A 56,107-nucleotide genomic window follows, 5' to 3' on the forward strand; every position below is an offset into this window, starting at 1 on the left:
CTCGCGGCTCGCGGCTCGCGGCCCACGGCTCGCGGCTCGCGGCTCGCGGCCCACGGCTCGCGGCTCGCGGCCCACGGCTCGCGGCCCACGGCTCGCGGCTCGCGGCCCACGGCTCGCGGCTCGCGGCTCGCGGCTCGCGGCTCGCGGCTCGCGGCTCGCGAGATCTTGGTAGCAAACGGCCCCTATGGGGGCGCTTTCGTACCAAGATCTTCGCGCTATCCCGGCAAGCGGGACATCAGTCCTGCGCGTCGGGACGGCACGTACCAGCATCGCCGAATCGTGGACGGGGCAGGTGGTGGGTGGAACGCCACGGGTGCCATGGGCTTGCGGAGACACCCATGGTGTTCCATCGAGCGGCCGGGGTTGGGGCTGCACGGTGCCGGACGTCACCTCGGAAGACACCTACGACACCTCCGGCGGTCAGCGGGCGGACCGCCCGGACGCCGGCGACGAGTCGACGGGCGACGGGCGACGGGCGACGGACGACGAAAGGCGGGCGACGGAAGGCGGACGACAGAAGGCGGTCAGCAGAAGGCCGACGAAGAAAGGCGGGCGGCGGAAGGCGGGCGGCGGACGACGGAAGGCGGGAGCCGGAGGAAGGAAGGAGGAGGAGGAAGGAAGGAGGAGGAGGCGAACGTGGAGGAAACGCACGCATCGTGATCGGGCGGATCCGGCTGGCTACCGTTCGGCGCAAGGGTGGCGTGGCGTCCGCCGCGTCGCGTGGCAACCTGTCGCATCCCTCGGGCAGGATGCACGACGTGCACCGCCAACGGTACGACCAGCCGACCGGAGACCGCCGATGACCGACGACCAGCTCGACGGGCCCGGCGAGGGTGTCGGCCGGGTGCTCGGCACCGCCGACGCCACCCCGCTCACCTTCTGGACGGCTGTCGCGCCGGGCAGCTACCTGCAACTCGACGACGTGGTGGTGACCCGCCGCGACCTGCCCGACCGTGAGCCGGTGACGATCGCCGGTGTGGTGACCCAGGTGCGCGCCCGGCACGAGGGGGCGCAGTTCGACTCCGACGTCTTCGCCATCGCCGACGGCACGCTGCCGGCGCAGGTGCAGGAGGCCGCCGAGGTCACCACCACACGGGTCGACCCGGAGTTCTACGTGCCGCCCACGCCGGGCGCCGTGGTGCACCGGGCCGAGGGTGACGCGCGGGCGCGGGCGCTGCACTTCGACCGGATGGAACGGCGGATCCCGATGGGTATGGGCCGCGACGGCGTGCCGGTCTACCTCAACGCCGACTTCCTCGACGGCACCCGGGGCGCGCACGTGTCGATCTCCGGCATCTCCGGTGTCGCCACGAAGACGAGCTTCGCCACGTTCCTGCTCTACTCGGTGTTCCGCTCCGGCGTGCTGGGCGGCGACGCGGTGAACGCCAAGGCGCTGATCTTCAACGTCAAGGGCGAGGACCTGCTCTTCCTCGACCACCCGAACAGCCGGCTGGACGACCCGACCCGGGCGGCGTACGCGAAGCTGGGCCTGGACGCCGGCGCGTTCCCGGACGTGCGGGTGTACGCCCCGCCGCGGGTCGGCGACTCCTCCGGCACGCCCGATGTGAGCAGCCGGCTCACCGGGGTGGACAGCTTCTACTGGACGCTGACCGAGTTCTGCGCCGACCGGCTCCTGCCGTACGTGTTCGCCGACGCCGACGACGAGCGCCAGCAGTACACGATGGTGGTCCACTCGGTCGCCGCCCACCTGGCCCGCTACGCGCAGCCGGCCGACGGCGGTGTCAGCATCGACGGGGTGCGGCTCGGCTCGTACGCCGACCTGGTCGACCACGTGGTCGAGCAGCTCAACGACGACGAGACGCGCGGCGAGTGGGCCGGCAGCGCGGTCGGGCTGGGCACCGTGAACGCGTTCGCCCGCCGGCTCATCGGCAGCAAGAAGGACCTGGGCCGGCTCATCCGGGGCGACCTGGCGACCCGCCGCCCGCACTCGATCAACACGGCGGAGAGTGCCCAGGTCACTGTGGTCGACCTGCACAACCTGCCGGACCGCGCGCAGCGGTTCGTGGTCGGTGTGACGCTCAAGAGCGAGTTCGAGCGCAAGGAGAAGGCCGGCACGGCCAAGCCGCTGCTGTTCGTCGTGCTCGACGAGCTGAACAAGTACGCGCCGCGGGAGGGCTCGTCGCCGATCAAGGAGGTGCTGCTCGACATCGCCGAGCGGGGCCGTTCGCTGGGCGTGATCCTGGTCGGCGCGCAGCAGACCGCCAGCGAGGTGGAGCGGCGGATCGTCACCAACTCGGCGATCCGGGTGGTGGGCCGGCTCGACCCGGCCGAGGCGTCCCGCCCGGAGTACGGCTTCCTGCCGCCCGCCCAGCGGCAGCGGGCGCTGCTGGCCAAGCCGGGCACGATGTTCGTCAACCAGCCGGACATCCCGGTGCCGCTGTGCCTGGAGTTCCCGTTCCCGGCGTGGGCCACCCGGGTCTCGGAGGCGGGCCGCGCGCCCTCGGAGACGCTACGGTCGATCACGCAGGCCGCCGATCCGTTCGCGGTGGTCGGCTCCGGCTCCTCCGACGACGACATCCCGTTCTAGGCGGCACCCAGATGAAGATCCTGCACACCTCCGACTGGCACGTCGGCAAGGTCCTCAAGGGGCAGTCCCGGGCCGAGGAGCACAAGCAGGTCCTCGCCCAGGTGATCGAGATCGCCCAGCGCGAGCGGCCGGACCTGGTGATCGTCGCCGGTGACCTGTACGACACCGCGGCGCCCACACCGGAGGCGACCCGGCTGGTCACCCGGGCGCTCACCGCGTTGCGGCGCACCGGGGCCGACGTGGTGGCGATCGGCGGCAACCACGACAACGGCGCGGCGCTGGACGCGCTGCGCCCGTGGGCCGAGGCCGCCGGGATCACGCTGCGTGGCAGCGTCCGGGAGAACCCGGACGAGCACGTCGTCGACGGGGTCACCGCCGGCGGGGAGCGCTGGCGGGTCGCCGCGCTGCCGTTCCTGTCCCAGCGGTACGCGGTGCGCGCGGTGGAGATGTACACGCTCACCCCGGCCGAGGCCAACCAGACGTACGCCGACCACCTGGGTCGGGTGCTGGAGCGGCTCGCCGAGGGGTTCGCCGAGCCGGACCGGGTGCACCTGGTGACCGCGCACCTCACCGTGGTCGGGGCGAGCACCGGCGGCGGCGAGCGGGACGCGCACACGGTGCTCGGGTACGCCGTCCCGGCGACCGTCTTCCCGGGCAACGCGCACTACGTGGCGCTGGGTCACCTGCACCGTTCGCAGCGGGTCATCGGCCCGTGCCCGATCCGCTACAGCGGCAGCCCGCTCGCCGTCGACTTCGGCGAGCAGGAGAACGTCTGCTCGGTGACGGTCGTGGAGGTGACCGCCACCACGGCCGCCCGCATCCGCGAGGTGCCGGTGCCGGGCGCGGTGCCGCTGCGCACGGTACGCGGCACGCTCGCGCAGCTCGCCGAGATCGAGGCGCCGGAGGGGTGGCTGCGCGTCTACGTCCGGGAGCAGCCCCGGGCCGGGCTGCGCGAGGAGGTGCAGGAGCTGCTGCCCCGGGCGCTGGAGATCCGGATCGACCCGGAGCTGGTGCCCGCGCCGGGCAGCGGGACGCGTACCGCCCAGCGGGCCGGCCGGTCGCCGGGTGAGTTGTTCGGCGACTACCTGGACAGCCGCGGGCACGCCGACGAGGGTGTCCGGGAACTCTTCGACGAGCTGCTCGAGGAGGTGGAGCACTGATGCGGCCGATGCGACTGGACATGGCCGGGTTCACGGTGTTCCGCGACGAGACCACCGTCGACTTCACCGACGCCGACTTCTTCGCGCTGGTCGGGCCGACCGGTTCGGGCAAGTCGACGGTGCTCGACGCGATCTGCTTCGCGCTCTACGGCACGGTGCCGCGCTGGGGCGGCACCCGGGGGCTGGCGAACGCGCTGGCGCCGTCGGCGACCGAGGCGCGGGTCCGGCTGGTCTTCGAGTCCGCCGGGGACCGCTACGTGGCGACCCGGGTGGTGCGCCGCGACGGCCGGGGCACTGTGAAGACGGCCAACGCCGGTCTCCAGCTCATGCCACCGGGCTTCGACATCACCAAGCTCGACACCGGGCTCAGCCCGGAGGATCTGGGCGAGGTGGTGGCGGGCACCCCGGCCGAGATGGAACAGGCGGTGCTGGACGCGGTGGGGCTGCCCTACGAGCAGTTCACCTCCTGCGTGGTGCTGCCGCAGGGTCAGTTCGCCGACTTCCTGCACGCCAAGCCGGCCACCCGCCAGCAGATCCTGGTGAACCTGCTCGGGCTGGGTGTCTACGAGTCGGTGCAGAAGAAGGCGGTCGAGCGGGCCGGGCAGGCCGAGGCGAAGCTGGAGACGGTCGACAAGATGCTCGGCGGGCTCGCCGACGTCGACGACGAGAGCCTGGCCGCCGCCCGGGAGCGGGTGGACGCGATGCGGGAGCTGGCCGCTGCGGTCGCTGCCGCCGTACCCGAATGGGAGCGGGCCCGGGCCACGGCCGGTGAGCGGGCCGCGGCGCTGGCCGCCCTCGACGCCGAGCTGGGTGTGCTGGCCGGGGTGCGGCCGCCGGAGGGCACCGCCGAGCTGGCACGGGCGGTGGCGCAGGCCCGGGTTGCCGCCGACGAGGCGGCGGCCGCGGTCGGGCTGGCCGAGGAGCGCGAGGAGAAGCTGCGCGGGGAACTGGCCGCCGCCGGTGACGAAAGCGCGCTGCGGCTGCACCTGAAGGCGTACGCGGACCGGGACCGGCTGACCGCGGAGGCGGCGACGGTCCGCGCGGCGGTGGACGCGGCGCGGACCGAGCACGACGCGGCGGTGGCGGCGCTGGCGGCGGCGCGGGCGGACGCGCAGCGGGCCGAGACGGAGCTGGAGTCGGCGTTCCGCGCGCACGAGGACGCGAAGGCCGCCGACCAGGCGGTGGCGCTGCGGGCGCACCTGGTCGGCGGCGCGCCCTGCCCGGTGTGCGAGCAGACTGTCACCACGGTGCCGGCGGTGCCGAAGGGTTCGGCGGTGAGCCGGGCGATCGAGGCGGGCAAGGCGGCGCGGGCGGCGAGCGAGGCGGCGAAGCGGGTCGTGCAGGAACGCGACACCGCGGCGCGCGACCTGGACCGCGTGCTGCTGCGCGCCCGGACCCAGCACGACCAGCTCGGCGCGCGCCTGGCCGAGCTGGACGAGCAGCTCGCGGACGCGCCCGCGCCGGAGCGGCTGCGCGAGTCGTTGGCCGAGCACGCGCGGCTACGGACCGCGTTGGAGGAGGCGGCCGGCGCGGTGCGGGCCGGCCGGGAGGCGGCCCGGCGGGCGCGGGGCACACTCGACGCCGCGCAGGAGCGGCTGCGCCGGGCCTGGCGTGACTTCGACGCGGTACGCGACGGGCTGGCCCGGTTCGGGCCGCCGGCCGCGGACCGCGACGACGTGGCGGCGGCGTGGGCGGCGCTGGCCGGGTGGGCCGGCGAGCAGGCGCAGGCACGGCGCACGGACCGCGACGGGCTGGCCGCCTCGGTGGAGGCGGCGCAGCGGGCGGCGGCCGAGATCGCCGACGGGATCGCCGCGTTGTTCAGCGCGGCCGGGCTGGACGCGCCGCAGGACGCGCCGCGCGACGTGGCGGTGGCGGTGGAGCGGGCCGAGGCGGAGTTGCGCCGCCTCGACGAGCGCCGCGAGCAGGCCGCCGAGCTGCGGGAACAGCGGGCCGGGCACGAGCACGAGGCGCGGGTGGCGCGGGCGCTCGCCTCGCACCTGCGGGCCAACAACTTCGAGCGCTGGCTGCTCACCGAGGCGCTGGACCTGCTCGTCGACGGCGCGTCGGGGATCCTGCGGGAGCTGTCCGGCGGGCAGTACGACCTGGTGCACGACAAGGGTGAGTTCTTCGTGGTCGACCACCACGACGCCGGGCTGCGGCGCGGGGTGCGGACGCTGTCCGGCGGGGAGACGTTCCAGGCGTCGCTGGCGTTGGCGCTGGCGCTGTCCGAGCAGCTCGCCGGCATGTCCACCACCGCCGCGAGCCTGGAGTCGATCGTGCTGGACGAGGGCTTCGGCACGCTGGACGCCGCGACGCTGGACACGGTCGCGGCGACGCTGGAGAACCTGGCCGCCCGGGGTGACCGGATGGTCGGCGTGGTCACCCACGTGCCGGCGCTGGCCGAGCGCATCCCGGTCCGGTTCGAGGTCCGCAAGGACGCGCGGACGGCCCGCGTGGAACGGACCGGCCTGTGACGTCACAGTCGCCGGCGTTCTTCGTCGACGCCTGGGATCCGGCGTACGGCGCGTCGTTCGAGGCGGCGGGCGGGTCGGGGCCGGCCGCGCCGAGCAGCGCCCAGGTCGACGCCGACGTCGAGCTGCCGGCCACCGACTGGCGGGCGATCGGCCCTCGCGCGGGCGTGCGGGCACCGGACGTGGTGCTGCTCGTCGACGGGGTACGCCGGATCGACGCCAGCGTCTGGACGGCCGAGGAGGACGGCGGTTCGTTCCCCGGCATCGCCGCCTCGTACGCGGCCGGTGTGGTCCGCTGCGACCTGGACCGGGGCGCCGCCGAGATGGCCGGCGCCCGGGTGGGCCGTGGCCTGTTCACGGCGAGCCCGTCGGCGCAGGACGTGGTCGCCGGTTCGGTCCGTTACCCGGTGCACCGGGTCAGCGGCACCGGTGAGCTGAGCAAGCTGCCCGCGGCGGTGCAGGCGCCGCTGACCGCGCTGGAGGTGGCGGTCTCCGACGCGGTGCGCACCGACGGCGACCTGCTGGTGGTGGACGGCCCGCTGCGCAGCCGGCGCAACCTGCCGCGCACGCTCGGGTACATCAAGACGCAGCACAGCCAGTACCTGGACGCCCGGCTGACCGCTGTGGTGACCGGGCTGGCGCCGGGTGAGCGGTGCCCGGTGTTCCGGCTGGGCACCGCCTGGGGCGGCTGGTCGTGGTATCTGCGGCTGCCGGTGCGCGCCGGCGCGCCCTGGGCGGGCATCGTCCGGGTGGAGTGCTCGGCCGACCTGACCGTGCCGGAGGCGATCGCGCTGGCCGACCTGTCGCTGGTGACGCTGCCCCGGTTCGCCTCCACCCCGTACAAGGATCCGCGCGCCCCGCAGAACCTGGTGCCGATCGCCGGGCTGGAACGCCGGCTGCGCGGGATGCTCGGCGACGCCCGGCTGCTGCACCGGGTGCTCACCGCCGCGGCGCGCGGGATGCGGCGCTGATGGGCCGGCGACGCGACTCCGACCGGGTGGCGGCCGACGTCGACACCGGGCATGCCGAACTGGTGCCGGACGCCGACCGCCCGGGCTCGTGGACGCTGCTGCTGGACGGCGCGCCGCAGTCGCACGTGGACCTGACCGACCCGTCGCACCTGGAGTTCGAGTACGTCCGGCGGCTCGCCGCCGCGCTGGACCTGGTGGCGCCGCCCGGGACACCGCTGCGGGTGCTGCACCTGGGCGGCGGCGCGCTCACACTGCCCCGCTACGTGCAGGCCACCCGGCCCGGTTCGACGCAGCGGGTGTCCGAGGTGGACGGCGCACTCGTCGAGCTGGTCCGCCGGGAGCTGCCCTGGCCGTCCGACCCGCGCCTGAAGGTGCGGGTCGCCGACGCGCGGGCGACGCTGACGTCGAGCCGGGACGGCGCGTACGACGTGATCGTGGCCGACGTGTTCGCCGGCGCCCGTACGCCCGCACATCTGACCTCGGTGGAGTACGCCGCCGAGGTGGCCCGCGTGCTCGCGCCCGGCGGCAGCTACCTGGCGAACGTGGCCGACGGCCCGCCGCTGCGGCACGCGCGGGCACAGGTCGCGACGGTGCGTACCGTGCTGCCCCGGGCCTGCCTGGTCGGCGACGCGGCGGTGCTGCGCGGCCGGCGCTACGGCAACCTGGTGCTGGTGGCGTCCCGGGTGGAGCCGCCGGTGCCGGAGCTGACCCGGCGGGCGGCGGGCGACTGGTTCCCCGGCCGGGTGCTGGCCGGCACCGAGCTGGACCGGTTCACCGGCGGCGCGGCGGTGGTCCACGACGCGGACGCCGTCGACTCCACTCCCCCACCGCCGGGAATTTTTTCGGTCAAACGTTGATCCGATCCGCTGATCGCTGCGTATCACCGGGCGGCCATGCCCGTGGGGGGCCGGCTGATGTCATTGGACAGCGGAGGTCTGCATGCATGCGGTGGCGGCCGGCTGGCACGGCGAGGTGGCGCGGCCCGAGTGGATGTTCGCCCGGGCGCAACCACACTCGCGCGCCTCGCGTTCGGGCCGGGGGGTCGACGCCCGGTCCACGGATCGCCAGAATGACCCGGTGCCGCCGCGACCCGCTCCCGGACGCCACCAGGCGACCTCCGCCGAGGCCAGCCACTCCGACCAGCTGATCCGCCTGCTGTACGCCGAGCACGCCGGCCCGCTGCTGATGTTCGTGATGCGGCTGACCGGCGGGGACCGGCAGCGCGCCGAGGACATCGTGCAGGAGACGCTGCTGCGGGCCTGGCGCAACGCGCACCGGCTCGGCGTGCAGGGCCAGGGCTCACTGCGCCCCTGGCTGGTGACGGTGGCCCGGCGGATCGCCATCGACGAGCACCGCAGTGAGCAGGCCCGCCCGCCCGAGACGTACGACCGGGATCTGACCATGTTCGCCGAGTCGGACAGCACCGACCGGGTGCTGCGCACGATGACCGTCGCGGACGCGCTGCGTACGCTGAGCCAGTCGCACCGGGAGATCCTGGTGGCGACGTACTTCCGGGGGCGCACCGTGCCGGAGGCGGCCGAGGAGCTGGGGCTCCCGCTCGGTACCGCCAAGTCGCGGGTCTACTACGCGCTGCGCGCGCTGCGCACGGCTCTGCAGGAGAGGGGGGTGACCGAATGAGCCGGGCCGATCACATGGACGTCGCCGCGTACGCGCTCGGCGTGCTGGATCCGCAGGACGCGGAGCGGTTCGAGGAGCACCTGGCCACCTGCTGGGCCTGCGCGGCGGAACTGGAGACGATGGTCCCGGTGGTGGGGCTGCTCTCCGGGATCGACGGCGAGGCGATGGCCGCGCTGGAGCAGACGCACACCGATCCGGCGCTGCTGGACCGGACGCTGATGGCGGTGCGGCGGGACCGCCGTCGTACCCGGGTGCGGCAGTTGCTGGCGACGGCGGCGGCCGTGGTGGTGTTCGGCGGGGTGAGCGCGGTGGCGGCCGGGATGCTCGGCGACGAACCGGCGCCGCCGCAGGCGGGGCCGACGCCGGGAGCGCCGACGGCGGCGCCGAGCGGCGAGCCGGGCGACCCGAACGCCCCCGGTGTCGGCGGGAAAGAGGAGATCGAGGGCGACCAGCACAACGCCACCGACCCGGCGACCGGCGTGCAGACCACGATGTGGCTGGCCCGCAAGGAGTACGGCACGCAGATCGCGGTGCAGCTCAGCCGCCTGCCGGGGCCGCGCACGTGCCGGCTGGTGGTGGTCCGCAAGAACGCCACGAGCGAGGTGATCTCCACCTGGTCGGTGCCGGTCGGCGGCTACGGGACGAACCAGAACCAGCTTCCGCTGGAGCTGAGCGCGTCCACCTCGGCCCCGCTGCGCGACATCGACAAGCTCCAGGTGCAGTCGGTCGACGCGAACGGCGTGGCGAGCCCGCTGGTGACCGTGGACGACATCTGATCGAACACTGAGCGGCGCCGGGTGGCTGAGCCACCCGGCGCCGTCGCGTCGTGCCCGGGTCGGCGGACCCCCTCGTGCTGACGCACGCACTCCGGCGCCCATCGGTTCAATCGGTCCACTGTGAAATGTGCCACCGTTGCGGGTTCAACCTTGACAGCGCCGCGCCCGTACTACTCGGCGAACTTGCCAAGAACGAGGAGGGCACGTGGCACACCACAAGCGGACGACCGTCATCGTCGCGAGCGCGATGGTCGCACTTACGGCCTGCGCCCCCGCAGGCTACAACGGGGCGAACTCGGGCGCGGCCGAGCCGGTCGCCGTCGCCGCGGCCGACCCCACCGCGGCGGCCGAACCGGAGGCGTCGGCGGCTCCCGAGGAGCCGGTCGCGGACAAGGCGCCCCCGTCCAACGTGAAGATCACCGACGAGCTGGTCGGCAAGAAGCTGCCCCGGATGGGCCGCGTCGTCACCGACCAGGACGGCTGGGTGCTGTACCGGTTCGACAAGGACTCCGACGACCCGCCGCAGTCCAACTGCGTGGACAAGTGCGCCGAGGTGTGGCCGCCGTCTCTCACCGACGGCAACCCGCAGCTGCGCGGCGTCTCCGACGACAAGGTCGGCACCATCACCCGCCAGGACGGCACCCGGCAGCTCACCATCGGCGGCTGGCCGGTCTACCGCTACATCGGCGACAAGAAGCCCGGCCAGTGGAAGGGCCAGGGCGTCGGCGGCACCTGGTTCGTGGTCGACCCGAACGGCAAGAAGAACCTGACCTGCCTGCCGACCGGCACGCCCAAGGCGGTCGCGCCGCCCGCCGCGGGCAGCTCGGACAGCTCCGGCGGCGGCTCGGACTACTCGTACTGACGCACCAGGACACGGTGACCGGTCGCCGCCGGGGAGGGCGCGGCCGGTCACCGTCGCGGACCCGGGAGGCGGGACGTACCGGCATCGGCCCGCCTCCCGGCACGCGGGGCGTGCCCGGCGTCACGGCCGGGCCGCGTGGCAGAGTGGCCTGGTGACCTCGCCCGACGCCCGCCGTACGCTGCGCCCGCCGGCCGGCTACCGGCTGGCCCCGTCGGTGCGGGCGCTCACGTTCAGCCCGTACGACCCGTGCGCGCGGATCGCCGCCGGCACGTTCTGGTGGGCCACCCGCACCCCGGACGGCCCGGCCACGCTGGCGCTGCGCCCGGAAGCCGGTGAGCTGCTGGCCGAGGGGTACGGCCCGGGCGCGGCCCGGGTGATCGACCGGGCCGACCGGATCGCCGGGCTGTGCGACGACCTGACCGGGTTCGCCGCGCTCGCCGCCGCGCACCCGCTGGTGGCCCGGCTCGCCCACACGCACCACGGGCTGCGGATGCCCGCCACCGGCCAGATCTTCCCCCGGCTGCTGCGGGCCGTCTTCGAGCAGAAGGTCACCGGCAAGGAGGCGTACCGGGCGTACGCCGCCACAGTCCGGCACTTCCGGGAACCCGCGCCCGGCCCGCTGCAACCGCTGCTGCTGCCGCCGGAGCCCGCCGCGGTGGCGGCCACGCCGTACTGGGTGTTCCACCCGTTCGGCGTCGAGCAGCGGCGCGCCGACACGCTGCGCCGCGCGGCGGCCGTCGCGGACCGGCTGGAACGCTGCGCCGACTCGGCGGAGGCCACCCGGCGGCTCACCGCGATCCCCGGCATCGGGCCGTGGACCGCCGCCGAGGTGGTGCGCATCGCGTACGGGGATCCGGACGCGGTGAGCGTCGGCGACTACCACGTGCCGAACACCGTGGCGTGGGCGCTGGCCGGGGAGCCGCGCGGCGACGACGCCCGGATGCTGGCGCTGCTGGAGCCGTTCCGGGGGCACCGCGGCCGGGTGTGCGTGCTGCTGGAGGCGGCGGGTGTCCAGGCGCCGAAGTACGGTCCGCGCGTCCCGATCCGCTCCTTCGCCCGCTACTGACCGCTCAGCGCCGCCGGCACAGCCGCCGCAGCGTCCGCCCCAGCCACCAGGCGTACGCCCGCTGGAAGCCCAGCACGACCGGCCCGCCGGCGCGCACGTACCAGTGGGCCGGGCGGCTGAACGCGGTCACCTCGAACCAGACGCCGTCGGCGCCCCGGGTCACCAGGAACGCCTCCTCACCGACCTCCGGGTGCCCGGGCAACGTGCCGTAGCCGAACCCGGCCCGGTCCGGCTCGTCCACCGTCCAGACCACCTCGGTCGGGCCCCACAGCCGCACCGGGCCGACACCGAGCCCCGGCGTGACCCGTACGCCGGGGGCGGCGCGCGGCGCGTCCGCGCGCATCACCACCCCGGCCGCGCGGTGCAGCCGCCAGCCCAGCACCGCGTCCGCCGCCAGCGGGAAACCGCCGTCCGGCAGCCGGACCCGGTGGCGCAGGTGGTGGTAACCGGCCGGCAGGCCGCCGTCGCGGGTCGCGCCCACCTCCGGGTACGTCAGCTCGGGCACGCCGGTCACCTCCACGCTGATGAGAACACCCCCGCCAGCGTACGGCGGCTCGGGAGCGCTGTGGTGAGCTGAGCCGGTGACCGACGTGACCATCGCCCCCGCCGGCCCCGCCGACGCGGGTGAGATCCTCACCGTGCAGCGCGCCGCGTACCTGGTGGAGGCGCAGCGCTACCGGGACGTGTTCCTGCCCCCGCTGACCGAGACGCTGGACGAGGTACGGGCGGCGCTGGCCGGCCCGGACGTGGTGCTCGCCGCCCGGCGCGGCACCCGCCTGGTCGGCTCGGTACGCGCCCGCGTCGACGGCGACACCGCCCACGTCGGCCGCCTCGCGGTCGCGCCGGACCAGCAGGGCCGGGGCGTCGGCGGGCGGCTGCTGGACGCCGTCGAGCACGCCTGCGCCGGCCGGGTGACCCGGTTCGCGCTGTTCACCGGCGCGGACAGCGCGGCGAACCTGTCCCTGTACGCGGGCCGCGGCTACCGGGTGGTGTCGCACCGGCCGGACGAGAACGGCAACCGCCTCGCCGTGCTGGAGAAGGCGGCCGGGTCTTCCGGCGGAACCTGAGCGTCCGCTCCGGCGCCGGTCAGCGGGCCTCGCAGCGGCGCCGGAGCCCGTCCGCCTCCTGCCGCAGGTAGCGGCGCATCATCGAGCCGGCCAGCAACCCGATCAGCCCGGCCAGCGGACCGGTCTGCACCAGGACCAGCTCGGCCCGGGTGCGCCCGTCCTCCAGCGGCACCAGCCGGTGCTCGCCCCGGCTGCGCACGCCGGGGCTCGCCGACTCCCAGACGAACGAGTACGGCGGCTCGATCTCGGTGACCCGCCACACCGCCGGGCGCAGCCGGGGCTGCTCCAGCCGGGCGGTCGAGCCGAGCACCAGCGGACCGGGTTCCAGCCGCCGGGCGGCGGTGACCGAGGGCGTCCACTCCGGCCAGCGCTCGACGTCGCTCTGCACCGCCCAGACCCGCTCGACGTCGGCGGCGATCTCGACGGACTCGGTGAACCGCATCGGCGTTCCTCCCCCGTGGACGGTCCACTCAGCCTATGCCCGAGCCTCGCCGCCCCCCCCGCCCGCTCGCCCGCTCGCCCCTCGCCCGCTTTCGTCGATCTTGGAGTTGTGGCGCCCAGGATGTCCCGCTCGCCACCTTTGCGAGGTGCCACAACTCCAAGATCGGCGGCTCGCGGGGCCGCGGAGATGCAGGGCCGGGTGTTCCGCCGCCCGGCCGCAACCGCCGGGGGTCAGGCGGCCTCGTGGAGGTCTGCCAGGGTGACCGGGGTGTACCGCTTCAGCAGGCGTTCCAGCTCGGCCACCGAACCGACCTCGCCGAGGACGTTCGCGCCGCCGCCGTGCTCGGGCGGGTAGCGGTGCGCCAGCCGGTAGCGGTAGCGGCCGCGGATCAGCTCGACGCTGACCCGCCAGCGCCCGCAGCATCCGCAACTCCACTCCGGCACGCCGCGACGGTAGCTCTGACCTGCGGTTTCACCATTCGGGCGACGGTGACGAACGTGGCCGGGGCGGGACACGCCGCCCGGCCACCGGCGGTGATCTGCCTCACCACTGTCGGTGGCGTCTGGTTGACTGGTCGCCGTGGACCTGCCGATCAACCCTCCGGTCGAGCCGATGCTGGCCAAGAGCGTGGCCGACCTGCCCACCGATCACGGCCTGACCTACGAGCCGAAGTGGGACGGCTTCCGCTGCATCGTGTTCCGCGACGGCGACGAGGTCGAGCTGGCCAGCCGGGGCGGCAAGTCGATGACGCGTTACTTCCCCGAGGTGGTCGAGCAGGCCCGGCGGCAGCTCCCGCCCCGGTGCGCGGTCGACGGCGAGCTGATCGTGATCCGCCGGGACGGCCCGGGCGGGCAGCCGCGGCTCGACTTCGAGCTGCTGGCCCAGCGGATCCATCCGGCCGCCTCCCGGGTCAAGATGCTGGCCGAGACCACCCCGGCCGACTTCGTCGCGTTCGACCTGCTGGCGATCGACGACGAGCTGCTCACCGGCCAGCCCTATCCCCGGCGCCGCGAGCGGCTGGAGCAGGCGCTGTCCGGGGTGCGCCCGCCGGTGCACGTGACGCAGGTGACCACCGACCCGGAGACGGCCCGCCGCTGGTTCGACGTGTTCGAGGGCGCCGGGCTGGACGGGCTGATCGTCAAACCGGCCGACCTGCCGTACGAGCCGGGCAAGCGGCTCATGTTCAAGGTCAAGCACGCGCGCACCATGGACGCGGTGGTGGCCGGTTTCCGCTGGCACAAGTCCGGTCCGGTGGTCGGCTCGCTGCTGCTCGGCCTCTACGACGACGACGGCGTGCTGCACCACATCGGCGTCAGCTCCTCGTTCACCATGGCCCGCCGCAAGGAGCTGCTCGACGAGCTGGAGCCGTACCGCGACGTCGGCGGCGAGCACCCGTGGGTGCACGGCGACCACGAGCGGGGTCAGCGCATCCCGGGCGGGGTGAGCCGGTGGACCGGCGGCAAGAACCTGGAGTGGGAGCCGCTGCGTCCGGATCTGGTGATCGAGGTGGCGTACGACGCGATGGAGGGCGACCGGCTGCGGCACACCGCCCGGTTCGTGCGCTGGCGTCCCGACCGTGATCCCCGCTCCTGTGACTACGGCCAGCTCGACCGCCCGATCCGCTACGACGTCGACGAGGTGCTGCGCGGCGATCCGGCGGCGACGGTCGGTGACACCCGCGGCCGGGCGTAGCCTGACGGTCGACACGATCATGGAAGGCGCCCACGTGACCCGCTTCCCCGACCGGACCCGCCGGTTCCGGCCCGCCCTGGCCGCGTTCGTCGCGGCGGTGGTGCTCACCGCCGGCTGCACCCTGCCGGCGTTCGCCCCGCGCGCCGAGAGCGAGGGCGAGGCCGCCCCGCCGGGCACCGCCCCACAGTGGCGGGCCTGCCCGGAGGTGCCCGACGAGCTGGTCGGGCGGGGCGCGGCGGACATGCGCTACGACTGCGCCCGGATCGCCGTGCCGCGTAACTGGGGCACCGGGGCCACCACCGGCGCGACCGCCGGTCCGGGCGCCGGTGAGACGTTCGAGATCGCGCTGATCCGGGCCCGCTCCACCAAGCAGCGCGACCGGATCGGCTCGCTGGTGATCAACCCGGGCGGTCCCGGGGCGTCCGGCGTCGACACCGCCGTCTACCTGTCCTTCGGCCCGGCGTTCGGCGGCCTGCCCACGGCGATCACGGACCGGTTCGACATCGTCGGCTTCGACCCGCGCGGGGTGGCCCGGTCCAGCCCGGTCAAGTGCATCTCCGACGCCGACCTGGACGCCAGCTTCGGCTACGACCCCGACCCGGAGAGCCAGTCGTCGTTCGACGGCTTCGTCGGCCTCAACCGGCGCATCGGCGAGCGGTGCGGCGCGAAGTACGGCGACCAGCTCCCGCTCTACGGCACCGAGCAGGCCGCGCGGGACATGGACGCGGTCCGCGCGGCGGTCGGCGACGACAAGCTGACGTACCTCGGCTACTCCTACGGCACGCTGCTCGGCGCCACCTACGCGCAGCTCTACCCGCAGCGCGTCCGCGCCCTGGTGCTCGACGGCGCGGTCGACCCGCAGCAGAAGCTGATCGCCGGGTCGGAGAGCCAGGCGAAGGGCTTCGAGCGGGCGTTCGACAACTTCACCAGGTGGTGCGCGGCGAACGCCGGCCGCTGCCCGATCGCCCCGGACGCCCGGGGTGCGGTCACGGACGCGATCGCCAAGGCGAAGGCCTCCCCGGTACGCGCGCAGGACGGCCGCAGGGCCACCGCCGGGTGGGTCTTCTACGCGGTGATCTCGTCGCTCTACACCGAGCAGGGCTGGCAGGAGCTGGCCCGGGCGATCGACGACCTGCAGGGCGGTGACCCGGACGGCGTGTTCAAGCTGGCCGACGCGTACGCAGGCCGCGAGCCCGACGGGCACTACTCCAACCTGTTCGACGCCAACCTGGCGGTCAACTGCGCCGACGAGACCGAGAAGCCGACCCGCGAGCAGGTCCGCTCGTTGCAGTCGCAGTGGCGGCAGAAATATCCGCTGTTCGGTCCCGCCCTGGCGGTGGGGATGCTGGGCTGCGTGGAGTGGCCCGGCGAGCGGGATCCGTACCCGACCGGCCGGGCGGACGGCGCGCCGCCGATCCTGGTGGTCGGCACCACTGGCGACCCGGCCACGCCGTACGAGCAGACGCCCGCGCTCGCGTCCATGCTCGGCGTGGGGCGAGTGCTGACCTGGGAGGGCGAGGGGCACACCGCCTACCCGCAGACGTCGTGCGTGACGTCGGCCGTCGACGCGTACCTGATCTCGCTCACCGTCCCCCGGGAGGGGCTGCGCTGCCCCGCCCGGTGACGGTGCGGCCGGGCGTCAGCCGGCAGCCGGGGGCGTCCAGCCCTCCGGGATGTGCCCGATGCGGACGCGCTGGGGGTGGTCGCCGACCGGGACGCTCGCGACCTTCTGCCCGGTGGCGAAGCTGATCGCGGTGACCTGGTCCGCGCCGGATTCGGAGATCACGCAGTCCCGGCCGTCCCCGCTGACGGTGGCCCAGTAGGGCTTGCTCGCGGAGACCAGCGGACCTTCCCGCAGCGTGGCCCGGTCCATCACGGTGGCGTAGTCGTCCATGGTGCCGGCGACGCAGACCCGGGTGCCGTCGGGGCTCATCGACAGCCCGTGATGCCGGGAGTCGTTGACCCAGGTGGTGCGGTCCTCGCTGGTGGCCGGGTTCTTCGGCAGCGTGGCGACGCGGGTGACGCGGTCGGTGGCCACGTCGTACTCGACCACGCCGTTGAAGAACGACACCTGGAAGTAGAGCCGGCTGCCGTCGGGGGTGAACACCGCCGGGCGGACCGCGTCGGAGAGGTCCCGGCGGCCGGCGGCGTCCAGCCGGTCCCGCATGTCGATCACCTTGACCACCTGGTGGGTGCTGGTGTCGGCGACGGTGATCCGGCGGTCGCCCTTGGTCCAGTCGAGCCACGGCGCGTCCAGGTCGGTGTTGACCTCGCCGATGGACATGTTCCACAGCCGGGTGCCGCCGTCGGTGTAGATGTTCTCGTGCGGCTTGTCGCCGGCGCCGAACGAGCCGAGTTGCGCGCCGGTGCGGATGTCCAGCACGTGCACCGTGTTGGAGGTGGAGGCGGAAACCGCGACGCGGGTGCCGTCGGGCGAGACGGCCATGTGGTCGGCGCGGTAGCCGGAGACCGGGAACCGCCAGCGCAGCGCGCCGGTGGCCAGGTCGATCGAGACGACGTCGGCGAAGCTGGGCCGGGACACCACGAGCGCGGTGCCGTCCGGCGTGGTGTACATGTCGTCGATGAGCTGGTCGTGGCCCTCCCCCGGGCCCTGCCGGATGCCGAGGAAGAACGCCAGCTTGATCGGGTTGAGGTAGATCTCGCGCAGCCGCGCGGCGCGGTCCGGGATCACGTTGATCCGGCCGAGCTTGGCGTAGTCGCCGCGGGACCGGATGAGGTCGGCGGTGCCGTCCCAGTTGTTGCCGACGAACATCACCTCCTGGAGCGCGACCGCGGCGGTGGCCGGCGCGGGGGCCGTCACCAGCGGCGCCGGCGCGACCAGGGCGAGGGCGGCCAGCACGGCGAGGCCGGCGCGTCGGCGGGAGCGGGACGGGCGCTGTGGCACGGGTGTCATGGACGCCTCCTGGCAGCCGGTAGGACATCGATGTTTCTCAGTGGCGCGAGCGGTGTTACCTTGCGGTAACAACCAGGAGAGCAACCGGCCGGCCGCCAGGGCTAGGGAGCTGACGCCAAGGCCCGCGCGGCCCGGTTGTGCCGCGTCGACAACCGGAGGGCGGCGGATGCCGATGACCCGTACCGGACAGGCCCCGACGTTCGGCGCGTTGCTGCGCGACCTGTCCGCCGATCCGGCCGCGCTCGACGAGGTGGCGCGGGCGGCCCGCGCGGACTCCCCCGAGGTGGCCCGGCTGCCCGCCGACGAGGTACGCCGCCAGGTCGTCCTGCTGCTGACCAGCGGTCTCGGCGCGCTGGAACGCCACGAGGATCCGGCCGGGCGGGACTTCGCCGAGGCCCGCCGGCTGGGCGCGGACCGGGCGGCGCAGGGCGTCTCCGTCGCCGGGCTGCTGCGCGGCGTCCAGGCCGGGCGGGACCGGGCGGTGGAGCTGGTGGTCCGGCACGGCCGGGCCGCCGGCATCCCCGACGAGGTGCTGCTGGAGGGGCTGCTCACCATCGGCCGGTACGCCGCGGCGGTGGAGCGGGCGGTGGTCGACGGGCACCGCAGCGCGGAACGGGAACTGGTACGCACCGGCGCGGCGGCGCGGGCGCACCTGCTGCGGCGGCTGCTGCGTGACGGCCCCGCGGGCCTGCCGCCGGCCGAGCTGACCCGGTTCGGGCTGCGGCCGGACGGGCGCTACCACTGCCTGGTCGCCGCGCCGCCGGACCCGGTCCGGGCGTACGCCCTGCGCCGGCAGCTCACCACGCGGGGCGGCCTGCTCGGCACGGTCGGGGACCGGCTGGCCGGGCTGCTCCCGCGACCGCCCGACGCCGTACCGGCGGACCTGCTGACGCTGGTGGCGCCCGCGCAGCCGCTGGAGCGGGCCCCGGCCATGTACGCGCTCTGCCTGGCGGCGCTGGCCACAGCGGCCAACCGGCGGCTGCGCGGGCTGTGCCGGGTCACCGACCTGGCCGGGGAGACCGCACTGGCCGCCCAGCCGCTGCTGGCCGAACTGCTGCGCGGCACGCTGCTCGGCGCGCTCGACCCGGCCGACGACTTCCACCGGGAGCTGGCCGGCACCGCGCTCGCCTGGCTGCACCACGGCCAGCGGCTGGACCAGACCGCCACCGCGCTGCACGTCCACCCGAACACGGTGCGCTACCGGCTGCGGCGGCTACGGGAGCTGACCGGCGGGCCACCGGTCGAGGAGGGCGCGCGGTGCACGGTGCCGGAGACCGTGCACTGGTGGTGGGCGCTACGGAGCTGGCTGGACCGCGACTGACCACGGACGGCACGACCGGACGCCGCGACCGGGCGACGCGACCGGGCGACGCGACCGGACGGCACGACCGGACGCCGCGTCGGGACGCCGCCCGGGCCCCACCGGCGCAAGGCACTGTGCCAGGCTGGCCGGGTGACCGAGGTGATCTTCCGGGAGGCGGTCCGCGCCGACCTGCCCGCCGTGCTCGCGCTGCTCGCCGACGACGTGCTGGGGCGTACCCGCGAACTGCCCGAGGTGGACGAGGCGTACGAGCGGGCCTTCGCCGACCTGGACGCCGACCCGCGCAACCAGTTGATCGTCGCCGACGACGGCGGGGAGCTGGTCGGCTGTTTCCAGCTCACGTACATCCCCGGGCTGGGCCGGCACGGTGCCGAACGCTGCCTGATCGAGTCGGTGCGGGTGCGCTCCGACCGGCGTGGCCGGGGGCTGGGCGGGACGATGATGCGCTGGGCGATCGACCAGGCCCGGGTACGCGGCTGCGCGCTGGTGCAGCTCACCACCGACAAGCAGCGCGCCGACGCGCACCGGTTCTACCGTGACCTGGGCTTCGTCGCCAGCCACGAGGGCATGAAGCTGGCGCTCTGACCCGGCCGCGACCCGGCACCGGGCCGCCACCCGAAGGCGCGCGGCCCGGCGCACGGGTCAGCCCTCCGAGACGAGCCGGCCGTCGCGCAGCGTCAGCGTCCGGTCGGCCAGCTCGATCAGCGCCGGATCGTGCGTCGCGACCAGCGCGGTCATGCCCCGGGCGTGCACCACCGCCCGGAGCAGGTCCATGATCGATCGCCCGGTCTCGGAGTCGAGCTGGCCGGTCGGCTCGTCGGCGATCAGCAGGTCCGGTTCGTTAGCCAGCGCCCGCGCCACCGCCACGCGCTGCTGTTGCCCGCCGGACAGCTCGTACGGGCGCTGCGCGGCGTGCCCGCCCAGCCCGACCAGCTCCAGCAGCACCGCCACCCGCTGCTCCCGCTCGGCCGCCGGCACCTTGGCCAGCCGCAGCGGCACCCCCACGTTCTCCGCCGCGGACAGGATCGGCACCAGGCCGAACGTCTGGAACACGAACCCGATGGTGCCCCGGCGCAGCGACAGCAGCTCCCGCTCACCGGCCGCTGTGACGTCGTGCCCGGCCACCCGGATCTGCCCGGCGTCCGGCCGGTCCAGGCCGCCGACCATGTTCAGCAGTGTGGTCTTGCCGGCGCCGGAGCGACCCCGGACGGCGACCAGCTCACCGCGTCCCGCCGCGAACGAGACGTCCCGCACGGCGTGCACGGCGTGCTCCCCCTTGCCGAAGGTGCGGCTCACCCCCTCGACCCGGACCACGTCCTCGACGGCCGACGCCGGCACCGCCGGCAGCACCACTGTCTGGTCGGTCATCACTCACTCTCCTCGCCGTGCGCCCGGTCGCCGGGGCGCACCTCGACGTGGTCGGGTTCCAGGTTGAGCCGGACCCGGTCGCGCAGGGACAGCGCCTCCACGAACTGCGCCGGCAACTGCATCCGGCCGGTGCGGTCCAGCACCGCGTACTCCTCGCTGACCATCTCGGTGCCGCCGTCGGCGGTGACGCGCGCGGTCCGGCGTACCTCGGAGGCGGTCCGGCCGTCGCGGATCGCGACGGTACGGCGGACCTGGCCGGCCACGGCGTGGTCGTGGGTGACCACCACGATGGTGACCCCCAGTTCGGCGTTGATGGTGCGCAGCGCGGCGAAGACCTCGGCGCCGGTGGCCTCGTCCAGCTCGCCCGTCGGCTCGTCGGCGAAGAGGATCTCCGGGTCGTTCGCCACCGCCACGGCGACCGCGCAGCGCTGCTGCTCGCCGCCGCTCATCTGGCCCGGCCGGCGGTCCGCGCAGTAGCCGACGCCGACCATGTCCAGCAGCTCACGGGCCCGTTCCCGCCGCTTGCGCCCGCCGCCGGCCCGTCCGGCCAGCTTCATCGGCAGCTCCACGTTCTCCAGCGCGGTCAGGTACGGCAGCAGGTTGCGGCCGGTCTGCTGCCAGATGAAGCCGACCACGTCCCGCCGGTACGCCAGCCGCCGCTTGTTCGACAGCGACAGCAGGTCGTAGTCGGCGACCCGGGCGATGCCGGCGGTCGGGGTGTCCAGGCCGGAGAGGATGTTCAGCAGCGTCGACTTGCCGGAGCCGGAGGCGCCCACGATCGCGACCAGCTCACCCCGGTCGATGACCAGGTCGAGGCCCTGGAGGGCGACGACCTCGACGCCCTCGGTCTTGAAGATGCGCACCAGGCCGTCGCAGACGATGTGCCCGCGCAGCCGGTCACGCCCGCCGGCCCGTTCGGCGGCGCGCTGCGCGGCACGCTGTTGCAGTGACGCCAGGTCCGGTACGGCCGACGACTGTTCGTCGCGCGGCGTGAGACGCGCCGGGCCCGGGTGGCCGGAAGCGGTCGCGGTCATGTCAGCTCTCCTCTCCGAGCCGCAGCACCTCGCCGAGGCGCAACCGGCGGTTGTTCACGGCTTCCACGGTGATCGCGAAGCCGAGGGCCAGCATGGCCAGGACCGTCACCCCGGCCACCAGGCCGGGTTCGAAACCGGGGCGCACGTCCACGCCCCCGGTGAAGGCGGGCAGCCCGAGCACCGGTGTGAGCAGCAGTGGCAGCAACGCGCCGACCACCGCTCCGGTGAGCACCGACACCAGCACCAGCGGCGTCAGCTCCACCATCAGCAGTCCGCGCCACTGCCGGCGGGACAGGCCCATGGTGCGCAGCCGGGACAGCACCTGCCCGCGCGAGCGGGCCCCGGCGAGCACGGCGAGCGCGAGCCCGAGCAGCCCCAGCGCGGCGCCGCCTCCGGCACCGAGCACGAAGCCGAACACCAGCAGGCCGTTCACGCCGGTGCCGCCCAGGTCGGCGCGCACCGCCGCCCGGGTGGTCACCTCCGGCGCGCGGGCCCTGTCCCCGGCGTCGACCCCGCCGATGCGCAGGTAGCGCCGCTGCCCCTCCCGCGCGACCCGGTCCACCTCGGCCGCGTCCACGCCGGACCCGGCGAGCACGAAACCGGTGGGTGCGAGCTGGTGCGGCGCGTCGGCCGGCAACGCCGGCCACGGCAGCACCACGAACCGGCGTACGCCCTCGCCCGCGAGCGCGAAGTCGTCGACTGTGGCGGCGGTCCGCACCGGCAGCCGGTTGCCCTGCACGTCCAGCCAGGCGGGCCGCTCACCCCGGGAGTCGGCGAGCCCGGCGTCGGCCAGTTCCTCGGCCACCGCCGGGGACACCAGCGCCGGCAGCGGTGTGCTCCCGTCGGTGCGGGCCCGCACCGGGTCGGGCACGGTCACCGGTACGCCGGCCTGCCGTGCCACCTCGGCGAACCGTTCACCGTCCACGAGCACCACGCGCATCTCGGTGACCGGGGCGGGGCGTCCGGCGCGGTCGGCGTAGGGGCGTTCGGCCGGCACGGTGAGCAGCGGCGCGACAGCGCGTACCCCCGGCAACCCGGCCAGCTCATCGGCGGTGTCCGGCATGAAGCGCTCGCCGCGAACCAGCAGGTCACCGGGCACGGCCTGGGCGGCGGCGGTGTCCCGGCCGGTCTCGATGCCGGTCGCCACCACGCCGCAGAACGCGGCGGTGGCGACCGCCAGCACCACCACGACCATCGGCCCGGTGCTCGCGGCCCGGCCCGCGCGGGCGGTGCCGAGGAACGCGACGCTGCCGCGTGCCCGGGCGGCGACGCGGCTGACCAGCCGCAACGGCCAGGGGTACGCGCGCAGCGCCAGCAGCGCCGCCGCGATCGCCAGCAGCACCGGCACGGAGACGAGCAGCGGGTCCACCGAACCGGCGGTCAGCCCGCGACGGCGCAGCAGGAACGCGCCGAGCACGGCGAGCCCGAGCACCGCCACCTCGACGGTGAGCCGGACGGCGGGCGACCGGCCGCCGAGGTCGGAGCGGCCACCGGCCCGGCGGCCGACCGCGAGCGCGGCCAGCGGCGGCAGCAGCGTGGCCAGGAGCCCGGCGATCACCACCCAGCGCCACGACGCGCCGGTGCCGGGCAGCAGCCCGCCGAGCAGCCAGCCGATCCCGGCCGCGGCCGGCAGTACCAGCAGCGACTCGGCCAGGCCGCGGCGGAGCACCGCGCCGGTCGAGCCGCCGCGCGCCCGGATCAGGTGGAACTCGGCGCGGCGGCGGCGCGCGGCCAGCCGGGCGGCCAGCAGAGTCAGCCCGGCCAGCGTGGCGAGCAGTCCGGCCGCGATGACCGCGAGCAGGGTACGCGCGGCGGCGAGCGAGTCGGCGAAGCGCCGCAGCGGGATGTCCACGCCCTGGCTGAGCGTCGCCACGGCGGGACGGCTGCGCTCCAGCCCGTCGACGCCGGCGATCAGCGCGTCGAGGCGGCCCGGTTCGAGCCGGTCCGGGGCGATCCGGTACCGCCAGCCGAAGCTGACCGGCCAGCCGGTCGCGACGGCCTCGTCGACGCCGCCGTCGGCGGTGTAGGCGACGCCCACGAACGGGTCGCCGTCGCCCTCGGGCGGGGAGAGCTTCAACATCGACGGCAGCGTGTCCCAGACGCCGTCGGCCGGGTCGTTCGGCCGCCACACGCCGACCAGTTGGACCGGGAGCGACTTGAGCACGTTGTCGTCCGGGTCGAGGATCAGGAGCACGAACCGGTCGCCGGTCTTCACACCGAGCGTGCCGGCGATCGTCTCGGCGAGCGTCACCTCGACCGTGCGGGCCGGGGCGACGGGTCGTTCCGGCCAACGCCCGTCGACCAGCGTGGCCGCCTCCTTGATGCCGGTGCCGGCCCGGAGGTGCACGTCGATGAGCCCCTTCTCGGGGGCGAGCGTCGGGCCGCGCAGCCGCCCGGGCACGCTCTGGGCGACGTACCAGCGCTCGCCGATGGTGTCGCGTACCTCGGCGGGCATCGCCTCCTCGATCCCGGCCAGCTCGGCCGCGTGACCGGTCACGGCGGCTCGGGTCGACGGCGGGAACGCGGTCGGCGCGGTGCTGTACGTGAGGTCGCGGCGGGCCACCGGCTGCCCGGCCACGTACTCGGTGAGCCCCTGCCCGGTCAGCCGGTCGGCGACCCGGGGCACGCCGGTGATCAGCAGGGCGGTCACCAGGGTCAGGACGGCGAGCAGCAGGAACTGCCCGCCGTATGCGCGTACCCGGCGCGCGGCACCAGGAAGGCTCATCGTTCTCCTCCGATCCGGAGCTGCGCGGCGGCGACCCGCTGGCGGATGCCGGTGGTGATGAGTGCGGCGAAGGCGAGCGCGGCGAGCAGCAGCCCGGCGGCTGTCGTCCCGATCGGCACCCAGGGCACTGTGAAGGCCGCCTCGGGTACCGGCCGGCCGGCGGCCGGGGTGAGGATCACCAGCGGCACCATGGTGGCCGCGACGAGGGCGCCGACGAGCATCCCGACGCCGACGCCGATCGCGGCCAGGAACGTCTGTTCCGCGAGGTACGCGCGTGCCAGCAGCCGGGTGTTCGCGCCGAGCGTGTTGAACACGGCGAACTCGGTCAGCCGTCGCCGGGTGGTGGCCCAGACGTCGACCGCCAGGCCGACCAGGGCGAGCAGCACCGAGCCGAGCGCGGCGGCCAGCAGCCCGGTGCGCGCGCCCTGCCAGTAGGGGTCCTCGGCGGCCTCCGCGGCCACCGCCCGCCGGTCCAGCAGCACCGTGCCGCCGGTCGAGGCGAGCGCGTCAGCGGCGGCGGTGTGCCCGCCGGGCGTGGTGCCCAGCCACCACTCGGCCACCGGCCGGACGCCGCCGCTGCGTTCGAGGAGCTGCGTGGTGGCGGTGGGCAGGTCCAGCAGCACCCCGTCGCCCCCGGTACCGGGCACCGCGGCGACCTGGCCGACCACCGTGACCTCGACCGTCACCTCGGCGACCGACAGCTTGACGGTGTCGCCGGTCTTGAGGCTCATCGCGGCGGCGACGCCGGGGGTGACGAGCACCGGCACCGGACGATCCGGCGCCTGCGGCACCAGCGCGAACCGGGACGAGGGCACCCGGGCGAACTGCAACAGCCCGGCCGGCACGTCGAAGCCCTGCGTCCCGTCGATCCGGGTCGGGCTCGCCTTGGCGGTGCCGCGCGGCCCGGAGCCCGGGTCGATCACCCGCCAGGATCCCTCCACCGGCACCGGCAGGACCCCTCCATCGGCGTCGGTGAGCCGCAGCTCGTCCAGGAGCAGCCGGTAGGAGCTGCCGGTGGCGTCGCCGCCGTCGGCCTCGAAGCCGGCCAGGCGCAGCGGGGCGCCGCCGCTGTCGGGCACCGGCACCGAGAAGCGCATCGGCTTCCCGTCGCCGTCGGCCTCGGCCAGCCGGACCCGCCAGGTGGCCCCGGCGTCGGTGGTGAACAACGCGGTCACCGTCACCCGGGGCCGGTCGTACATGCTGTCGACAGGCGTGCGGACGGTGCCGGACAGCGTCTTCGCCCCCTCCGGCACAACGCCGCCGGCCGGCGCGGTCCGGCCGTTCGCGAGCCGGTCCAGCAGGGTGCCGGTGGACGCGTCACCGCCGGCGTCGTCGAGCCGGATCATCCCCTTCGCGGCGGCGGCGTCGAACGCCACCACTGTCGCCGGCCGAGCCTCACGGCCCAGGCGTACGTCGTCGCGCCAGGCCGGCAGCACCCGGTCGACGCCGGGTACGGCGGCCAGCTGGGCGGCCCGGTCCGCGGGGGCGGTGCCGTCCCGTTCGGTCAGCCGCAGGTCCGCGCCGACCGTGTGCTGCGCCTGGTCGCGCTGCGAGCGTTCCCAGGAGGCGACGAGCGACCAGGCGAGCGTGCTGCCGCCGACGGCGAGCGCGAGCAGCAGCACCGGACCGGCGTGCGGGCGGCGGCCCGCCTGCCACATGCCGAACATGGTGGCGTTCCACGTCCGGCGGTCCACGAATCGTTCCGCGATCCGGGTGGTCGGCGGCAGCAGCCGCAGCGCGATCACCGCGCCGGCCAGCACGCCGATGGTGGGCGCGGCGGCCAGCAGTGGGTCGATGCCGAGGCTGCCGTTCGCGCCGGCCAGCGGCGAGGAGTACTGCCGCAGCTGGGTCCAGGCGAGCACGGCGAGCGCGACCAGCACGATGTCCACGCTCGCCCGCTGCACCGCCGCTCCCCGGGAGGGACGGGACCGGGCCGCCATGTCGGCGACGTAGGTGCCGGCCCGGCGCATCGCCGGCAGCACCATGGCGAGCAGGCAGCCCACCGCCGCGCCGACCGCGACCATCCACACCCGGGCCAGGTCGCCGTCGGCCAGCCCCAGGTCCGCGCCCAGGTAGTGGATCGCCTGCCCGGTCAGCGCCGGGGCCAGCAGCAGCGCCGGCGCCACCACGAGCGTCGCCTCGCGTACGGCCAGCCCGGCGATCTGCCCCCGGGCCGCGCCCCGGGCCCGCAGCAGCGCGGTCTGCGCCCGCCGGTCCTCGTTGAGCAGCGCGGCCACCAGCACCAGCGCGTACCCGCCGAGCACCACGATCAGCAGCAGCGGGGTGAGCAGCGCGGACCGGCCCACCAGGTCGGCACGGCTGAGCCGGTCGACGAGCCGGTCCAGGTGGCTGACCTGCTGTGTCGAGGAGCCCAGGCCGGTGGCCTCGGGCAGCTTCCCGGTGATCTCGTCCAGCGCTGTGGTCACGGCGGGCAGCCGGGCCGGCTCGACCGCCACCAGGTCGGGGTCGACCACCCAGGCCGCCGAGGTGGAGCCCGGGAAGGTGCGGGCGAAGTCGGCCGGGTCGAGCGCGAACGGCCCGTACGAGGTGATCTCCGCGTCGCCCTGGCTCTCCCCCACCCCCGGGGCGAGCCGCCAGTACGCCTCGGCGGCGTCCCGGGGCCGCCACGTGCCGACGACCACCACCGTGCCGGCGCGCTCCGCGCCCCGGTCGTACAGCGGCACCCGCTCCCCGACCTCCAGGCTCAGTTGCGCGGCCACCTTCTCCGGCAACGTCACCTGCAACGGGTTGCTGCCGGGCACCGGCCACGCCCCGGCGGCCAGCTCGGCGTGCGCGGGCAGGTCGTCGAGCGTGGCCAGGTTGGCGAACATCGGATCGTCGTCGGTACGGGCGGCGCCCACGTCACCGGTCAGCTCCCGCCCGGTCCCGGAGCGGGTCCCGGCCACGGTGACCGGAGCGCCGCCGAGCCCGTTCGCGAACTGTTCCCGTACCGCCCGGTCCCGCTCGGCGAACGCGGCCGCGTCGGCGCCGCCGGAGCCGCTGATCAGCAGGCTGCGCTCCTCGGCCGGAGCGGCGTCGAGCACCGCCCGGGCGCCCGCGGAGACCGCCCGACGGTTGTAGTCGGAGAGCCCGGTGACAAGCGCGACCGCGACGAGTGCCGCGACAGCGGCGGCGAGCAGCAGCCCACGGGCCTCTGTCGCCCGCCTCCACACCAGCTTCATCCGACGTCCTCTCCTGGCCCCGGCGGGCCGATGCCGAGAGAGAGCAGTGACACCCCGCAAAAGGTTCGCGCCCGTTACATGATCGTTATCGGCCTTCCGCACAGCGCCCCGGACCCGGGGAGCGACCGTTGGGTGTGTCACGCCATGACCGGTGCCGCTCGCGGAACCCCTGACCACGCCGTACGCTGGGTCCGCTCGGCCCCGAAAGGACCGCACATGTCTGATCTTGACCACACCCCGGAACAGGCCGCCCGGGAGGCCGGACTCCGCGAGGTCTCCGAGGCACTGCTCAACATCGAGCAGGCGATCAAGAGAACCCAGCGGGCGAAGCGCACGGTGTCCATGACCGTCGGCTGCGACGATCTCGCGCGGATGCTGGACACCGCCGCACGCAACCTGGAAATCGCCCGCAAGGACCTGTTTCAGGGCGCCTACTTCTCGGCGGATTCGCCTAAGCTCTTCTGACCATGCGCAGTGGTGAGCAGATCCGGTCGGCGCTGGTCAAGTTCGCCGACCGGTGGCAGGGCTACTCCGGCACGGAGCGCTCCGAGGCCCAGACCTTCCTCAACGAGCTGTTCGAGTGCTACGGCCGCAACCGCAAGGACGCCGGAGCGGAGTTCGAGGACGCCCACGCGTCCACCGGAATCATGGATCTGCACCTGCCGGGCCAGCTCATCGTCGAGATGAAGGCGCCCAAGGAGGGCACGCGACTCCCCCAGCACCGCAAGCAGGCGCTCGACTACTGGCACAACTCGGCCGACGTGGCGACCGAGCGGCCGGCTCCCCGGTTCGTGGTCCTCTGCTCGTTCCAGCGCTTCGAGATCTGGGAGCCGGGCAAGTATCCGAACGCGCCACTGATGGAATTCGGCCTCACCGACCTGCCGGACCGTTACGAGTCCCTGATGGTGCTGGCCGGCGAGGAACCGCTGTTCCAGCACAGCAGCAAGGAGCTGACCAGATCCGCCGCCGTCGCGGTCGCCCGGATCTATCAGGGCCTCCTCGACCGGGAGGCGGCCGCGCCGGAGTCGATCCAACGGTTCATCCTCCAGATGGTCTGGCTGTTCTTCGCCGAGGACTTCGACATGATCGAGGGCCGGCCGACCGAGCAGACGCTCAAGTTCCTCACCGAAGTCGGCGAGGTGTGGTCGTCCTACCTGATGCTGGGCGGCCTCTTCACCTCGCTGAACGATCCCGACGACCACGGCCGGCGGGGCGTGCTGAAGGGCACGCAGTACGTCAACGGCGACCTGTTCAACAAGCCCGCGCTCGTCCACCTGACCCGGGAAGAGGCAGCGGAGCTGCTGGAGATCTGCAGGTATGACTGGCGGCAGGTCGACCCGACCATCTTCGGGTCGCTCATCGAGGGCTTCCTCAGCAGCGATCGCAGTGCGCTCGGTGCCCACTACACGCACGAGGTCGACATCCTGAAGATCGTCCGGCCGACGGTCGTCAAGCCGTGGCGGGCCCGGATCGACGCGGTGACCACGCCGGACGAAGGCGTCGCCCTGCTGGACGAGCTGTGCCGGTTCCGGGTGCTCGACCCCGCCTGCGGCTGCGGCAACTTCCTCTACGTCGCCTACCGGGAGCTGCGTCACCTGGAACACACGCTGAAGGAGCGGATCACCTCGCTGGCCAAGGCTTCCGGCCTGCCGGTTCCCACCGGGCTGCCGTACTTCCCCCTCCGCAACATGCAGGGTATCGACGTGGTGCCGATGGCGACCGCCGTCGCCCGGGTCACGCTCTGGATGGGCCACCGGCAGATGATCGAGAAGTACGGCGCCGCCGAGCCACCGCTGCCGCTGGTCAGCCTCGCCTCCATCCGGACGGCTGACGCCCTGCGGGTGCCCTGGCCCGAGACCGACTGCATCGTCGGCAACCCCCCGTTCCTCGGCTCGCAGTTCATGCGCGACGCCCACGGCGACGACTACCTCAAGTGGCTGACCATCACCTTCAAGGTCGGCATCAAGGACTTCTGCGTCTACTGGTTCCGACGTGCCCACCAGCACCTCAAGCCGGGCCAGCGGGCCGGTTTGGTCGGCACGAACTCGATCTCCCAGAACCGCGCCCGGTCGGCCAGCCTGGAGTACGTCACCAGCAACGGTGGCGTCATCACCGACGCGGTCTCCAGCCAGACCTGGCCGGGGGAAGCGAAGGTCCACGTCAGCCTCGTCAACTGGGTGAACGCGCCGACCGAGCCGCCCACCGAGTTCGTGCTCGACAACAAGTTGGTCAGCGGCATCACGGCCGAATTGAAAGAGCCGGAGTCCTCGACCGGCAAGGCATTGCCGCTCGCTCCCAACAAGAGCAGGTGCTTCCAAGGACCGATCCCCGTAGGAGAGGGATTCATTCTTGCTGAGGAAGAGGCGCGCTCGTTGTTGCAGCGCCGGGACGCACAGTACCGGGATGTCGTGCGCCCTTACATCGTCAGCGAGGACGTCGCGGAGGACCCTGCGCAACAACCTCGGCGGTGGGTGATCGACTTCGCTCAGATTCCACTCGAAGCCGCGATGAAATATCCAACAGCACTGGATCTCGTGCGAGCACGGGTCAAACCCGCACGTGACAACAACAACCGAGCGCTGTACAGAAACCGTTGGTGGCAGTTCGGCGAGGCACGGCCCGGTATGCGGGCAGCCCTCTCGGGTCTGACCCGCTATATCGCCGCTGGTCGGGTCGGTAAGCGACTGCTCTTGACCTGGTGTGAGGCGTGGACCTGTCCGAGCGACCTGGTCTACGTGTTCGCGTTCGATGACGACTACTCGATGGGGGTGCTGTCGTCGTTCACCCACAGCGCCTTTGCGCGGTCCCAGTCATCGACTCTTGAAGACCGCCTCCGATACACGCCCACGTCGGCATTCCTGCCGTTCCCGTGGCCCTATCCGGTGACCGACGAGCAGCGGGAGCGGGTCGCCGAGGCGAGCCGACGGATGATCGCCCGCCGCCGGGAGATCTGCGCGGAGGAACAGATCGGCCTGACCCGGCTCTACAACCTGGTCGATGACGGCGCCTACGCCGACCTGAAGAAGCTGCACCGTGACCTGGACGAGGCCGTGGCCGCCTGCTACGGCTGGCCGAAGTCGATCGCCCAGGACAAGGACGAGATCAGCCGCCGACTGATGGCGCTCAACGCCGAGATCGTCGCCGGCCGGCGCCCTTACGACCCGTTCGCCGGACGGGACGGCCAGTCGATCGCGCAACAACTCGGCCTGCCTGTCGCGTGAGCATGAGCGGCGGGTGGTGCCGGTGCGCCGACACCACCCGCCGTCACGGTCAGGGCCGGTCGTTCAACCGGCCCGCGCGAATCGCCCCGACGAACCGGGTCCACGCCGCCGGGTCGAAGCTCAACGCCGGCCCCTGCCGATCCTTGGTGTCCCGCACACCAACCGCATCGGCGAACCCGGCCACCTCGACGCAGTTGCCCTCACCACCGGACCGGGACGACTTGCGCCACACCCCGTCACGTCCCATCGGTCATCTCCTTCGCGATCGTCGTCATCAGCTCACGAGACCCGTCCGCGTCGAGCGCTCGCTCACCGAGCGAGCGCCAGGCGTCCTCGTAGGTCTGGATCTCGTGGGCCTTGTCAAGGTAGGCGGCCCCGCACGGGCCGTCCATGTAGATGGTGGTCGGCTCCGGCTCACGCACGTCGGTCGGAAAGTCGAGCATCGTGAAGGTTCCCGCTGCCGCCCAGCGGTAGAGCCCAGCACTCAGTGGAAGCACCCGAATCCGAATGTTGTGCTGCTGGCTCGCCACCACCAGGGCATCGAGTTGCCTCCCCATCGCCGCCCGATCGCTCAGCGGTCGACGGAGCACTGCCTCGTTGAGGATCACATCGAGATAGGGAGCCCGGGGCACCGCACGCGCCAGCAATCGCTGCCGCCGCAGTCGAACCTCGGCTTTGGCCTGTCGCTCGTGCTCACTCAACTGCGGGTTGTCGGTGGCGATGACCTCTGTCATGTACTCGACCGTTTGCAGCAGGCCCGGCACTAGATTCGTTTCGTAGTGGCGAATCTTCGTCGCGGCGGCTTCCAGGCCCACGTACAGCTTGAACCAGTCTTTGATTGCCTCCCCGTAGCTGTGCCACCAACCGTGCGCCTTGGTTTCCCGGGCCAGAGCGCGCATGGTTTCGATGGTTTCTCGCGACGCGCCGTAAACGCGGCACATGGCTTCCACGTCGTTCGGGTGCATCGGCACCTGACCCGTTTCGTAACGCCAGATCCGGGGCGCCGACCATTCGAGTTCCTTGGCCGCCGCGGTCACCGTGACGTGCGCGCCTTCGCGAAGTTCCCTCAGATATCTGCCGAGCTGCCTACGCGGGACGGTGCTTCCCGAGTCGTCCACGTCATCTCCTTTGGTGTTGTCGCGTAAGGCACCTCATCCCTTGGTCTGCATTCTGCCGCGAAAGATTGTCTCGGACCAGAGGTGAATTGACCATTGTGGTGCCCGCCGGGGACGCGGCGGGTTCGCGGGGACGGATGCCCTTCCCCGAAACCTCATCCCGGCATCCGTCCCCGCGCCTGGCGCCGATCCCCAAAGGAGAGTCATGGACTCGATCGACCGCATCCTCGGCGACATTCCGCTTCCGCCCTACGTCACCGCCGAGGATGTCACCTTCGCGGTCCGGGCGATCACCGTGCACGCCCCCGAGCAGTGGCCCGAGGGACCGCGCTGCCGCAACGACCGGGCACCGCACCCGTGCCGGCTGCACCGCTGGGGCCGGCGGGTGCTCGACCTGCGCGGGCTCACCGACCGGCAGATCCACACGCTCGTCGCCGAGCAGACGGCGCCCGTGCGGTGATCTACGTGACCGGGGAACGCCTGCTCCCGCACCACGTCCGCGCTGCCTTCTTCGACCGGCGCTGGCGCGGTCTCGACCCGGCCCAGGTACGCGACCACCTCGACCGGGTGGCCGACGAACTCGACCGGCTGAGCCGTGAGCTGGTCACCACGCGGACCGAGGCCGAACGCGTCCGTCAGGCGCTGCGGCAGTGGCAGTCCCAGCACCGCGCCTGTCGTCTCCGTGACCCGGACGCCCCGCCGGGCGGGTGGCCACGATGACCGCACAGCGCTGGATCATTCACCTGCCCACCACGCTGACCAGCGCCGACGAGGCAGCAGCCCTCGCGGTGACGCTGCGCGACTCGCTCGGCCACGTCACGGTTCTCGACTTCGGCGAGACCACGCTGAGCGAGGAGGACAGCCAGTTCGTGCGTACTCGGGTCTGGTGCGACGCCCGGCTCGACGGCGCCGGCCGGTGCGGCCACCGCAACGACCACGACGGCCCGTGCGCGGCGTGAGCGCGGCGGGCGTCAGGGGCGGGGTCGGTCGCGGTCCTTCGACGGCTGGACCCGCTTCGGTTCGCCGGGCATCTTCGGGGAGCCCCACACCTAGCGGTGTGCTACCAGGCGTTTGACGTGGACCACCATCGAGCGAAGTACGGGAGGTTATCGGGCGGATCCAGCCGCCCGAAAGGACGGGCCCGGACGCGGAGATTCCAGCTCCGGCCGGGCCCTTGATCGCGAAGCGAGGTCGCGACCCATGGGCAATCTACCGTTCATCCTGCCTGCGTGCGATCGGCCGGCCACGGTGCGGCTGGAGGTGTTCAGCAACACCAGCGAGGGCCTGCCGGGTTCGTTGGACGCCTCGGTCTACACGTGCGAGCAGCACGCCGACCCGGCGACGGACGCCATCGAGGGCACGAACCGGACCGCTCACCGGCTGCGGATGGCGCCGGACGTGCAGCGCTCCTGCGGGCACGTCTACCTGTTCCCCACCGGCCAGCTCGCCGGGCACCCGGCGTGGTGCGACCTGGACGACTGCGGCCGCCGGTTGGAGCACCGCTCGGCGGTGGCGCACGTGGAGACGGGCCGCCCCGAGCCGGTGATCGTGGACGTGGCGCTGGTCCAGGCGGTGAGCGAGGGCGCGGAGCCCGCGCTGTCGCTGACGGTCGTGGACGGGCGGCGTACGCCGGTCCCGGCGTCGGAGCGCGTGCTGCTGTCCACGGGACAGGCCACCGCGTTGGTGTACCGGGTGCGGCAGCTGGTCGACGCGGCCCGGGGCGGTCGGCGGTGAGCGGGCCGGCGGCGGTGGCCGCGGCGGCCGAGGCCGCGCCAGGCGTGGTGGCGCAGTTGCTGCGCTCAGTCGACGGGCGGGCCCGGGTGGAGGTGTTGCAGTGGCACCCGGTCGGGGAGCCGGGCGCGCCGGCGCACGACCCGGCCGCGCCGGACGAGGTGCTGATCCTGTCCACGGGTGAGGCGGTGCGGCTGGCCGGGGTGCTGCTGGACCTGGCCGCGGCGGCCCGGGCGGGTGCGCGGTGAGCGGGCGGCGGGTGGCGGTGGTCGGTCAGCCGGACGCCGAGCGGCGCGCGCCGCGGTGTCGGCCGGGGACGCGGCGGATGCGGTACCGGCCGGGCGGGGCGCACTCCGGCAAGGAAGTGGTGAACTCGTTCCTGCTTGGGTTGCAGATCGGCGCGGCGCAGCGGCCGGCGCTCGGCCGGGGGCCAGCCGTCGACCCGAGCCAGATGGGCGAGCCGGAGTTGATGGCGGCGCTGGCCGAGGCGTACCAGCTAGGCCGGGAAGCGGCCGAGAGCGAGGCGTGCGCGCGGGATCTGCTGGTGTTCCTGACCGGGTACGCCACGGCGACCGGCCCGGACGGTCACGCGGCCGATGAGCGGGTGTGGAAGGCGTACCTGGCCGGGCGTGAGGGCCGGGGCCTGCCGGACGCTCAGGAGGGCGCTGAGGCGGCCGGGGACGGCGACGGGGAAGGCGGGCCGCGGCGGTGAGCGTGCGGGTGATGTCGTGGGTGTGGGACCACTCCCCGGTCGGCGGCACGCAGCGCCTCGTGCTGCTGGCGATCGCGGACTGCGCCGACGACACCGGGGAGAACGCCTGGCCCTCGGTGGCGACCCTCGCCCGGAAGGTGCGCCTGGACGAGCGGACCGTGCAGCGGGTCATCCGGCGGCTGGTCGACGGCGGGCACCTGACGGTGTCCGCGTCGGCCGGCGGCCGGGCCTCCAACCGGTACGCGGTGATCATGCGCGCTGGTGATGCAGATGCATCACCTGTTGCAGATGCAACACCTGGCGATGTGTCCCGGTTTGGGGCGGTGGCGGATTGCCACCCCGGGGATCTGCCACCCCGGCACAGCGCCACCGCTGGGGTGGCGCTAGACGCCACCGCTGGGGTGGCGCAGCTGTGCCACCCGAACGTCCTTGAACGTCCTAGAACCATCCGGGCGCGCGAGCGGCGCCGGGCCGGCGGCCCGGCCGCGCCGGCGCGCGGCGTTCCTCGAGCACCGGCGCCGCCGCCGCAGCGGTGCCCGGATCACCCGGGCCAGTACGCCGGGCACTGCGGGCCGTGCCGGTCGGAGCGGATCGCGCCGGTGGAGCCGGGCCGGTGAGCGGGCGGGCGCAGCTGGGCCGGATGCGGTGGGCGGTGCGCGGCACCCTCGCGCTGGGTGTGGCCGCGTCGGTGGCCGCGAACGTGCTGCACGCGCAGCCGAACCCGGTCAGCCAGACGATCGCGGGGTGGCCGCCGCTGGCGCTGCTGGTGACCATCGAGCTGATCTCCCGGGTGCCGGTGCACCGACGTGGCCTGGCGGCCGTGCGGCTGGTGGCCGCCGCGGTGCTGGCCGGGATCGCGGCGTGGGTGTCCTACTGGCACATGGTCGCGGTGGTGGCTCGGTACGGGGAGACGGGCGCGGCGCCGTACCTGATCCCGGTTAGCGTGGACGGCCTGGTCGTGGTGGCCAGCGTCTGCCTGGTCGAGTTGGCCGGCCGGATCCGGGCCGCCGAGCAGGCCGCGGCTGTTGCGGTGGCGGTCGTCGACGGGCCGCCGGCGCGGGGAGGCGGCGGCAGCGGTGGCGCGGGTGCTCGCCGAGCGGCCGGACATGTCCGCCAGGGAGGTCGCCGAGGCCGCGGGCGTGTCCGAGCGGCACGCTCGGCGGTTGCTGCGCGGTCTGGCCGCCATGGTGCAGGGATCGATGCGGGCTGATCGGCCGGTGGCGGCGGGATACGGCGAAGTTCAAAACTCGTCAGCGTGAAAAGGCACCTCAGCGCGGGGTAGCGGTCGATGCCTTGGCAGAGATCTGACCCCCCACTCCCCGGGGGCTGCCGATGACGGTCGAGGGTAGTGCGGGTGCCGCGCCAGGTGGTGGACCTGGCGCGGCGCCCGCGTGTCGGCCCGGGATGCGGGAAGCGGGGGTGCCGGCGAGCGGGCCTGCCGTCCGCTCGCCGCTGGCCGGTGACATCCCCGGCTGTGCTGCACCCCTGCTCATCCCGGGCCGGGCTCAGGTGCCGTCGTACGGTTTGTACCAGCTGCCCTGGCTGGCGGTGGGAGGCTCGCCCTCGCAGCGCTCGCCACGGCCCAGCGGTGGCCGCCGGTCCGGCCCGTTGCGCTCGCCGCCGGTCAGCGGCGACGCCTCGTCCCGGCGTGGCCGGTCACCGACCCTGTTGACCAGCCGCACGGCGCGCACCGCCTCTCGCGGTCGTCCCGGCGGCCTGGCCGTCGTCCAGGATGGTCCAGAGCCGGGTCTCGTAGTCGTAGACGCTGCGGCCCTCGGCCAGGGCGGCGGCGGCCCAGTCGGGCAGCAGCTCGCCGGGCACGAAGGTCACCTCGATGCCGGTGTCCGGGTGGACGCCGCGGACGTAGTCCGGCGCCGGCGTGCCGGTCGACGGGGCGGTCGCGCCGCCGCGTTCCATCGCGGCCCGGTCCGCCTTCAGCCGCTCGTGCTCGGTGATCGCGCCGATGTCGTGCACGGTCACGCTCCCTTCAGGGCCTTGTGCACCGCGAACGCACCCGGCCGGGCGACCTGCACGTCACCGCGCCAGTGCGCCAGGATGCCGATCTGGCCGGACTCGGCGTACCGCTCGGTGAGCGCCTGGATGGTCAGGTTGAGGCGCTGGCCGATGAGCAGCTGCGACCAGTCACCGACGAACAGGTCCGTCGCGGTGGTCATGGTGCCCTGGGTGTACGACGGCACCTGGTTGGTGGTGAACCAGTCGAGCTTGTCCACCTCGTTCGGCACGGCCAGGGGCTGGCCGGTGGAGTCGTACGCCTTGGCGTACTGGCGGGCGAGCTTGCTGGCCCAGATGCCGGCGTTGGGCTCCTCGTTGCGGTCGCGCACCGTGAAGATCGTGTCCAGCACCTCGTTCCAGTACGACAGCGCGGTCTGCGTGGTGCCGTTGGCCGCGCCGCTGCCGAGCACGTTGCCCGACAGGACCGCGTTGAGGGTGCCGAGCACGCCGCGGGGGTTCGGCGGGGTCGGCAGGTTGATCGCGCCGGCGCCGGTGGTGATCGACCCGTACAGGCCCACCAGGTCCAGTTGCAGCGCGATCGCCTTGGCGATGGCCATGGCCACGACCTGGCGGGAGTTCGGGCTGTCCTGGAACCACTCCATCGAGCCGACGACCAGGGCGCTCATGGTCTTGGAGTCCAGCGTCACGTTGTCGAACGTCGGGTCCGACGCGGTGATGGTCGAGCCCTCGGCGCGGAACGCGGCGGTCGGGTCGCCGGTGAGCCGGCCGATCTGGACCTGCTTGGCGTCCATGGGCACGATCCGCGCGCCGGCGCGCAGCACGGCGGCCATGTTGCGGGCCCGGTCGATGATCTCGCCCACCCACTCCGTGGGCACCACCGCCGACCCGGACGACGTGGTGATCGCGCGGACCAGGTTGCCGAGGTCGCCGTGGGCGTCCATCACGTGCCGGTCGGCCGCCTCGCGGGCCTGGGCGTGGGCGCGGACCACCGGGTGGTCGGCGAACCGCTTCCCCGGCTCCACCGCGGCGGGCAGCATGTCGTTGGTGCGCACCCAGCCGCCGGCGGCGCGGTCCGGGCCGTCGTTCTCGCCCATCGGGCGGTTCGGGTCGCGGTCACGCTCCCGGGCCGCCTCCTGCTCACCGATCCACTCCGCGAGCTCGTCCGCGCGGTCGATCAGGTTGTCGAACTCCCGGGACTCGTCGGCGGTCAGGTTCCGGCCGCCGGCGTTCTCGGCCGTGCGCAGGATCTCGCGGGCCTTGTCGGTCAGCCGGGCGCGTTCCTGCTTGGCGCCGTGCACGTCGCTCGGGCTCCACACGTCCCGGGCCCGCTCGCGCGGGTGACGCGACAGCCGCTGACGGGGGCTCTTCTCAGGCATGATCGTTTTCCTTCCTTGGCGCCGTGCACACAGCAAACGAGCGCCGAACATCCAGACTGGACATTGCCCGCCGAGAGACGGCGGGGCGACGGGGCCGGCCGCGGACAGGAGGACCAGAGGCCCAACGCGGTGCACCGTTCGGATCGTTCACTGCCCACCGGGCGGGGCCCGGGACCAGCGCCGCGGCAAGGAGGGCACGAAGCCCAACGCGGTGATCACGAGTGTAGGCCGGGGGCCTGACGATCCGGAAGCGGCGCGGCCGACGCATCGGCGGCGAGCAGCTGCTCGCCGGCGCGGGACAGCGCGTCGAGCACCTCCCGCCGGCGGCCGGCCAGGTACCGACGCGACAGCTCCTGGAGCAACTCGCCCGCCTCCACGCCCCAGAAGGTGCGCACACACTGCGGGCACACGATGTCCCCGCCCAGCTGCACCACCACGGAGAACGGCGTGTGCCGGTCCTGGCGGCAGCCGACGCATCGCCGGCGGGCCGGGTGGCCGGTCCACGGCACCACGGCCAGGTCCTCCAGGTCGAGCGCGTTCAGGTTCAGCACGTCAGGTCCTCTCGTCGTCGTGCTCGCCGAGACGCCGCCGCTCGACGGCGGCCACCTCAGCCGGGATGGTCGGGAACACGGGCAGCGGATGCCGGGCGTCACCGGCACTGCCCGGCAACCGGCAGCGGCGGCAGAACAGCCGGCCCTGCCAATCGGCCGGCACGCTGGTGTCCGCCACGAACGGATGCGGCCGGACACGGGACCGGACCGGCCGCCGGCGTCCGGTCACGGCAGGGGCCCCGGGTGGGCGGGGCCATCGGGGGCGCGGGAGCGTCGGTGGTAGATGTCCGGAGCGCCAGGTGGCCGGGTCGGCTGAGGTGGGCGAGGCGGGCCAGGATCACCACCATCAGCGCGATGCCCGACCCGACCCGAGTCGGCACCCTTCCCAGACCACCGCGGCGCTGTTCCTGATCCGTCATCGGCCTGATCAGGGCGCACTGATCCCGTGCTGATGTCGATCGGATCAGCGTCCCCGTCACTGTTCGGATCACTGTTCGCGTCAGTGGTCGGATCAGTGCTCGGTCGGTGGTTCGTCGGTGGTTCGTCGGTGGTTCGCGGCTGATCCGCGACGGCGGCGGGAAGGTCGAACAGGGCCAGGCCGCGGGCGACCCACGTGGCCACCTCGGCGGCCGTAGGGACCGGGAGAACGGACATGTCCGCCTCCACCGGCGTCCGGTGGCCCTTGTGCTCGTTGCAGCGGGCGCAGGCCGTGACCAGGTTGCCGCCCTCCGGGGTGGCAGGCTGGTCGGGATCCACGTGATCGAACTGGAGCACCTTGCGCCGCTCCCGGGCGCGGCCGGCCTTGGCCACCAGCGGCCCAGAGCGGCAGTAGCGGCAGCAGCCGCCGTCGCGCTCCAGCACCAGGGCCTTGAGCCTGGCGTCGCGCAGGTCGGCCTTCTGGGCCCGGTTGCGGTCCGTCTCCGCCCGGGACGGGTTGCGCTTGAGAAAGCCGTGCAGCCGGTAGGCGTACCCGTCGATCCACGAGTCACCGAGGCACGTGCACTCATCGCCGCGCTGATGTAGCAGCGGCGGACGGTCGAGCACCGAGGTGCACAGCGCGTCGAGCACCGCCCGCCGCCCGCGGCACTGCTCCAGTGCGCGGCCGGCGGTGAGGTAGCCATCGCGGCGCAGATGGGCGGCGGCGGCCATCAGGCGGAGCCAGGCGGCCTGGAGACGGTCTGCCCGGTCCCAGTCGACCCGGCCGGTCTTGTCGGCCGCCAGGATCTCCCACACCGGGTCACGGTCGATGTCATCCGAGGCGAGCCAGTACGTCACCGTGCACCGCCGCGCGGTCTCGTGCCGCCCTCAGCGAGCCAGCTAGCGGCTACGCTGGTGCCGGTCCGCCAGACCGTGCCAGGCGCCGCCTCGTTGCCCGCGGGGCGGCGCTTCTCTGTCGTCATGCGGCGCCGGCAGACGGCGGAGGCTGGTCGTCGTTCGCTGGGGACGCCGCGCGCCGTCTGCGGGCCTGGGCGGATCGCAGGGCCAGTCGGGTGAAGTAGGCGCGTCTGGCCGAGGCCGCGCGGCGGGCTCGTTCCGCCGGATCGAGAGTGCCGTCCGGATCGACCTGGCGCGCGAACCGGTCAGCGAAGGCGGCGCGGGCCGGCGCGGTTGCCGCGGCGCGGTCGGGCTCGCGGGCCCATCGTTCCGATGCTGCAAGGCGTGCGACTAGGACACGTTCGCCGGGGTCAGCGGCAGACATGTTGGCTCCTCAGCGGGCGCGGATCATCCGCCTCCCGCTGAGGAGGCTTGCCATTCGCGAGCGCTAAACGGCCCCTCGCGACAGACCGGCGCAGTGCGCTATTGGATCAATAAGATACACGCTGTGCTGAGCAGGAGCACAGCGCATCAGAGGGCGAGTCGCGCGGTTGCCGCGGTGCCCCTGGTGGCCTCCAGGTGCGCCAGCGCCTCCAGGATCCGATCCTTGCGAACCTGGACGTGATGGCCGCAGTCACGGCATTTCAGGTGGGCCTTCAGGCGCATGGGGCCGGTCGGGTCGACCGTCCACTCGACTGCGCCGGCAGGCTCGCTCTCGACCAGACGGGCATCGCCGGCAGCCCGTGCCGTGGTGGCGCGGAGGAAGCGCGCGAGCCGGTGATCCGGGCACCGGTGGCACATGATGTCGAGCGCGACGTACGGCCAGTCCGGGTCGGGGGCGGTCGCGTACACCAGCTGCGCCCGGTCGCTGGTGGGATCGACGGTCTTGCGGCGGCGGCTCACAGCCGGTCCCCCAGTCCGAGGCGGCGGTGGGCCAGGTGCGCCCGCTCGACGGCTGTGGAGCGGGCGTAGACCTGGAGCATGGAGTCGGAGCGCCAGCCCATGATGTGCATGAGGTCGCGCTCCTGGCCGCCGGCGACGAGCCAGCGGTGGGCGGCGGTGTGGCGCAGTGCGTGCGGGTGCAGCCCGTCGACGCCGGCGGCCTGGCCGAGCACCTCCAGCCGCCAGCGGATCCCGTCCGGGGACATCGGGCCACGTTCGCCGAGCAGGAGCCGATCGGTGGCGCCAGCGCGGCGATGGGCGCCACGGACACGGACGTAGCGGTCGATGGCCTGGCCGGTGCGCGCGCCGTACGGCACGGCGCGCGGCCGGGAGCCCTTGCCCATCACGTAGACCAGCTCCCGGTCCTGGTCGACGTCGTCGAGGGTCAGCGCGGCCAGCTCGGAGACCCGGACTCCGCAGTCCGCGAGCAGCCGGAGCAGCACCTCATCGCGGCGCCCGTCGAAGATGCGCCGGTCGAACTGCCCGGCGCGACCGCGGGGCACCTGGCAGACCTTCAGGAGCGCGGCCAGCTCGTCGTCGGTGAGCACCCGGACGGGCTTCTCGGTCGGCTTGGGCATCTCGACGCCGGCGGTCGGGGCGGTGTCCACCTCGCCCTCGGCCTCCAGCCACCGGCAGAAGCGGCGCATGCCGCGCAGGCGGGTGCGGACCGTCTCGATGTCCACGCGCTCGGCCAGGTCGGCGAGCCAGGCGGCGATGGCGTGCCGGGTGAGTTCGTCCAGGGTGGTCGGTCGGCCGCGTTCGGTCAGCCAGTCGCAGAAGAACCGGATCGACTGGCCGTAGAGGCGGAGCGTGCCCTCCGCCTTGCCGGCGGCGCGCAGATGTCGGCGGAACGACGCCGCCAGATCCTCGATTCGGGGGGAAGCCACGGGGGTAGGTTATCGGGCGGGCAAGCGCTATGCTACCCCTCAAGTTCGGTGGTTAGTCCACATCGGCCCTGGTGGGACGCTTCGCGCGGCTCGGTTGAACCCTCGGCGGTTCGCCCGGCATCTTCGGGTATTCCGGCGGGTACGGCATGTCGCCCAGCCCGTCGGCGGCGTCCCGCTCGGCCCACTCCAGCAGCGGCGAGATGTCCCAAGGGGCGTCGTCGATGCCGGCGTGCGGGTCGCCGCGCTCGGCGAACCGGGCCGGCACCGTACCGAGGTGGAAGTCGTCCGGGTCGACCTGCGGCAGCTCGTCCCAGTCGACCGGGGTGGAGACGGTGGCGCGGGCGTTCGCGCGCAGCGAGTACGCGCAGGCGATGGTGCGGTCCCGCGCCATCTGGTTGAAGTCGACGAAGACCCGTTCGCCGCGCTCCTCCTTCCACCAGGCGGTGGTGACCAGCTCGGGGCGGCGGCGTTCCAGCTCGCGGGCCAGCGCGATGGTGGCCCGGCGCACCTCCACGAACGTCCAGCGCGGCTGGATGCGCAGGTAGACGTGCACGCCCCGGCCGCCGGAGGTCTTCGGCCAGCCGGGCACGCCCAGCTCGTCGAGCAGACCGCGCAGCTCACCGGCGGCGGTCACCGCGTCGGCGAAGTCGGTGCCTGGCTGCGGGTCGAGGTCGACGCGCAGCTCGTCGGGGCGGTCGGTGTCGGCGGAGCGCACCGGCCACGGGTGGAACACCACTGTGCCCATCTGCGCCGCCCAGGCCACGTGCGCCAGGTCGGCCGGGCACAGCTCGTCGGCCTTGCGCCCGCTCGGGAACGCGATCTGCGCGGTGCGGACCCACGGGGGCACGCCCCGCTGCGGCACCCGCTTCTGGAAGAACATCTCCCCCTCGATGCCGTCGGGGAAGCGCTGGAGCGTCGTCGGGCGGTCGCGCAGGGCGCGCGTGATCCCGTCGCCGACGGCCAGGTAGTAGCGGAAGACGTCGGCCTTGGTGAAGCCGCGCTGCGGGAAGATCACCCGATCGGGGCTGCTCAGCCGCACCGTGTGCCCGGCTACCTCGATCTCCTCGACCGCACCCTTGCCCGCCATCACGCGACCATATGCGATGCCACCGACACCCGACGTACCGTTGAGGGGTGAGTCTTTCCGACAACGAACTGCCCCGTACCGAGGACGAATGGCGCGTCCGGCTGAGCCCCGAGGAGTTCCGGGTGCTCCGCGAGGCCGGCACCGAGGCGCCCTGGACCGGTGAGTACGTCGACACCAAGACCCCCGGCGTCTACCACTGCCGGGCCTGCGGGCTGGAACTGTTCCGCAGCCAGGACAAGTTCGACTCGCACTGCGGCTGGCCGAGCTTCGACGACGCCATCCCGGGCGCGGTCAAGGAGATCCCGGACAACACGCTCGGCATGCGGCGCGTAGAGATCCGCTGCGCGCGCTGCGACAGCCACCTCGGGCACGTCTTCGAGGGTGAGGGTTTCACCCCGAAGGACACCCGGCACTGCGTCAACTCGATCTCGGTGCGGCTGGAGCCCAGCGCCGGCTGACGACGGCGTCACAGCCGCAGCAGGCCGCCGGCCTCGTCCACCTGGTCGGCGGCCTCGTCGTCCAGCCACACCCCGCCGGTGGCGAGGTAGCGGAAGCGGTACTCCCCCGGCTTCAGCCGGACCGTCACGGTACGGGTGCCGTCGCGGCGCGGCACCAGCTCGTGCCGGCCGGGCTCCCAGCCGTTGAAGCAGCCGACCACGCTCACCGTGCCGGCCGGGGTGTCCCGGGGCAGCGAGAACGTCACCCGGGTCTGGTTGCCGAAGAGCTTGTTGCGCTTGATCACGAATCCTCCGGGGAGTTTCGGCGGTCACCAGGGTCAACGCGCGACACGCCGGGAGCGACTCGCCGTGGGGCCGGATCAGGTTCGCCGGTTCCGGTTGCTCGAAGGTGTCGTCTGCGCGACTCTCGGATGACAGGTCCGTTTTCGGGGGGTTTCGCATGGCTGCCTGCGAGGTTTGCGGCAACGACTACTGGATGGCGTTCGAGGTGCGCACCGTCGACGGGTCGCGGCACACGTTCGACTGTTTCGAATGCGCGGTGCACAAGATGGCGCCGATCTGCGAGCACTGCCAGATCAAGATCGTCGGCCACGGCGTCGAGGTCTCCGGCCGCTTCTTCTGCTGCGCCCACTGCGCCCGCGCCGTCGAGGGCGAGCAGGGCGCCGAGGTACGCGACGCGGTCGGCGCCCGCCCCGCCTGACGCGCGGCGGCCACGCACACGGGCGGGCCGCGCTCCGGGGACACCGTCCGAGTCGATCTCTGACTAGCATCCCTCCGTGACCCGACGGTTGATCATCGCGGCGGCAGCGCTCGCCGTCCTCGCGGGCTGCTCTCCCGCCACCACCGAACCCGGCGCCGCCCCCGATCCGGCCCTCGTCGCACCCTCGCCCACCGACGGCGGCGCCGCCGCGGCGCTGCGCGACCGGTACGCCGCAACCGGCAGCCTGGCCGGCCTTTCCGAGAAGCCCGAGAACGCCAGCGAGCAACTCGACTCCGACGGCGTCGCCTGTGGTCGCCCGCTGCCCCTGCTCGACCGGCGGCTCGTCGTGTCGACCCGGGTCTTCGGCACGCCGGAGGGAACACCGGCCGGCGAGTTCGTCGAGGTGGCCCAGGAGACGGTGGTCTACCCGGACGAGGCGACAGCCGCGGACGCGGTACGGCAGGTCTTCGCCGTACTGGAGGCGTGCGAGCGCGACGAGGAGGCCGGCCAGGTCACCACCGGCCACACCGCCGGGAAGCTGCCCGCCGGGCTGGGCGTGCCGGGCCGGATGGTGTCGGCCACCATGACCCTGTCCGACGGCACCCGTTTCCCGCACCGTTACGGCTGCCTCCAGCAGGGCCGGGTGACCCAGTGCGTCTGGGTGTGGACCCGCTCGGCGGCCGACACCGGCACCTGGTTCGAACGCGCCGTCACCGCCACCGCCACCGGGCTGCGCACGTCGAAGGGCTGAGCCGGCGCGCTGAACCGCCGCGCGCCCGGGGTGCGCACGACCGGCCGGAAACGCGCCGCCTAACCTGGGCCGATGCCCGTCGAGTCCCACCTGGCAAGCTTCGCCGACCTGGACACCAGCACCTTCCACGACCTGCTCCGGCTGCGCATCGACGTGTTCGTGGTCGAGCAGTCCTGCCCGTACCCGGAACTGGACGGCCGGGACGTCGAACCCGGCACCCGCCACCTGTGGCTGAGCAGCGACGGCGCCGTGGTCGCGTACCTGCGGATCCTGGCCGACCCCGGCGGCGTGGCACGGATCGGGCGGGTCGTGGTGGCGCCGGCGGCCCGCGGCGCGGGCCTGGCCGGCGCGCTGATGACCGAGGCCCTCGCCGTGGTGGGTGACCGGCCGTGCGTGCTCGACGCGCAGACGCACCTGGTCGGCTTCTACGCCGGGTTCGGCTTCACCGTCGACGGCCCCGGCTACGTCGAGGACGGCATCCCGCACACCCCGATGCGCCGCGACCCAAATCATTGACGTTTGTCGCTTTTTGTGGCAGCCTGCGGGCGGAGCCGCCACGCGGGAGAGGGCAACTCCCGACAGTCCGGGCGTCGTGCACCGACACCCATCCCGGAGGCTTTCCCATGTCCACTCCGTACCGCCGCCCGTTACCGCTCGCGGCGGCGATCCTCGCCGTCTGCGCGGTGGTGGCGGCGCTGCTCACCACCGCGTTCTCCGGCCCGGCCTCGGCGCACGGGTCGGTGGTCGACCCGGCCTCGCGCGCCTACAGCTGCTGGCAGCGCTGGGGCGGTGACTTCCAGAACCCGGCCATGGCCACCCAGGACCCGATGTGCTGGCAGGCGTGGCAGGCCGACCCGAACGCCATGTGGAACTGGAACGGCCTGTTCCGCGAGGGCGTGGCCGGCAACCACCAGGGCGCCATCCCGGACGGACAGCTGTGCAGCGGCGGCCGCACCCAGAGCGGCCGGTACAACGCGCTCGACACCGTCGGCGCCTGGAAGACCGTGCCGGTCACCAACAACTTCCGGGTCAAGTTCTTCGACCAGGCCAGCCACGGCGCCGACTACATCCGGGTGTACGTGACCAAGCAGGGTTTCAACGCGCTCACCTCGCCGCTGCGCTGGAGCGACCTGGAACTGGTCGGCCAGATCGGCAACACCCCGGCCAGCCAGTGGACGCGTGAGGTGGACGGCGTGTCCATCCAGATCCCGGCGAACGCGCCGGGCCGCACCGGCCGGCACATCGTCTACACCATCTGGCAGGCCAGCCACCTGGACCAGTCCTACTACCTGTGCAGCGACGTGGACTTCGGCGGGGCCGGCCCGTCGCCGACCACGTCCCCGACCGCCCCGCCGACCAGCACCCCGCCGACGAGCACCCCGCCCACCAGCACCCCTCCCACCAGCCCGCCGCCGACCACGCCGAACCCGGCCGGTGGCTGCACCGCGACGTACGCGATCACCGGTTCGTGGGGCGGCGGCTTCCAGGCCGAGGTGAAGGTGACAAACGGCAGCGGTTCACCGATCCGCGGCTGGTCGGTGAGCTGGAACTACCAGAACGGCCAGCAGGTCAACTCGGCGTGGAACGCCACTGTCACCACCAGCGGAACGCTGGTGACGGCACGCAACGTGGCCTACAACGGCTCGCTCGCGCCGGGCGCCAGCACCTCGTTCGGCTTCACCGGCTCGGCCGGTGCGACGAACCCGGTGCCGGGCATCCTGTCCTGCACGACGACCGCCTGACCGGGCTCCGGCCGGGACCGCGCTCGCGGTCCCGGCCGGGCACCCCTCAGACCAGGCAGTTGACGATGTCGGCGACCGGGCGGCGGCGGCCGGTGTAGAACGGGATCTCCTCCCGCACGTGCCGGCGGGCGCCGGAGGCGCGCAGGTCGCGCATGAGATCCACGATCCGGTGCAGCTCGTCGGCCTCGAACGCCAGCATCCACTCGTAGTCGCCGAGCGCGAACGAGGCGACCGTGTTGGCCCGCACGTCCGGGTAGCCCCGGGCCATCTTGCCGTGCTCGGACAGCAGCTCACGCCGCTCGGCGTCGGGCAGCAGGTACCACTCGTACGAGCGCACGAACGGGTAGACGCACAGGTAGGCGCGCGGCTGCTCGTCGGCCAGGAACGCCGGAATGTGGCTCTTGTTGAACTCGGCCGGGCGGTGCAGCGCCATCTGCGACCAGACCGGGGTGAGCGCCCGGCCCAGCGTGGTGCGGCGGAACCGCAGGTACGCGTCCTGGAGCGCGTCGCTGGACGACGAGTGCCACCAGATCATCAGGTCGGCGTCGGCGCGCAGCCCGGCCACGTCGTACGTGCCCCGGATCGTGACGTCCTTGCCGGCCAGCTCGGTGAAGAGCGACTCGACCTCGTCGACGACGTTCTCCCGCAGCGACGGCAGCGGGCTGGTGGCCCGGTACACCGACCACATGGTGTAGCGGATGGTCTCGTTGAGCTCCCGCAGCCGCGCCGCGTTGGTCTGCTCGGTCATGCTGCCGATCCTCCCAGTGCCGTGATGATCTCTTCGGCCGCCGTCTCGCCGGAGCGGACGCAGACCGGAATGCCGACGCCGTCGTAGCCGGCCCCGGCCACCGCAAGCGTCGGATGGGCGGCGCGCAACGCCGTCCGGACCGCCGCCACCCGGGCGGTGTGCCCGGGCGTGTACTGCGGCAACGCGCCACCCCACCGCTGCACGTGCCGGGCCACCGGGACCGGCAGCGGCGCGCCGAGCACAGCCGACAGCTCCCGGTGCACCACGTCGGCCAGGTCGTCGTCGGTGAGCTGGAGCGAGGTCTCGTCGCCGTACCGGCCGACCGAGGCGCGCACCAGCGCCAGCCCGTCCGGCCGCCGCAGGTGCCCCCACTTGGTGGTGAAGAACGTCGACGCCTTGATCGTCAGCCCCTCGACGGCCGGCACCAGGAAGCCGGACAGCTCCGGCAGGGCCGGGCCGGGCAGCGCGAGCGTGATCAGGGCGACGCTGGCGTAGTCGAGCGCGCCGACCGTGTCGGCCGCCTCGGGCGCGGCGGCGGCGAGCAGCCGGGCGGCCGGGCGGGCCGGCACCGCGAGCAGCACCGCGTCGGCCTCGACGTGCTCGGCGTCGCGGGTCGGCCCGACGGTGAGCCGCCAGCCGTCCGGGGTGCGGCGCAGCTCGCGTACCGCGGCGCCCCGGCGGATCGTCGCACCGCTCGCCGTCGCCGCCGCCTCGACCAGCGTGCTCAACCCGCCGGCGAGGGTGCCGAAGACGGGTGCGCCGGGCGCGCGCGGCGCGGCGGCCTGCGCCGCGCGTACCGCACCGACCAGCGTGTGCTCGGCGCGGGCCGCGCGGGCCAGCGCCGGCATCGTGGTGACCAGCGACAGGTCGTCGGCCCGCCCGGCGTACACGCCGCCGAGCATCGGGTCGACCAGCCGCTCCACCACCGCGTCACCGAGACGCTTGCGGACCAGCTCACCGACCGACGTGTCCTCGCCGTCGGCCAGCAGCGGATGGCCCGCGTCGCGGTCGGCGTCCGCGGCCGGCGGCGCGACCGCCGCCACCTTGTCCAGATCCCCGGGTACGCCGACGAGCGTGCCGCCCGGCACCGGGCGCAACGTGCCGTCGACGAGCAGGGCCGCCTGCCCGACCGTGGGGTGCACGATCGAGCCGCCCAGGCCGAGGCGCCGGGCCAGCGTCACCGCCGCCGACTCGCCACCGGCCGGGTCGCGCATCAGGAACGACTCGGCGCCGAACTCGACCGGGCCACCGGCCAGCTCACCCGTGTGCAGCTTGCCGCCGAGGCGGCCGGACTGCTCGTACACGGTGATCTCGGTGCCCTCACCAGCCCGGTCGCGCAACCGGACGGCGGCGGCCAGCCCGGTGATCCCGCCACCGACGATCGCCACCCGCCACGGTCGCACCACTGTCTCCTCCTAGCGCTCCGGTCGCGCGGTCAGCTCGTGCACCAGCGCGACCACCCGGGTCAGCACCTCGGGGTCGGTCTCCGGCAGGACGCCGTGACCGAGGTTGAACACGTGGCCGGGAGCGGCCCGGCCCTGCTCGACGATGCGCCGTACCTCGGTCTCCACCACCGGCCAGGGGGCGAGCAGCACCGTCGGGTCGAGGTTGCCCTGCACCGCCTTGTCCGGCCCGATCCGGCCGGTGGCGACGTCCAGCGGCGTACGCCAGTCCACGCCCACCACGTCGGCGCCGGCCTCGCCCATCGCGCCGAGCAGCTCACCGGTGCCCACCCCGAAGTGGATGCGCGGCACGCCCGCGCCCGCGAGCCCGCCCAGCACGTACGTCGAGTGCGGCAGCACGAAACGGCGGTAGTCGGCCTCGGAGAGCGCACCGGCCCACGAGTCGAACAGCTGCACCGCGGACACCCCGGCGTCGATCTGCACCTGGAGGAACGCCAGCGTCACCTCGGCCAGCCGCGCGCACAGCGCGTGCCACAGGTCCGGGTCGCCGTACATCAGCGCCTTGGTCTTGGCGTGGGTACGCGACGGGCCGCCCTCGACCAGATAGCTGGCGAGCGTGAACGGGGCGCCGGCGAAGCCGATCAGCGGGGTGTCGCCCAGCTCGACGACGAGCCGGCGGACCGCCTCGTCCACGTACGACACGTCGTCGCGGCCGATCGGGCTGATCCGCTCGACGTCGGCGGCGGTACGGACCGGCTCGGCCACCACCGGCCCGGTGCCGGGCACGATGTCCAGGTCGACGCCGGCTGCGGCGACCGGTACCACGATGTCGCTGAACAGGATCGCCGCGTCCACGCCGTGCCGGCGCACCGGCTGGAGCGTGATCTCGGTGACCAGCTCGGGCCGGCGGCAGGACTCCAGCATCGGCACGTTGGCCCGGATCTCCCGGTACTCCGGCAGCGACCGGCCGGCCTGGCGCATGAACCAGACCGGGGTGTGCGGGCCCGGCTCACGCCGGCAGGCGCGGACGAAGGGCGAGTCGGCCGGCCCGCCGCGGCGGGGTTCTCCGTCTCGGGCGGCAGTGCCCGTGGTGTCGGTGGTCATCGCGGCAATCGTGCCACGCCCCCGGTGCGCGCCCGCGTTCACCGTCCGCATTTGTGACGTAGAAGGAAGGGCGCCCGCCCGACGCCTCGGACAGAGCGTGGCCTTAACCGTCGATCACCCGGCGCGCCGTCGCGCGCCGCGCGGTGGGCGCGCATAGGCTGCCCGCATGGCCCCCCCGATCGCGCTCCCGGAAACGTTCGCTCGCGCGGTCGCGGGGCTGCGGTCGGTGACACCCCGCCCGGAGATCATCCTGGAGGAGGTCGGCGCGCCGCAGCGGCTGGCCCCGTACGCGTTCGCGCTGTCCGCCGCCGTGATGCGCGACGACGACGAGGTGGCCACCGGCCGGCTGATCCTGCTGCACGACCCGGCCGGGCACGAGGCGTGGCAGGGCACGCTGCGGCTGGTCACGTACGTCACCGCCGAGCTGGAGGTCGACCTCGCCAGCGACCCGCTGCTGCCGGGCGTCGGCTGGACCTGGCTGACCGACGCGCTCGACGTGCAGGGCGCCGGGCACCGGGCGATCGGCGGCACCGTCACCCAGACGCTCTCCACCCGCTTCGGCGAGCTGGCCGGGCCGCCCGCCGCCGGTGACATCGAGATCCGCGCCTCCTGGACGCCGCTGCGCGCCGACCTCGGTCCGCACCTGCTGGGCTGGTGCACGCTGCTGGCCTCCACGGCCGGCCTGCCGCCGCCCGGCGTCACCGCGCTGCCCACCCGCCGCTCGGCGGGCGCCGCCTGACCGTCGTACCCTCTCCGCCGTCCGGTCGGCTCTGCCGCTGACGCCTGATGCGCGAAGGCCGCCCCGGGCGAGCCGGGGCGGCCTTCGGGCGAACGCGGTCAGAGGTAGTTCTCGGCCTCGTCGCAGACCTTGTCCAGGCCCTTGTTGGCCGCCTCGAAGCCGGCCCGGTCGCCGCGCGACGCCGCCGCGATGGCGGTGGTCAGCTTGTCCAGGCAGCTCGCGATGACCTTCTTCTGCCGGGCCTGCTCGTCCCGGTCGTTCTTGGTGCCGGTCAGGTCCTGCTGGGTGTCCGACAGCCGCTCCTGGACCGTCTTCAGCTCACCCTTGAGCTTCTCGATCTCCTGCTGGTTCGCCGAGATCGTGCCGTCCCGCTGGCTGACCGTCTGCCGGGACTTGTCCAGCTCGCCGTTCGTGGAGACGTACAGGAACGTCATCACGCCACCGAAGACGAACAGCAACGCGGCCACGAGGCCGAGCACCAGCGCGGCCCACTTCCTGCCGCCGCCCGGACATGGGCGGCGGCGCGAAGCCGGGGCCGGACACCGGCGGAGCGGACGCCGGCGGGACCGACATCGGCTGCGCGTAGCCGGGGGCGGACACCGGCGGGACGGACACCGGCGGCGCCGACATCGGCTGCGCGGGCGGGGGCACCGGAGCGGCGCCGGGCGTGTATCCCGGCTGTCCCGGCGCGGCGGGCTGATATCCGCCGTACCCCGGAGTGCCGTCGGACGCGGCGGGCTGGTGCAGGGTCGGCGCGGGCTGGTTCGGGTCGTACTGCTGGGGCGCGGGCCGGCTGCCGTACGGGTTGCCGTAGACCGTGCCCCCCGGCGCCGGGGGCGGGTTGTCGCCCCCGGCCGGTGGGTAGGACATGTCTTTCCTCCAGATGTGCTGGTCCCCCGCGGGGTGGCCCGACGGGCCGGGGTCGATGCGGTGCGGCCGGGCCGGTGTGGCCACCGGTCAGCAGAGCCGGAACCGGTCGCAGGCGGTCTTGATCGGCACCGCGAGCCCGATGCCCTCGGCGTTACGGGCCTTGGCCGTGGCGATGCCGACGACCTCCTTCGAACCGTTGATCACCGGGCCGCCGGAGTTGCCCGGGTTGATCGGCGCGTCGAACTGGATCACCGGGCCGCCGCCGCGCTCGTCCTCGCGGAACGCGCTGACCACGCCCGTGGTGACGCTGTCCTGCAACCCGAGCGGCGCGCCGACCACGATGATCTGCTGGCCGGACCGCACCGGGGCGCCGGCCGCGACCAGCCCGGTGAACTTGGCGGTGGTCCGGAGCTGCGCCAGGTCCTTGTCCTTGTCGGTGGCGATGATGGTCGCCTCGAACCGCTGGTCCTTGCGCTCCAGGAACACCTTGCGCTCACCCGCGGTGAAGACCGCCTCGACCACGTGGAAGTTCGTCAGCAGCGTGGTGCCGCCACCCGACGGGGCCTTGCCGACGGCGAACGCCGTACCGGTGAACTGCCCGGCCCGCACCCGGAACACGCTCGGCAGCACCGCGCTGGCCACCGCCTCCGGGTTGAAGGCCGCGTCGGCCTGCTTCTCCAGGCTGCCGGCGCGCTGCTCCAGGCCGTCGAGCCGGCCGGCGTCCGCGCCCTGCCCCTCGGCCATCCGCTTGTCGGCGGCGGCGAGCCGGTCGTCGAGCCGGTAGATCTGGTACGCCTGCACGCCGGTGACCACGGTCAGCACGGCGGCCAGGGCCAGCGCCACAGCCGCCACCCGGCTGCGCCGGGACGCCTGGCCGGCCAGGGGGGCGGGCTGACCCGGGTACGCGGGGCCCGGCTGCGACGGCCCGGACACCGGCTGGCCCGGGTAGGCGGGCGCGGACACGGGCCCGCCCGGGTACGACGGGCCGCTGCCGGACGGGCCCGGATACGACGGCGACGCGGGCTGCCGGTCCGGGTACGACGACGAGCCCGGCCCGCCCGGATACGACGGCGACGCGGCCGGCTGACCCGGGTACGCCGGAGCGGCGGACCGGGAGGTCTGCGCCGGTACGGCGCCGAAGGACGACGGCTGGGCCGGTGCGGCGCCATAGGACGACTGGCCCGGCGCGGCGCCGTAGGACGACTGGCCCGGCTGGGAAGGTGTGGTGCCGTAGGACGACGGCTGGGCCGTGGCGGGCGGAGTCCCGACGCCGGGCGAGGCGGCGTACGGCGCCGGCTGCGGCGCGCCGGCCGCGTCCGGGCGACCCGGGTAGCCAGCGGACGGCGGGACGGCGGGTGGCTGGACGGCGGCCCGCCCCGGGGTGGCCGGAAAGCCGGGCGTGCCGCCCCACTCGGATCCACCGGCGAACGATCCCGGGGCCGGACCGGCGGGCGGGGCGAAGCGCGGCGGCAGCGGCCCCGGCCGGTCGGCCGCCGTGTCGCCGCCGCCCTGCCCCGGCACGTCGTCGCCGGTTCCGTACCCGCCTGTCATGCTCGACCGTCCTCCCCGTCGGCTTCGCCGACGCCCCCCGACCGCTGTGGCACGGCCCGTACGCCGTTCGCGGCTCGATGGACCGTACCGGCGGGAACGGGCTTTGTCTTCCCCCTTGTCCGACCCTCTCACGGCCCCGCAACCCGCACCTTTCCGGTCACCTGACGGCCATCGCGCCGACACGCGCCGGACCGGCTGTGCACACCGGATCGTCCGGCCTACTAGGGTTGTCAGGTGACCGACGAACCACCCCTGCGCCGTCGGGCCGCCGAAAGCCGTACCGGAGAGGCGTCCGCCGACCCGACGTCGGCCCTGCCGGAGCCGGCGGACGCGGGGCCCGAGACCGACCCGGGCGCGGCCGTCCCCCTGACCGCGCCGCGCGACGGCACGCCCGCCCCGGTGGCCACACCTGCCGAGTTGGACGAGGTCGTGGCCCGCTTCGCAGCCGGCACCGGCCCGGTGGCCCTGGACGCCGAACGCGCCTCCGGCTACCGCTACAGCCAGCGCGCCTATCTGGTGCAGCTGCGCCGCGGCGGCGCCGGCACCGCGCTCATCGACCCGCTGCCGCTGCCCGACCTGTCCGCCCTGGACGCGGCGATCGCCGAGACCGAGTGGGTGCTGCACGCGGCCAGCCAGGACCTCGCCTGCCTGGCCGAGGTGGGGCTGCGCCCGCGCCGGTTGTTCGACACCGAACTGGCCGCCCGGCTGGCCGGGTTCGAGCGGGTCGGCCTGGCCGCGCTGACCGAACAGTTGCTCGGGTTCAGCCTGGAGAAGCACCACTCCGCCGCCGACTGGTCGAACCGGCCGCTGCCGGAGTCCTGGCTGACGTATGCGGCGCTCGACGTGGAACTGCTCGTGGACCTACGTGACGCGCTGGACGAGGAGTTGCAGCGGCAGGGCAAGTCCGGCTGGGCGGCGGAGGAGTTCGACGCCCTCGTGCGCAACGGCGCCCGCCCGCCGCGCGCCCGCGCGGAGCCGTGGCGGCGTACGTCCGGCATCCACCGGGTACGCGGCGCGCGCGCCCAGGCCCGGGTGCGTTCCCTCTGGTACGCGCGGGACCAGATCGCCGCCCGCCGGGATGCCGCGCCGGGCCGGGTGCTGCCCGACTCGGCCATCGTGGCCGCCGCCGAGCTGGACCCGAAGGACGAGAAGACGCTGCTCACGCTCCCCGGGTTCGGTGGGCGGTCGGTGCGCCGGCTGGCGCGTACCTGGCTGGCGGCGCTCGACGACGCGCGCCAACTGCCGGACGACGCGCTGCCGGTGAGCCCGACGGTGGAGGGGCCCCCGCCGCCGCACCGGTGGGCCGAGCGTGACCCGGTGGCGGCCGGGCGGCTGGCCCGCGCCCGCGAGGTGGTGGTCGGCACCGCCGGGGCGCACCGCCTGCCGGCGGAGAACCTGATCGCGCCGGACTCGATCCGCCGGTTGGCGTGGCAGCCGCCCGCGGAGATCACCGACGAGACCGTCGCGGAGACGCTGCGCGGGTTCGGCGCCCGCGAGTGGCAGATCGGGTTGCTGCTGCCGGCTCTTACCGAGGCGCTGCGCACCCCCCAGCAGTAACGTCGGTGGCAGGTGTGAGGTGGGCCACGCGGGGGGTGGTGCCACGTTTGGTTACTGGCGAGTAGCATCCGGGGAAATGCCCGTGCCGAGGGAGGCTCCAAGTGCCCCGTGAAGTCCGGGATGTCGTCTTCGTCGACGGCGTCCGTACCCCGTTCGGCAAGGCGGGTGGGATGTACGCCAACACCCGCGCCGACGATCTGGTGATCCGCTGCATCCGCGAGCTGATGCGCCGCAATCCGCAACTGCCGCCGGAGAAGGTGGAGGAGGTGGCCATCGCCGCCACCACCCAGATCGGTGACCAGGGCCTGACCATCGGCCGCACCGCCGCCCTGCTGGCCGGCCTGCCCAAGACTGTGCCCGGCTTCGCCATCGACCGGATGTGCGCCGGCGCGATGACCGCCGTCACCACAGTGGCCAGTGGCATCGCCATGGGCGCGTACGACGTGGCCATCGCCGGCGGCGTCGAGCACATGGGCCGCCACCCGATGGGCGAGGGCGTCGACCCCAACCCGCGCATCGTCGCGGAGAAGCTGGTCGACCCGTCCGCCCTGGTGATGGGCTCCACCGCGGAGAACCTGCACGACCGCGTCCCGCACGTCACCAAGGAGCGCACCGACGCGTTCGCGCTGGCCTCGCAGCAGAAGACCGCGAAGGCGTACGCCAACGGCAAGCTCCAGGGCGACCTGGTGCCGGTGGCGGTCCGCGACCCGGAGGCGGGCTGGGGCCTGGCCACCGTGGACGAGGCGCCCCGCGACACCTCGATGGAGAAGCTGGCCGGTCTGAAGACCCCGTTCCGGCCGCACGGCAAGGTCACCGCGGGTAACGCGGCCGGCCTGAACGACGGCGCCACCGCCGCGCTGCTGGTGGCCGAGGAGACCGCCCGCGAGCTGGGCCTGCCGGTCGGCATGCGCCTGGTGTCGTTCGGTTTCGTCGGCGTCGAGCCCGAGGTGATGGGCGTCGGCCCGATCCCGTCCACCGAGAAGGCGCTGCGCATCGCCGGCCTGAGCATCGACGACATCGGCCTGTTCGAGCTGAACGAGGCGTTCGCGGTGCAGGTGCTCGCCTTCCTCGACCACTTCGGCATCGCCGACGACGACCCGCGGGTCAACCCGTGGGGCGGCGCGATCGCCATCGGTCACCCGCTCGCGTCCTCCGGCGTCCGGCTGATGACCCAGCTCGCCCGCCAGTTCGCCGAGCACCCCGAGGTCCGCTACGGCCTCACCGCCATGTGCATCGGGATCGGCATGGGCGGCACCGTGATCTGGGAGAACCCGCACTGGGAGGGTGGAGACAAGTGAGCCTCGCCGCACCGAACGAGGTCGTCACCAAGGCGCTGCTGCGCCAGGTGGCCGTACCCGGGCTGGACCGGCCCGCCGCCCTCATCACCCTGGACAACGGCTTCGACCACACCAAGCCGAACACCTTCGGCCCGGCCGGCCTGACCAGCCTGGACGAGGCGATCACCGCGGCACTGGCGGCGGAGCCGGCGTTCATCGCGGTCACCGGCAAGCCGTACATCTTCTGCGTGGGCGCGGACATCACCAGCCTGCCCGCGCTGGAGAACCGCGAGCAGGCGCTGGAGATCGGCCGGCTGGGCCACCGGGTCTTCGCCCGGCTCAAGGACAGCGGCGTCCCCACCTTCGCGTTCGTCAACGGCGCGGCGATGGGCGGCGGCCTGGAGCTGGCGCTGCACTGCCACTACCGGACCCTGTCGGCGGGCGCGGCGGCCCTGGCTCTGCCCGAGGTCTCGCTCGGCCTGATCCCCGGCTGGGGCGGTACGCAGCTGCTGCCGAACCTGATCGGCATCCCGGCCGCGACGCAGGTGATCATCCAGAACCCGCTCATGCAGAACAAGATGCTCAAGCCGAAGCAGGCTGCCGAGATGGGCATCGCGGACGTGCTGCTGGAGCCGGCCGACTTCCTGGAGCGGTCGCTGGAGTGGGCCGCCGGCGTGGTCCGGGGCGAGGTCACAGTGACCCGTCCCGAGGTCGACAAGGACATGTGGGCGGGCGTGCTCTACTTCGCCCGGCAGACCCTGGACCAGCGGCTGCACGGCGCGGTCCCGTCCGCGTACAAGGCGCTGGACCTGCTGGAGACGGCGAAGGACGCCGACTTCGCCACCGGCACCGCGGCGGAGGACGAGGCCCTGGCGGACCTGGTCTTCTCCGAGGAGCTGCGCAGCGGCCTGTACGCCTTCGACCTGGTGCAGCGGCGGGCCAAGCGCCCGGCCGGCGCGCCGGACAAGGGCCTGGCCCGTCCGGTCACCAAGGTGGGCATCGTCGGTGCCGGCCTGATGGCCAGCCAGCTCGCGCTGCTGTTCGCCCGGCGGCTCCAGGT

General features: G+C 73.9%; 57 protein-coding genes and 1 pseudogene (1 of these 58 cut by a window edge). 33 read left to right on the forward strand and 25 right to left on the reverse strand.

What is annotated here, in order from left to right; translation table 11 throughout:
- The first annotated feature begins 799 nt into the window (after positions 1-799).
- From V6U82_RS03020 to V6U82_RS03060, 9 genes are all read left to right on the forward strand, one after another.
- Entirely contained in the window at positions 800-2,548 is a 1,749-nt protein-coding gene (locus V6U82_RS03020) for an ATP-binding protein (protein WP_013284852.1), read from the forward strand.
- Between the two features lie 11 nt (positions 2,549-2,559).
- Entirely contained in the window at positions 2,560-3,708 is a 1,149-nt protein-coding gene (locus V6U82_RS03025; protein WP_334459040.1) for an exonuclease SbcCD subunit D, read from the forward strand.
- On the forward strand, positions 3,708-6,182 hold the full coding sequence (locus tag V6U82_RS03030; protein WP_334459042.1) for an SMC family ATPase: 2,475 nt from the start codon (positions 3,708-3,710) through the stop codon (positions 6,180-6,182). Before V6U82_RS03025 ends, V6U82_RS03030 begins: the two co-directional genes overlap by 1 nt.
- Entirely contained in the window at positions 6,179-7,150 is a 972-nt protein-coding gene (locus V6U82_RS03035) for a hypothetical protein (RefSeq protein WP_334459044.1), read from the forward strand. Before V6U82_RS03030 ends, V6U82_RS03035 begins: the two co-directional genes overlap by 4 nt.
- On the forward strand, positions 7,150-8,007 hold the full coding sequence (locus V6U82_RS03040) for a spermidine synthase (protein WP_334459045.1): 858 nt from the start codon (positions 7,150-7,152) through the stop codon (positions 8,005-8,007). Before V6U82_RS03035 ends, V6U82_RS03040 begins: the two co-directional genes overlap by 1 nt.
- A gap of 82 nt (positions 8,008-8,089) precedes the next feature.
- Positions 8,090-8,788, forward strand: coding sequence for a sigma-70 family RNA polymerase sigma factor (locus tag V6U82_RS03045; protein ID WP_013284847.1), 699 nt, complete (start codon positions 8,090-8,092; stop codon positions 8,786-8,788).
- Positions 8,785-9,564: an anti-sigma factor family protein gene (locus tag V6U82_RS03050; RefSeq protein WP_334459048.1), complete on the forward strand. Its 780-nt coding sequence runs from the start codon at positions 8,785-8,787 to the stop codon at positions 9,562-9,564. The genes V6U82_RS03045 and V6U82_RS03050 overlap by 4 nt, the downstream gene beginning before the upstream one ends.
- A 205-nt stretch (positions 9,565-9,769) precedes the next feature.
- Entirely contained in the window at positions 9,770-10,426 is a 657-nt protein-coding gene (locus tag V6U82_RS03055) for a COG4315 family predicted lipoprotein (protein WP_128138412.1), read from the forward strand.
- Between the two features lie 151 nt (positions 10,427-10,577).
- On the forward strand, positions 10,578-11,492 hold the full coding sequence (locus V6U82_RS03060) for a DNA-3-methyladenine glycosylase family protein (protein WP_436970421.1): 915 nt from the start codon (positions 10,578-10,580) through the stop codon (positions 11,490-11,492).
- 4 nt (positions 11,493-11,496) lie between these two features.
- Here V6U82_RS03060 and V6U82_RS03065 read toward each other — a convergent pair whose 3' ends face one another.
- On the reverse strand, positions 11,497-12,018 hold the full coding sequence (locus tag V6U82_RS03065; protein WP_334459646.1) for a DUF1990 family protein: 522 nt from the start codon (positions 12,016-12,018) through the stop codon (positions 11,497-11,499).
- A 55-nt stretch (positions 12,019-12,073) separates the two neighbouring features.
- On the opposite strand from V6U82_RS03065, the gene V6U82_RS03070 reads away from it, so the two are divergent.
- Entirely contained in the window at positions 12,074-12,559 is a 486-nt protein-coding gene (locus V6U82_RS03070) for a GNAT family N-acetyltransferase (protein WP_334459050.1), read from the forward strand.
- Between the two features lie 19 nt (positions 12,560-12,578).
- Here the strand turns inward: V6U82_RS03070 and V6U82_RS03075 are convergent, their stop codons facing one another.
- Positions 12,579-13,001: an SRPBCC family protein gene (locus V6U82_RS03075; RefSeq protein ID WP_334459051.1), complete on the reverse strand. Its 423-nt coding sequence runs from the start codon at positions 12,999-13,001 to the stop codon at positions 12,579-12,581.
- Between the two features lie 230 nt (positions 13,002-13,231).
- On the reverse strand, positions 13,232-13,444 hold the full coding sequence (locus V6U82_RS03080; protein ID WP_334459052.1) for a hypothetical protein: 213 nt from the start codon (positions 13,442-13,444) through the stop codon (positions 13,232-13,234).
- Between the two features lie 136 nt (positions 13,445-13,580).
- Between V6U82_RS03080 and V6U82_RS03085 the strand changes: the two genes are divergently transcribed.
- Complete coding sequence (locus V6U82_RS03085; RefSeq protein ID WP_334459053.1) at positions 13,581-14,693, forward strand: ATP-dependent DNA ligase; 1,113 nt, start codon at positions 13,581-13,583, stop codon at positions 14,691-14,693.
- Positions 14,694-14,712: 19 nt separating this feature from the next.
- On the forward strand, positions 14,713-16,317 hold the full coding sequence (locus tag V6U82_RS03090) for an alpha/beta hydrolase (RefSeq protein WP_334459054.1): 1,605 nt from the start codon (positions 14,713-14,715) through the stop codon (positions 16,315-16,317).
- A gap of 15 nt (positions 16,318-16,332) precedes the next feature.
- On the opposite strand, the gene V6U82_RS03095 is transcribed toward V6U82_RS03090, so the two are convergent.
- Positions 16,333-17,607, reverse strand: a complete 1,275-nt coding sequence (locus V6U82_RS03095; RefSeq protein ID WP_334459055.1) for a YncE family protein — start codon at positions 17,605-17,607, stop codon at positions 16,333-16,335.
- Between the two features lie 172 nt (positions 17,608-17,779).
- Between V6U82_RS03095 and V6U82_RS03100 the strand changes: the two genes are divergently transcribed.
- Positions 17,780-18,928, forward strand: a complete 1,149-nt coding sequence (locus tag V6U82_RS03100) for a helix-turn-helix domain-containing protein (protein WP_334459056.1) — start codon at positions 17,780-17,782, stop codon at positions 18,926-18,928.
- Positions 18,929-19,060: 132 nt separating this feature from the next.
- Positions 19,061-19,513 carry a GNAT family N-acetyltransferase gene (locus tag V6U82_RS03105; protein ID WP_334459057.1) on the forward strand — a complete coding sequence of 151 codons (453 nt, stop codon included), beginning with the start codon at positions 19,061-19,063 and terminating at the stop codon, positions 19,511-19,513.
- A 57-nt stretch (positions 19,514-19,570) separates the two neighbouring features.
- Here V6U82_RS03105 and V6U82_RS03110 read toward each other — a convergent pair whose 3' ends face one another.
- The 4 genes from V6U82_RS03110 to V6U82_RS03125 are packed head-to-tail and all read right to left on the reverse strand — an operon-like array spanning position 19,571 to position 27,237.
- Positions 19,571-20,296 (reverse strand): ABC transporter ATP-binding protein, encoded by a 726-nt coding sequence (locus V6U82_RS03110; RefSeq protein ID WP_128138786.1) that lies wholly within the window; start codon positions 20,294-20,296, stop codon positions 19,571-19,573.
- Entirely contained in the window at positions 20,296-21,330 is a 1,035-nt protein-coding gene (locus V6U82_RS03115; RefSeq protein WP_128138787.1) for an ABC transporter ATP-binding protein, read from the reverse strand. The genes V6U82_RS03110 and V6U82_RS03115 overlap by 1 nt, the downstream gene beginning before the upstream one ends.
- A 1-nt stretch (position 21,331) precedes the next feature.
- A complete protein-coding gene (locus tag V6U82_RS03120) occupies positions 21,332-24,055 on the reverse strand; it encodes an FtsX-like permease family protein (protein ID WP_334459060.1) in 2,724 nt (907 codons plus the stop codon).
- Positions 24,052-27,237 carry an FtsX-like permease family protein gene (locus tag V6U82_RS03125; protein WP_334459062.1) on the reverse strand — a complete coding sequence of 1,062 codons (3,186 nt, stop codon included), beginning with the start codon at positions 27,235-27,237 and terminating at the stop codon, positions 24,052-24,054. The genes V6U82_RS03120 and V6U82_RS03125 overlap by 4 nt, the downstream gene beginning before the upstream one ends.
- 216 nt (positions 27,238-27,453) lie before the next feature.
- On the opposite strand from V6U82_RS03125, the gene V6U82_RS03130 reads away from it, so the two are divergent.
- Both V6U82_RS03130 and V6U82_RS03135 read left to right on the forward strand, forming a co-directional pair.
- Complete coding sequence (locus tag V6U82_RS03130; RefSeq protein WP_120570987.1) at positions 27,454-27,702, forward strand: hypothetical protein; 249 nt, start codon at positions 27,454-27,456, stop codon at positions 27,700-27,702.
- A 2-nt stretch (positions 27,703-27,704) separates the two neighbouring features.
- On the forward strand, positions 27,705-30,458 hold the full coding sequence (locus tag V6U82_RS03135; protein ID WP_334459067.1) for a DNA methyltransferase: 2,754 nt from the start codon (positions 27,705-27,707) through the stop codon (positions 30,456-30,458).
- A gap of 49 nt (positions 30,459-30,507) precedes the next feature.
- On the opposite strand, the gene V6U82_RS03140 is transcribed toward V6U82_RS03135, so the two are convergent.
- Together V6U82_RS03140 and V6U82_RS03145 are read right to left on the reverse strand one after the other, a co-directional pair.
- Positions 30,508-30,690 (reverse strand): DUF397 domain-containing protein, encoded by a 183-nt coding sequence (locus V6U82_RS03140; RefSeq protein ID WP_334459648.1) that lies wholly within the window; start codon positions 30,688-30,690, stop codon positions 30,508-30,510.
- A gap of 4 nt (positions 30,691-30,694) precedes the next feature.
- Positions 30,695-31,576 (reverse strand): helix-turn-helix domain-containing protein, encoded by an 882-nt coding sequence (locus V6U82_RS03145; RefSeq protein ID WP_334459068.1) that lies wholly within the window; start codon positions 31,574-31,576, stop codon positions 30,695-30,697.
- Between the two features lie 202 nt (positions 31,577-31,778).
- On the opposite strand from V6U82_RS03145, the gene V6U82_RS03150 reads away from it, so the two are divergent.
- The 8 genes and pseudogenes from V6U82_RS03150 to V6U82_RS03185 all read left to right on the forward strand — a co-directional run.
- Positions 31,779-32,033, forward strand: coding sequence for a hypothetical protein (locus V6U82_RS03150; protein ID WP_018789000.1), 255 nt, complete (start codon positions 31,779-31,781; stop codon positions 32,031-32,033).
- On the forward strand, positions 32,030-32,293 hold the full coding sequence (locus V6U82_RS03155) for a DivIVA domain-containing protein (RefSeq protein WP_194803030.1): 264 nt from the start codon (positions 32,030-32,032) through the stop codon (positions 32,291-32,293). The genes V6U82_RS03150 and V6U82_RS03155 overlap by 4 nt, the downstream gene beginning before the upstream one ends.
- Positions 32,290-32,532 carry a hypothetical protein gene (locus V6U82_RS03160; protein WP_334459075.1) on the forward strand — a complete coding sequence of 81 codons (243 nt, stop codon included), beginning with the start codon at positions 32,290-32,292 and terminating at the stop codon, positions 32,530-32,532. The genes V6U82_RS03155 and V6U82_RS03160 overlap by 4 nt, the downstream gene beginning before the upstream one ends.
- A 241-nt stretch (positions 32,533-32,773) precedes the next feature.
- Positions 32,774-33,307 carry a hypothetical protein gene (locus V6U82_RS03165; RefSeq protein WP_334459076.1) on the forward strand — a complete coding sequence of 178 codons (534 nt, stop codon included), beginning with the start codon at positions 32,774-32,776 and terminating at the stop codon, positions 33,305-33,307.
- Positions 33,304-33,552 (forward strand): hypothetical protein, encoded by a 249-nt coding sequence (locus tag V6U82_RS03170; RefSeq protein ID WP_334459077.1) that lies wholly within the window; start codon positions 33,304-33,306, stop codon positions 33,550-33,552. Before V6U82_RS03165 ends, V6U82_RS03170 begins: the two co-directional genes overlap by 4 nt.
- Before the next feature lie 77 nt (positions 33,553-33,629).
- Positions 33,630-34,016 carry a hypothetical protein gene (locus V6U82_RS03175; protein WP_334459078.1) on the forward strand — a complete coding sequence of 129 codons (387 nt, stop codon included), beginning with the start codon at positions 33,630-33,632 and terminating at the stop codon, positions 34,014-34,016.
- Positions 34,013-34,633 carry a helix-turn-helix domain-containing protein gene (locus tag V6U82_RS03180; RefSeq protein WP_334459079.1) on the forward strand — a complete coding sequence of 207 codons (621 nt, stop codon included), beginning with the start codon at positions 34,013-34,015 and terminating at the stop codon, positions 34,631-34,633. The genes V6U82_RS03175 and V6U82_RS03180 overlap by 4 nt, the downstream gene beginning before the upstream one ends.
- A 23-nt stretch (positions 34,634-34,656) precedes the next feature.
- Positions 34,657-35,076: pseudogene (locus V6U82_RS03185) on the forward strand (DUF2637 domain-containing protein); the annotation flags it as partial.
- A 445-nt stretch (positions 35,077-35,521) separates the two neighbouring features.
- Here the strand turns inward: V6U82_RS03185 and V6U82_RS03190 are convergent.
- From V6U82_RS03190 to ligD, 9 genes are all read right to left on the reverse strand, one after another.
- Complete coding sequence (locus V6U82_RS03190; protein WP_334459080.1) at positions 35,522-35,698, reverse strand: hypothetical protein; 177 nt, start codon at positions 35,696-35,698, stop codon at positions 35,522-35,524.
- On the reverse strand, positions 35,673-35,996 hold the full coding sequence (locus tag V6U82_RS03195; protein WP_184976640.1) for a hypothetical protein: 324 nt from the start codon (positions 35,994-35,996) through the stop codon (positions 35,673-35,675). Before V6U82_RS03195 ends, V6U82_RS03190 begins: the two co-directional genes overlap by 26 nt.
- On the reverse strand, positions 35,993-37,366 hold the full coding sequence (locus V6U82_RS03200; protein ID WP_334459084.1) for a phage major capsid protein: 1,374 nt from the start codon (positions 37,364-37,366) through the stop codon (positions 35,993-35,995). Before V6U82_RS03200 ends, V6U82_RS03195 begins: the two co-directional genes overlap by 4 nt.
- Before the next feature lie 215 nt (positions 37,367-37,581).
- Positions 37,582-37,917, reverse strand: a complete 336-nt coding sequence (locus V6U82_RS03205; RefSeq protein ID WP_334459085.1) for a hypothetical protein — start codon at positions 37,915-37,917, stop codon at positions 37,582-37,584.
- A gap of 1 nt (position 37,918) precedes the next feature.
- A complete protein-coding gene (locus tag V6U82_RS03210) occupies positions 37,919-38,095 on the reverse strand; it encodes a hypothetical protein (protein ID WP_334459087.1) in 177 nt (58 codons plus the stop codon).
- A gap of 47 nt (positions 38,096-38,142) precedes the next feature.
- Complete coding sequence (locus V6U82_RS03215; protein ID WP_334459088.1) at positions 38,143-39,150, reverse strand: HNH endonuclease; 1,008 nt, start codon at positions 39,148-39,150, stop codon at positions 38,143-38,145.
- Between the two features lie 612 nt (positions 39,151-39,762).
- Positions 39,763-40,134: a hypothetical protein gene (locus tag V6U82_RS03220; RefSeq protein WP_334459089.1), complete on the reverse strand. Its 372-nt coding sequence runs from the start codon at positions 40,132-40,134 to the stop codon at positions 39,763-39,765.
- Positions 40,131-41,060 (reverse strand): tyrosine-type recombinase/integrase, encoded by a 930-nt coding sequence (locus tag V6U82_RS03225; RefSeq protein WP_334459090.1) that lies wholly within the window; start codon positions 41,058-41,060, stop codon positions 40,131-40,133. Before V6U82_RS03225 ends, V6U82_RS03220 begins: the two co-directional genes overlap by 4 nt.
- 52 nt (positions 41,061-41,112) lie before the next feature.
- On the reverse strand, positions 41,113-42,147 hold the full coding sequence (gene ligD, locus V6U82_RS03230; protein ID WP_334459091.1) for a non-homologous end-joining DNA ligase: 1,035 nt from the start codon (positions 42,145-42,147) through the stop codon (positions 41,113-41,115).
- A gap of 47 nt (positions 42,148-42,194) precedes the next feature.
- On the opposite strand from ligD, the gene msrB reads away from it, so the two are divergent.
- The gene (gene msrB, locus V6U82_RS03235; protein WP_013284828.1) at positions 42,195-42,605 is read left to right on the forward strand and encodes a peptide-methionine (R)-S-oxide reductase MsrB; all 411 of its coding nucleotides are present in this window, start codon (positions 42,195-42,197) and stop codon (positions 42,603-42,605) included.
- Positions 42,606-42,613: 8 nt separating this feature from the next.
- Here the strand turns inward: msrB and V6U82_RS03240 are convergent, their stop codons facing one another.
- Entirely contained in the window at positions 42,614-42,889 is a 276-nt protein-coding gene (locus V6U82_RS03240; RefSeq protein ID WP_013284827.1) for an isoamylase early set domain-containing protein, read from the reverse strand.
- A gap of 155 nt (positions 42,890-43,044) precedes the next feature.
- Here V6U82_RS03240 and V6U82_RS03245 point away from each other — a divergent pair, with 155 nt between their 5' ends.
- The 4 genes from V6U82_RS03245 to V6U82_RS03260 all read left to right on the forward strand — a co-directional run bounded on the left by V6U82_RS03245 (position 43,045) and on the right by V6U82_RS03260 (position 45,798).
- Positions 43,045-43,305, forward strand: a complete 261-nt coding sequence (locus V6U82_RS03245) for a hypothetical protein (protein ID WP_013284826.1) — start codon at positions 43,045-43,047, stop codon at positions 43,303-43,305.
- A 76-nt stretch (positions 43,306-43,381) separates the two neighbouring features.
- On the forward strand, positions 43,382-44,056 hold the full coding sequence (locus V6U82_RS03250) for a hypothetical protein (RefSeq protein WP_334459097.1): 675 nt from the start codon (positions 43,382-43,384) through the stop codon (positions 44,054-44,056).
- A 72-nt stretch (positions 44,057-44,128) separates the two neighbouring features.
- A complete protein-coding gene (locus tag V6U82_RS03255; protein ID WP_334459099.1) occupies positions 44,129-44,572 on the forward strand; it encodes a GNAT family N-acetyltransferase in 444 nt (147 codons plus the stop codon).
- A gap of 107 nt (positions 44,573-44,679) precedes the next feature.
- Positions 44,680-45,798: a lytic polysaccharide monooxygenase gene (locus V6U82_RS03260; RefSeq protein WP_334459101.1), complete on the forward strand. Its 1,119-nt coding sequence runs from the start codon at positions 44,680-44,682 to the stop codon at positions 45,796-45,798.
- 46 nt (positions 45,799-45,844) lie between these two features.
- On the opposite strand, the gene hemQ is transcribed toward V6U82_RS03260, so the two are convergent.
- Genes hemQ through hemE form a run of 3 tightly spaced genes read right to left on the reverse strand, consistent with a single transcriptional unit; the run spans position 45,845 to position 49,053 of the window.
- Positions 45,845-46,546 (reverse strand): hydrogen peroxide-dependent heme synthase, encoded by a 702-nt coding sequence (hemQ, locus tag V6U82_RS03265; RefSeq protein ID WP_120570998.1) that lies wholly within the window; start codon positions 46,544-46,546, stop codon positions 45,845-45,847.
- On the reverse strand, positions 46,543-47,952 hold the full coding sequence (hemG, locus tag V6U82_RS03270; protein ID WP_334459105.1) for a protoporphyrinogen oxidase: 1,410 nt from the start codon (positions 47,950-47,952) through the stop codon (positions 46,543-46,545). Before hemG ends, hemQ begins: the two co-directional genes overlap by 4 nt.
- A 9-nt stretch (positions 47,953-47,961) precedes the next feature.
- The gene (gene hemE / locus V6U82_RS03275) at positions 47,962-49,053 is read right to left on the reverse strand and encodes a uroporphyrinogen decarboxylase (protein ID WP_334459107.1); all 1,092 of its coding nucleotides are present in this window, start codon (positions 49,051-49,053) and stop codon (positions 47,962-47,964) included.
- Between the two features lie 166 nt (positions 49,054-49,219).
- Between hemE and V6U82_RS03280 the strand changes: the two genes are divergently transcribed.
- Entirely contained in the window at positions 49,220-49,792 is a 573-nt protein-coding gene (locus tag V6U82_RS03280) for a DUF3000 domain-containing protein (RefSeq protein WP_334459108.1), read from the forward strand.
- Positions 49,793-49,890: 98 nt separating this feature from the next.
- On the opposite strand, the gene V6U82_RS03285 is transcribed toward V6U82_RS03280, so the two are convergent.
- Together V6U82_RS03285 and V6U82_RS03290 are read right to left on the reverse strand one after the other, a co-directional pair.
- Positions 49,891-50,271, reverse strand: coding sequence for a hypothetical protein (locus tag V6U82_RS03285; protein ID WP_334459110.1), 381 nt, complete (start codon positions 50,269-50,271; stop codon positions 49,891-49,893).
- A 478-nt stretch (positions 50,272-50,749) separates the two neighbouring features.
- Entirely contained in the window at positions 50,750-52,213 is a 1,464-nt protein-coding gene (locus V6U82_RS03290) for a S1C family serine protease (protein ID WP_334459111.1), read from the reverse strand.
- A 234-nt stretch (positions 52,214-52,447) separates the two neighbouring features.
- Here V6U82_RS03290 and V6U82_RS03295 point away from each other — a divergent pair, with 234 nt between their 5' ends.
- The 3 genes from V6U82_RS03295 to V6U82_RS03305 form a co-directional block, all read left to right on the forward strand.
- The gene (locus tag V6U82_RS03295; protein ID WP_334459112.1) at positions 52,448-53,770 is read left to right on the forward strand and encodes a ribonuclease D; all 1,323 of its coding nucleotides are present in this window, start codon (positions 52,448-52,450) and stop codon (positions 53,768-53,770) included.
- 101 nt (positions 53,771-53,871) lie between these two features.
- Positions 53,872-55,068 carry a thiolase family protein gene (locus tag V6U82_RS03300; RefSeq protein WP_128137226.1) on the forward strand — a complete coding sequence of 399 codons (1,197 nt, stop codon included), beginning with the start codon at positions 53,872-53,874 and terminating at the stop codon, positions 55,066-55,068.
- Positions 55,065-56,107: the 5' portion of a 3-hydroxyacyl-CoA dehydrogenase NAD-binding domain-containing protein gene (locus tag V6U82_RS03305; RefSeq protein ID WP_030274533.1), read on the forward strand. It continues 1,021 nt past the right edge of the window; only the first 1,043 of its 2,064 coding nucleotides appear in the window; the start codon lies at positions 55,065-55,067; its stop codon lies off the right edge, out of view. The genes V6U82_RS03300 and V6U82_RS03305 overlap by 4 nt, the downstream gene beginning before the upstream one ends.

It is taken from the genome of Micromonospora sp. CPCC 205554 (genome assembly GCF_036902745.1).
GTDB classification, from domain to species: domain Bacteria; phylum Actinomycetota; class Actinomycetes; order Mycobacteriales; family Micromonosporaceae; genus Micromonospora; species Micromonospora tulbaghiae.

Excerpts from the sequence above, each read along its gene's own strand:
- V6U82_RS03280 (WP_334459108.1), top strand. The coding sequence starts at position 49,220 with ATGGCCCCCCCGATCGCGCTCCCGGAAACGTTCGCTCGCGCGGTCGCG.
- V6U82_RS03095 (WP_334459055.1), bottom strand. The coding sequence starts at position 17,607 with ATGACACCCGTGCCACAGCGCCCGTCCCGCTCCCGCCGACGCGCCGGC.
- V6U82_RS03290 (WP_334459111.1), bottom strand. The coding sequence starts at position 52,213 with ATGACAGGCGGGTACGGAACCGGCGACGACGTGCCGGGGCAGGGCGGC.
- V6U82_RS03255 (WP_334459099.1), top strand. The coding sequence starts at position 44,129 with ATGCCCGTCGAGTCCCACCTGGCAAGCTTCGCCGACCTGGACACCAGC.
- V6U82_RS03200 (WP_334459084.1), bottom strand. The coding sequence starts at position 37,366 with ATGCCTGAGAAGAGCCCCCGTCAGCGGCTGTCGCGTCACCCGCGCGAG.
- V6U82_RS03135 (WP_334459067.1), top strand. The coding sequence starts at position 27,705 with ATGCGCAGTGGTGAGCAGATCCGGTCGGCGCTGGTCAAGTTCGCCGAC.
- V6U82_RS03090 (WP_334459054.1), top strand. The coding sequence starts at position 14,713 with ATGGAAGGCGCCCACGTGACCCGCTTCCCCGACCGGACCCGCCGGTTC.
- V6U82_RS03075 (WP_334459051.1), bottom strand. The coding sequence starts at position 13,001 with ATGCGGTTCACCGAGTCCGTCGAGATCGCCGCCGACGTCGAGCGGGTC.
- V6U82_RS03125 (WP_334459062.1), bottom strand. The coding sequence starts at position 27,237 with ATGAAGCTGGTGTGGAGGCGGGCGACAGAGGCCCGTGGGCTGCTGCTC.
- V6U82_RS03100 (WP_334459056.1), top strand. The coding sequence starts at position 17,780 with ATGACCCGTACCGGACAGGCCCCGACGTTCGGCGCGTTGCTGCGCGAC.
- hemQ (WP_120570998.1), bottom strand. The coding sequence starts at position 46,546 with ATGACCGAGCAGACCAACGCGGCGCGGCTGCGGGAGCTCAACGAGACC.
- V6U82_RS03050 (WP_334459048.1), top strand. The coding sequence starts at position 8,785 with ATGAGCCGGGCCGATCACATGGACGTCGCCGCGTACGCGCTCGGCGTG.
- V6U82_RS03160 (WP_334459075.1), top strand. The coding sequence starts at position 32,290 with ATGACCGCACAGCGCTGGATCATTCACCTGCCCACCACGCTGACCAGC.
- V6U82_RS03165 (WP_334459076.1), top strand. The coding sequence starts at position 32,774 with ATGGGCAATCTACCGTTCATCCTGCCTGCGTGCGATCGGCCGGCCACG.
- V6U82_RS03110 (WP_128138786.1), bottom strand. The coding sequence starts at position 20,296 with ATGACCGACCAGACAGTGGTGCTGCCGGCGGTGCCGGCGTCGGCCGTC.
- V6U82_RS03040 (WP_334459045.1), top strand. The coding sequence starts at position 7,150 with ATGGGCCGGCGACGCGACTCCGACCGGGTGGCGGCCGACGTCGACACC.
- V6U82_RS03115 (WP_128138787.1), bottom strand. The coding sequence starts at position 21,330 with ATGACCGCGACCGCTTCCGGCCACCCGGGCCCGGCGCGTCTCACGCCG.
- V6U82_RS03120 (WP_334459060.1), bottom strand. The coding sequence starts at position 24,055 with ATGAGCCTTCCTGGTGCCGCGCGCCGGGTACGCGCATACGGCGGGCAG.
- ligD (WP_334459091.1), bottom strand. The coding sequence starts at position 42,147 with ATGGCGGGCAAGGGTGCGGTCGAGGAGATCGAGGTAGCCGGGCACACG.
- V6U82_RS03260 (WP_334459101.1), top strand. The coding sequence starts at position 44,680 with ATGTCCACTCCGTACCGCCGCCCGTTACCGCTCGCGGCGGCGATCCTC.
- V6U82_RS03030 (WP_334459042.1), top strand. The coding sequence starts at position 3,708 with ATGCGGCCGATGCGACTGGACATGGCCGGGTTCACGGTGTTCCGCGAC.
- hemE (WP_334459107.1), bottom strand. The coding sequence starts at position 49,053 with ATGACCACCGACACCACGGGCACTGCCGCCCGAGACGGAGAACCCCGC.
- V6U82_RS03150 (WP_018789000.1), top strand. The coding sequence starts at position 31,779 with ATGGACTCGATCGACCGCATCCTCGGCGACATTCCGCTTCCGCCCTAC.
- V6U82_RS03025 (WP_334459040.1), top strand. The coding sequence starts at position 2,560 with ATGAAGATCCTGCACACCTCCGACTGGCACGTCGGCAAGGTCCTCAAG.
- V6U82_RS03245 (WP_013284826.1), top strand. The coding sequence starts at position 43,045 with ATGGCTGCCTGCGAGGTTTGCGGCAACGACTACTGGATGGCGTTCGAG.
- V6U82_RS03045 (WP_013284847.1), top strand. The coding sequence starts at position 8,090 with ATGCATGCGGTGGCGGCCGGCTGGCACGGCGAGGTGGCGCGGCCCGAG.
- V6U82_RS03130 (WP_120570987.1), top strand. The coding sequence starts at position 27,454 with ATGTCTGATCTTGACCACACCCCGGAACAGGCCGCCCGGGAGGCCGGA.
- V6U82_RS03020 (WP_013284852.1), top strand. The coding sequence starts at position 800 with ATGACCGACGACCAGCTCGACGGGCCCGGCGAGGGTGTCGGCCGGGTG.
- V6U82_RS03175 (WP_334459078.1), top strand. The coding sequence starts at position 33,630 with ATGCGGTACCGGCCGGGCGGGGCGCACTCCGGCAAGGAAGTGGTGAAC.